This window comes from Gracilibacillus sp. YIM 98692, from assembly GCF_010993965.1.
Taxonomy (GTDB): Bacteria; Bacillota; Bacilli; order Bacillales; family Amphibacillaceae; genus Gracilibacillus.
This window is the reverse complement of record NZ_WIXM01000030.1, coordinates 1-45826: the sequence shown is the minus strand read 5'-3', so window position 1 is coordinate 45826 and position 45826 is coordinate 1. Positions and strand designations below refer to the sequence as shown.

Here is a 45826-nt window from a genome sequence, read left to right as displayed (position 1 = left end):
GTCCGGATTTAGGGGGTCAGTGCAGAAGCGTCCTTTGCTTCCGAGGAGGCTGAAGCGTTCCCCACGGAAAGCGAGTGTTTTTCCGCGGCGGGGTTTAGCACTTGCCCTGAACCATATTGTTTATAAACCTCAATTAGTTTACGTCGCAGTTTTGTTCTACTACGACAGTTATGTATAAGAAAAATCATGAAGGATCGGGCGGGTTATATCCAGTTTTTCTTTATGTATCAACCATTGTGTTATATACTGTGGTATTTTCTATTTGGAAATGTAAGCATTTTATTTTTCAATTCTAGTATTTTGTGCCATCATAATATAGAGGATAAACAAAGGAGGAATCTTAATGGTGACGAGTTTACAAGCTACAACTACTCTACATAATGGTGTGAAAATGCCGTGGTTCGGTTTAGGTGTATTTAAAGTAGAGGAAGGACAAGAAGTGCAGAATTCAGTTAAGTGGGCCTTAGAACATGACTATAGAAGCATTGATACGGCAGCAATCTATCAAAATGAGGAAGGTGTAGGGCAAGCAATTAAAGATTCAGGCATTCCTCGAGAAGAAATATTTGTGACATCCAAATTATGGAACGGAAATCAAGGTTATGAGGAGACACTTCAGGCCTTTGATATAACTTTGAATAAATTAGGGTTAGAATATTTAGATTTATATTTAATTCACTGGCCTGTTCCAGAGCTGAATAAATATAAAGAAACATGGAAGGCAATGGAAAAGCTTTATAATGATGGGAAGATCAGAGCCATTGGAGTAAGTAACTTTAAAGAGCACCATTTAGATGATTTGATACAGAATTCAGAAATCGTGCCAATGGTCAATCAAGTAGAGTACCACCCACATCTTACACAAAATAGTCTACATGATTATTGTAAAAAACACGATATTCAACTAGAAGCATGGTCACCATTAAAGCAAGGCGAATTATTAGATAATCCAACGTTAACAGAAATTGCAAATAAATATGATAAGTCTACAGCTCAAGTTATTTTACGATGGGATCTTCAAAACGAAGTGGTGACCATTCCAAAATCAGTAAAGCAACACCGCATTCAAGACAATGCTGCTATTTTTGACTTTGAGTTAAGTGAGGAAGATATGCAGCGTATTAATCAGCTAAATAAGGACGAACGTGTAGGTCCGGATCCTGACACATTTAACAAACAATAAGAAGTATTTTGGAAAAAGCACCTATAATAGGTGCTTTTTTCTATAAAGAATAAAACAGAAAAGTATTAAAAATACTTGCAATCTCTCGTTTATGTGTTATATCGTTGAAGTAGTTTGATAACTTTTAGGGGGAAGTCATCATGGCGTTTGTAATTACAGAACCATGTCAACAAGAAAAAGCAGGGGAATGTACTACTGTATGCCCTGTAGATTGTATCGAGGAAGGAAAGGATCAATTTTATATAGACCCAGATGTTTGCATCGATTGCGGGGCTTGTGTAGCAGTATGCCCAGTGGATGCCATTGAGGAAGAATATGATTTAACACCTGATCAAGAGGTGTATTTGGAAAAGGCAGAAGCATTTTTTGCAGATAAATAAGACGAAAAGCATGTGAGCGATAAGTTAGGCTTACATGCTTTTTCTTATATAAGGTTATGGTCAAACAAGTGTACTTTATTAATAAAAAGTTGACATTGAAACATAATATAAAGATAGGTAATTCAATATATAGTTTGGATTCAAGATATTATATAGTATAATAGTAACAAAATGAAAGAATGGAAAGGGGTGACACAAGTTGGGTATAATCGGTATCCATCACGTTTCAGCCATTACTGCTAATGCACAAAAAAATTATGATTTTTATACAAAAATACTAGGTATGAGATTAGTGAAAAAAACAGTCAATCAAGACGATACGAGTATGTATCATTTATTTTATGCAGATGAGGTTGGAAATCCTGGGACAGATTTAACTTTTTTTGAAATAAAAGGAGCAGGACATACGTACCTGGGAAACCATAGTATTTCCTTTACATCCTTACGTGTACCTAATGACAGTGCGCTTACATATTGGCTGGAGCGATTTGAACAAAATCATGTGGAGCATGATGGAATCATTCAGCAAATGAATCGAAAGGTATTACCGTTTAGAGACCCAGAAGGACAGAGGCTCTTGCTTGTATCGGATGAAAAAAATCAGGGGATTAAACCAGGAATCCCTTGGGATAAAAGTCCTGTACCACAAGAAAAAGCGATTACTGGTTTAGGTCCTGTTCGTTTTACTGTACCAAAATTAGCTCCAACCAAACGAATATTAACAGAAGTGTTAGGATTTCGACATACCGGCGCTTATCATGCTGTAGACGGAGCAGAGGCAGAAGTGCAAGCTTTTGAAGTCGGAAAAGGCGGAACTGGTGGAGAAGTCCATGTAGAAGTACGTGAAAATGCCCCTAAGGAAAGACCAGGTCGTGGAAGTGTACATCACGTAGCCTTTCGAGTAAAGGACCGTGAGGAATTAAAAGCTTGGCGCGATCATATTCGCAAAGAAAGATTGCCGAACTCTGGCCTTGTAGATCGATTTTATTTTGAATCTTTATATTTCCGTGAGCCTAATGGTATCTTAATTGAATTAGCAACAGACGGCCCGGGTTTTTCTACAGATGAAGAGGTGGAACGTTTAGGAGAAGTTATTGCTTTACCACCTTTCCTAGAAGATCAGCGAAATGAAATTGAAGCAAACCTAGATCCAATAGATACAACAAATGAATCACTGTAAGTCCCAAGCCGTGTCAAAATGCTTGGGTTTTTTATTTTATAGGTTGCATAACCCTCCTCAGCAGGAAGACGTAGAATCCAGGTTTTTCTTACCTTATCAGAATTTATACTGTGTTACAGTTGAAGTGAATTCAACGTAGATACCACGATTAGGAAGATAGATAAGAGCTACGTCTCTGACTTCGCTAAAGGCTCGTCAATCGATGAGTTTGCTTTATATGATTATCAAATCAAGAAATGCTATACTGAAGAAAGGTTAGGTAAAGAGGGGGACATGCAAGATGACGTTCAACGCAAAAGCGGTATGTTTAGACATGGACGGGACACTTTTAAACAATCTAAATCAATTAACAAAAGAATCATTAGAAACAATTCAAACGGTGAGACAAAAAGGTGTGCGCGTTTTTATTGTAACAGGCAGGTCTTTAGATGAAGTGTTTGATTCTGCTCCTATTGATATGGAGCTAGACGGTTTTGTAACAGCTAATGGGATGATTACATATATAGATGGAGAAAAAATAGCAGAATACTACCTAACCCCAGCATTTGTGCAACAAATCATCCAATCTGCTAGAGAACATCAAATTTACTATGAGGCACATCCGAACGATGGCCAACGGTTGTCATTGGAAGAGGACTACGCCTACATGTCTACATTAATCAATGGGGATAAACCGGATGATGTCGGTTTACACGAATGGTTAGAACGTGAAGCAGCAATGGCTGGAGATATTGATTGGGTAGAAGAGCTCCCCGATCAAAAATATGCAAAGTTATATTGCTTCCATCCAAATAGAGAGAAAATGGAGAAGTGGATTAAAGTATTAGAAAAAATGAAAAAGCAGCAAGATTTTACGACATCTTCTTCCTCTTATCACAATGTAGAAGTGATGGTAGAAGGGGTTAACAAAGCAACGGGAATAAAAGCATTATTGAATCATTATCAGATTTCCCCTGCTGATACGATGGCGATTGGTGACAGTAATAATGATATTCCAATGATGCAATATATAGGGTATCCTGTAGCAATGAAAAATGCGACAGATAAAATTAAGCAGCTTTCAGTAGAAAAAACATTATATACTAATCATGAAAATGGTGTGCATCATTACTTGGAGTATTATTTAAAAAATCTAAGTAACTAAAAATGAGAAGGGGTTAAAGCATAATAAATGGGCTTTAACCTTTTATTTATTTTTGGAATGGTTTGTGATACAATATTAATAAATATAAACAAAATAAAACAAACAAATGAAAGTGTTTACAAAAGGAGAGGTTATGTATATGGCAAGATACATGTTTGTAATGGAATGCAAGGAAGGAGCAGAAGAAGAGTATAAGAAAAGACATCAAGAAGTACATCCAGAATTATTGGATGCGTTAAAGGAAGTAGGTATTAGCAATTATAGTATATTTATGGATGGCACGAAATTGTATGCGTATATGGAAGTAGACGATTATCATAGAGCGATGAAGGAATTAGAAGGTAACCCTGCCAATCGTAAATGGCAAGCGTTTATGAGTGATATTTTAGCAATGGATGAAAAAGGAGATCCACAGATGTATCTAATTGATCAAGAGGTGTTCCACTTAGACTAGTTGAAAGTGAAGTGCACATTGATTATAGTCATCTAATAGTAGATGTGTTAGAAAATGAAAGTGGGGCAATGCTATGTTAGTTGCAGAAAGACACCAAAGGATTATAGAAGTAGTGAATGAAAAGAAGAGTATTCGTGTTTCAGAACTTGCGAAGCTTTTTTCCGTGACAGATGAAACGATTAGAAGAGACCTCGAAAAATTAGAAAAAGAGCAAAAGTTAGCACGGAGCCATGGCGGTGCAGTAAGTATTGAGTCTACAGAGGATACACCAGAAATATCTTATCAAGAACGTGAAATCATGTATGTAAAAGAAAAAAAAGAAATAGCAAAAGAAGCAGCAAAGCATATAGTGGAGTCTGACAAAATTATTCTAGATGCAAGTACAACAGCATGGTATGTAGCTAAAAATTTACCAAATATCCCGATAACAGTGTTAACCAATTCCGTAAATGTTGTAGTAGAGCTCAGTAAAAAGCATTATATTACAGTCATTTGTACTGGCGGAACCTTGCATCCTAGGTCGTTATCCTATGTTGGACCTTTAACGGAAAGAGCGATAGATAGTTATCATGTTAATAAGGCGTTTTTGTCTTGTAAAGGACTCCATTTTAATCATGGCATTAGTGAATCCAACGAGCAGCAAGCACGAGTGAAACAAAAATTAATGGAAATTGCTGATACTACTTATATTTTAGCAGATCACCATAAGTTTCATGTACAAGCATTTGCACATGTTGGTCCTTTACATAAAGTGGAGAGAGTTATAACGGATAGTGAAGTCTCTCAACAAGATGCAGATACATTACATGAACGAGATATTGAAGTAATTATTGCAAATAAATGATTAATTTAAAACACTAGCCAATAGAGCTAGTGTTTTTTCGACTTCAATTTTCTGATTTGCTAAATTTCCATCTGACAATAACATGCAAGTTTTTCCCCAAGTTGGTTAAGCTATGGGCTGAGACAGGTAACTGTCTATATGCATGCATAAAGGAGGTCATGAAAATGAAGTCAGTAAGAGATATTATGACAGATGATGTCCGCGTTTGTACTCCAGATGACTCTTTACAAGATGCGGCTAGGTTAATGAAAGAAAGAAATGTCGGCGCTATCCCTGTATGTGGTAATAACAAAGAATTATTAGGTATGGTAACAGACCGTGACTTAGCTGTTCGTGGTTATGCAGACAATAAGCAAGCTTCCACTGCGATTAAAGAAGTGATGAGTGACCATCTATATCATGTGGAGCCTAATGCCGATTTGCAACAGGCTAGTAATATTATGGCAGAACATCAAGTACGTCGCCTTCCAGTTGTAGAACAAGGGAAGCTAGTTGGTATTTTAGCATTAGGTGATTTATCCTTAGAGGATATGTCTGATCAAGCAGCAGGGCAAGCTTTAGAGGAAATCTCAGAGCGTCCTGAACTTCATTAAAAAAAATCCCAGAGCTGACAAACAGCTCTGGGGATTATTTCTCTTCTGCCATACGCGCTTGTTTTTCTTCCACTCTTTTAAATGCGTGATAGCAAGTCCCCATGATGATAAAGGAAACAAGACTTCCTCCAAAGAAAATCAAAGTTCCAGGAATTAGCCACAACACGTAAAGTACAGCTATGACGGCAACGATCATCGAAATATTATGTAATGGATGTATCACCATTATAAAAAATGCGTTTTTCCAAATATCACGTAATCGTAAATCATAATGGACAAAAGCAGGAATAACATATAAACAAGTTAACGTAACCAGAATCATAAATAAATAAATAGGGATTTTAAATAAATCTAGGTAAGTTTGTTGATTTAATTGCATAAATTGTACATTTACATAGAAAATATAGCTAAACACAACAAATACCAATCCAATTAAGTTGCTCTTCCAAAAATTTTCTTTAAATGTTTTCCAAAAAGTTGGGAACACTGGAATTTCCGTATTTCCCATAATCCATTTTCGTATCAAGGTAAACATAGCAACAGTAGCGGGAAAAAAGCCTAGAATAACAATACCTAGTAAAGTAAACGCTATCCATAAAATATTAACGTAAGCAAACCTTGTAATCCATTCAGTAGCCCCATACAGCGAATTTCTCACAGTGATCTCTCCTTATATTCATTACTTGTATTTTAACATATTTGAACGAGCATAGAAAAAATCATTGACGATATCATTTGGGCAGATTACTATAGTGTAAATATATAAGCCTAATAATAAAGTTTGGGTGTTTCTGCTTAATAAATCTCTATACTACAGGTGAGAGAAGTTTTGATAAAGCTCCTCCATGTAGCTTGTTTTACTAGGAAGAGAGGAGAATAATGTATGAAATCAACACAACGAGATGTACGAGCATCTTTGCGAAAAGTAGCATTAGGTGGAGAAAAAGCAGATTTGGTCATTAAGAACGGAACTTGGATTAATGTGATGACGAAAGAATTACAAGACAATGACTTTATTGCGATAAAAGATGGTAAAATTGCTTATATCGGTGCTTCTGACCAATGCGTTGGTCCACAGACAAAAGTGGTAGATGCAAAGGGAAAGTATATTTCACCAGGACTGATGGATGGTCATATGCATGTGGAAAGTACCATGCTTTCGGTTACAGAATTTGCAAAAGCAGCATTAATGAAAGGAACAACGTCTGTGTTTATGGACCCGCACGAAATAGCCAATGTGTTAGGAGTAAATGGGGTACGTTTAATGCATGAGGAAGGGAAAGGTTTACCGTTAAAAGTGTACACAACCTATCCTTCCTGTGTTCCGGCAACAGATGGATTAGAAGATGCTGGAGCAAGCCTAACGGTCGAAGATATTGAAGCTGGGTTAAAATGGGACGGTGTTGTTGGATTAGGGGAGGTTATGAATTTTCCAGGGGTTGTTTACAATGATCCAAAAATGATTGGCGAGATTGAAGCAACGATAGAGGAGCGGAAAGCTGTTACTGGTCATTTCCCTGATGGTACGAATGAAATGCTCCAAGCTTATATTGCTTCAGGTGTCGATTCATGCCATGAGACGGTAACGAGAGAGCAAGGATTAGAAAAAGCTCGTCTAGGCATGCACATTATGATTCGAGAAGGGTCTGCATGGCATGATGTAAAAGAAGTGATTAAAATTGTTACGGAAGATGGAATTGACCCAACAAATGTTACGTTAGTCACCGATGATGTTTATCCACAAACATTAGTCGAAAAAGGGCAATTAAATCATGTAGTACGTCGAGCTATTGAAGAAGGTGTGGATCCGGTTGTAGCGATTCAGATGGCGACAATTAATGTAGCACGTTATTATCATATGGATAAAGAAATGGGGAGTATAACACCTGGTAAAAAAGCTGATATTACTATATTTGATGATCTAGAAGAATTAGAACCTTCTACTGTTGTAACAGATGGCACTATTGTTGTGGATAACCAAGCACTCATTTACGATTTTCCAACTTATATTTATCCAGATTACGCAAAAAACACTGTGAAACTAAAACGTTCTGCAGTTCCAGAAAATTTCTTGTTCAAAAAAACTGTGGATAAATCTGTGGATATAAATGGTATAAAGGTAATGGAAAATAGTGCTCGAACAGAAAAAATGTCCGCAACTTTACAAGTTAAAAATGGTATCATTCAGTCGGACTTAGACCAAGATATTATTCAGATTGCATGCATGGACCGCCACCATCAATCTGGACAAGTGTCTCTCGGTTTTGTTCAAGGTTTTCAACTTCAATCCGGAGCTGTTGCTTCCACCGTTGCACATGATAGTCATAATCTACTTGTTATGGGAACTAATGCTGATGATATGGCGTTTGCAGCAAATAAGCTAGCAGATTCTGGAGGAGGTATGATTGTAGTCGATCAAGGTAAAGTATTGGCGCATGTACCAATGCCAATTGCTGGCTTAATGTCTGACAAGCCTTTAGAAGTCGTAGTAAAACAAGTTGAACAGTTAGAAAAAGCCTGGAAACAGCTAGGTTCCCCGATTCATGCTCCATTTATGACTTTTTCTTTGATTGCACTTCCAGTCATACCAGAGGTCAGAATGTCCAACCGTGGATTAGTGGATGTCACCAATTTTGAATTGATAAATGTTTTAAGGTAGGTAAATGCAGATAAATTAAGATGGCTATTGGGTGAGATGTGTCACTTTACTCAATAGCCATTTTTATATGTTTTTTTGTAAGCGGATTTTTTTTATTTTATATAGAGAACTCGTATAATGTTAGTTGGAAGCATAAACAAAGTAAAGGAAGTACAAGTACTTGGTTGGCAACCAGTTCATAACTGGCACGATTATGTAAAGAGATAAATAGACAGGAAAGGGAGAGTGAAATTTATGCAATACCGTCCATTAGGAAAAACTGATATGAATATTAGTGAACTGAGCTTTGGAACATGGGCCATTGGAGGTGCGTGGGGGCAGACAAATGATAAGGAAGCATTAAAAGGTCTAGCCCGCGCAATGGATGCCGGTGTAAATTTCTTTGATACAGCGGATGTATATGGAGGTGGCCATAGTGAAGAATTATTAGCTAAGGCTACCAAAGGCAAAGAAGATAAAATTTATATTGCTTCAAAATTTTGCCGTGCAGGGGACATTCATGACCCCCATACATATTCAGAAGAATCTGTCACTCATTATGTAGAGAATAGCTTAAGGCGTTTGCAGCGTGATCAGTTAGATCTGATCCAAATCCATTGCCCACCGATAGAAATACTTAGAGATGGAGCAGTATTTGAAGTATTGGACAAGCTAAAGCAGCAAGGAAAGATTAGACATTATGGGGTCAGTGTGGAAACGGTAGAGGAAGGGTTACTTTGCATGGAAAATCCAAATGTCGATACATTACAGGTGATCTTTAATATTTTCCGTCAAAAACCAATAACAGAACTTTTTCCTGTAGCAAAAGAAAAGAATGTTGGAATACTTGCTCGAGTCCCTTTGGCAAGCGGTTTATTAACAGGGAAATTTTCTTCCAACCATCAATTTGAAGAAGATGACCACAGAAAGTTTAATCGTAATGGGGAAGCATTTAATGTAGGTGAAACTTTTGCCGGGCTGCCTTTTGAAAAAGGAGTAGAACTAAGCAGCCAATTAGAATGGATTGCAGAAGGCCGTGGAAACATGACACGTGCAGCTTTGAAGTGGATATTAAGTCATGATGCTGTATCTTCAGTGATTCCAGGGTTTAAGACTGTTCAACAAGTAGAGGATAACCTAGCTGCTATAGATACACCTGATTTTTCGAATGAAGAATTAGATAAGTTACGCACTTTTTATCAACAAAATGTACATGACGCGATACGAGGACCGTATTAAAAGGTAAGGTACCTTTCACCTTATGTGTTGTAAAAACACGTCGATTAATGGTTACAATGATTCGTGCATGTGTAAAAGCTCTATCCATGTTATACTTAATGAAGTAATTTAAGAAAGTTGGGTAGAGTACATGCAACGAGGTAGTTTCCAATGGATGAAATCATTAAATAAATCGATTATATTAAATAAAATACGCACAGCAGGATCCATTTCTCGAGCACAAATTGCAAAGGAGACAAAGCTGACACCACCAACCGTAGGAACGATTGTAAAGGAATTGTTGGAACAAGAATTGATTAAAGAAAGTGTGTTAGGGGCATCACAAGGCGGTCGGAAGCCGAAAATGCTTGAACTGAATACGACTGGATTCTACATCATAGGAATCGATGTAGGTCCTAGCAATATTCAATTTATTTTGTCCGATTTATCTGGAAATGTGGTGGATAACTGGCATAAAGCTGTGCATGAGGGGATTGATGAGCGCGCATTTCTTTCCACACTAGAACAAGGTGTTGCTCAATTAATCGATCAAAACAAATCGTTACGCCTTATCGGAATTGGTGTAGCGATGCATGGTGTTGTCGATGCTGCATTAGGTATTTCTGTTTTTGCTCCTAATTTAAATTTGCGCAATATATCCATTAAAGAACATTTAGAAACGACATTTGATATGGATGTAAGAGTCGAAAATGATGCAAAAGCACTTGCTCTAGGAGAAGCTTGGTTTCATGATCAAGTGCCTCAAACAAGCATGATCGCCGTAAATGTTGGAAGAGGAATTGGAGCAGGTCTTGTCATTAATGGCAAGTTATTTAATGGAGAGCATGGCATAGCTGGTGAAATTGGACATATGACGATTGATATTAATGGTAAACTATGCTCCTGTGGAAATGTAGGGTGCTTACAAACTGTTGCTTCCGGCCCTGCCATTGCAGAGCGTGCTCATGAATTAGTGTTGCATGGTGAAAAGACGGTATTAACAGAGTGGGTGACACATGAACCAAAACCTATTACGGCAGAGCTAGTACATCGTGCAGCGGAAACAGGTGATACATTATCTCAGGAAATATTATTCAACGCTGGTATTTACATTGGTGTTGCTTTAACTAATTTGATTCATGTATGTAATCCTTGTCAAATTATTGTGGGAGGCGGCGTATCAAAAGCTGGTGATTTTATTATATCACCAATACGTCAAACGATAAGGGAACGAGTTATTTCCGAAAGGGCACAAGAAACGCCAGTAGTTGTTTCCAAATTAGGTGATTATGGATCTGCTTTAGGCGCTGTAGCATTGATTTTAAGTGAATTATTTGAACCGGAAGTAAAGTAGGGGAATAAAACTCATTACTAAAAAAGAAAAAAACATCGGAGTATATGTCACTCCGATGATTTTTATTATCTTATCCTTTTACCGATCCCATCATACCAGCAACAAAGTGTCTTTGCATTAAAAAGAATACAAGAGCTGTTGGAAGTGTTGCAATAACAATCGCTGTCATAATAACTCCGTAATCAGGAGTGTAACCAGCACCTAAGTTAGATATTAATAATGGTATCGTTTGATTTTCGGGTGATTGTAAGACGACCAATGGCCATAAATAGTTATTCCAACTATTCATAAAAGCGATAATCGCAGCTGCTGCGTACGTCGTTTTCATAGTAGGTAAGTAAATCCGGAAAAAGATTCCTAATTCACTTAGCCCATCAATTCTCCCCGCTTCCACTAATTCTTTCGCAAACATTTTTGTGTTTTGTCTGAAAAAGAAGATAAAGAATGCTGTAATAATTGTTGGTAAAAACGCTGCCGCTAACGTATCTAATCCAATGAACGGAGCATCGGCAGAAATTCGTCCAAATAAACGGTACAATGGAATCATAATGGCTGCAAATGGAATCATCATTGATAATATGAGAATATTAAAGATCATGTCCTTCCCTTTTGAACGATAGATTTCAAATCCATAACCGGCTAAAGAACCAATCAACAATGTCAAGACTGTTGTAATTACCGCGATTAAAAAGGAATTCCATAACGCGATTCCAATTTGAGTGGTTTCTAACAAATTATTTAAATTTTCTATAAAATGCATTCCTGGTGTTAGTTTCCCTCTGGTTACATCAACCGATTTGTTCGTCATACTTACGATCATCCATAAAAATGGGAAAATCGATACTATGGCAGCAGTACTTAAAAATAAATATATAAAAATTCGTTTTATCTTTTTCACTCTCGATCACCGCCCAGCTTAAATTGAATGAAGGAAAGGATAACAACTAAGATCAAAATCACATAGGATACAGTAGCTGCATAACCAAAGTCTGGGGTATATTCAAACGATAAGTTATAAATATACATAGAGATTGTCATGGTGGCATTACCTGGTCCGCCACTTGTAATGTTCATTACTTCATCGAATAATTGGAGAGTACCAATTGTCGACACAATGGATGTAAATAAAATAATAGGTTTTAATAAAGGAATAGTAATGAAGAAAAATTGCTGTACAGGAGAAGCACCGTCAATACGTGCTGCTTCATACATCGATTTATCCACATTCTGTAGAGCAGACAGATAGAAAATCATATTATAGCCAGTCCATCTCCATGTGATTGCAATAATAATTGTTATTTTAGCTAAAAATGGATCCGTTAACCAATTAAGCGGTTCTGAAATAAGGTTGAAGTTTAATAGAAATTCGTTTACTAAACCATCACTTCCGAATAAATATTTGAAAATGACCGCATAAGCAACCAATGACGTAACAGCTGGCAGGAAAATAGCAGTACGGAAAAAACCTCTAAACTTCAATGTAGGATCATTCAATAGTACGGAAAAAATTAAAGCAAGCACGATCATAACAGGCACTTGAATTAATAGATATAAAATAGTGTTCGTTAAGGCTGTAATAAAGGTAGGATCATTGAACAACCTGATATAGTTATCCAATCCCACATATTCTAAATTTGAGCCCATTCCAGACTGTAACGATAATAGAAAAGCTTGAACCATTGGGTAAAAATAAAACAGCCCTATACCAAGCACTGATAATATGATAAATAACCAGCCAATATAGTTCTTTTTGAATCGTTGTACAAATGTACTCTGTTGTTTTGTATAGTGTGAATTGGCTTGACTCATGTTCCTCCTCCTTATTTATAAGACATTCATCTTAACTGTGATGATGGTAAAGAAAGCCCAAGGCAGGGTGCTATCTCATAGTGAGATGAGACTCTTCCCAAGGGCTTTAATTATTAATGTTCGTTTATTTAAATTGGTTTTCAGCTTGTGTCTGAGCATCTGATAGAACATCTTCTAAACTTTTACCATCCAAGTATTGTTGAATCTCAGCTGATAGAATATCTTCAATTCCATAAGTGTTCATACCATAATCAACTTGTGGTATCTCTTCCATCCATTGAGAGAAGTCATACACTACTTGCTGGCCATTAAAGAATTCGTTTTCAAATTGGTAAGCATCGCCTTCAGATGCAGGTTTGAATGTACCGATTGCACCTACTTCTTGAACTAGATCTTGATAGAATTCTACATTTGAACCAAAAGTCTCTCCTAGAAACTCAGCCGCAGCCTCTTTACCGTCAATGTTTAATACGTAGAATGAACTACCACCTTGGTTTGATGCATTTGCCGCACCTTCCATATCTAGCCGTGGTGTTGGAGCTACTCTCCAAAGGCCTGCTTGAGATTCTTCTGCTTCCACACTAGGACCGATCCAGTTTCCAGCAGGAACAGACGCAACATCTCCACTGTTGAATGCCGCTAAATATTGACTCCAATCAGAGCTTAATTTTACTAAATCATTTTCCATTAATTCTTTATAGTTTTCTAGAGCCATTTGCAATGGTTCGTTTCCTTCCAGTTGGATCGTACCATCTTCAGATGTGTACCATGTACCTGTTGTTTGCATCATAACACGTAAAATTCCTAAGTCATTTGGATCTAAAGAGAGCATGGCTTGACCCGTTTGCTCTTTGACATCTTTTGCAATCTCTACATATTCAGACCATGTAATATTTACTAAATCATCATGTGTATATCCTGCTTCTTCAAGGTAATCTGTTCGGTAGAAAAATCCAGTTACTCCAGTATCGAATGGAAGACCATATTGTTCTCCATCAAAGCTTGTGGGTGCTAACTTATAGTCAGCAAAGTCTTCAGGATTAAAATAGTCTCCTATAGCATAAAAGGCATCTGGGTAAGATTGTAAAAAGCTTTGAGCACGTTGATCTTCAATTAATACAATGTTTGGCATCCCTTTCATTGTTCCAGAGCTTAAACCAGTGTTAAGTCGTTGTACGATATCATCTTGAGCATTTTCGATAATTTCCATTTCAAAGTTTTCGTTATCATAATGTTCTTTTGCAAGGTTTAATGCTGCAATATTAAAATTTGGATCCCAAGCCCAAGCAGTAATTTGTGATCCATCATCACCATTATCTTCCTCTTCAGCATTGCCTGAACCGTCATCTCCACCAGAACATGCAGCCAACACTATTGCTGTTAAAAGCGCTATCATTAATAACCAAAAATTTTTCCTCAATTGAAAAACCCCCTACTTTTTTTGTGTGTTGGAATCGCTTTCAACACTGTAATCAAATTGTAACAAAAAAAACTAAAGACCTCTTGGACGATCTTTAGTAAAAAATGAAACTATTTTTAGAATAAACAATTTATAATTTTATTATTTATTATTTTTTTTAGGTTTGGTAATTTTTTTAGGTGGTAATAGATCACTAAGGTGTCGTTATTCATAGACAGGCAGTTTTACCATAACTTTTGTTCCTTTCAATGGCTCGCTGTCTATTTTGACGCCATAATCTTTACCATACAGTAATTGAATTCTTTCATGGACATTTTTTACACCAATACCACTGAATAACTGTCTTTTTTCCTTCGTTTTGATTGTTTTGTCATCTAATTGGTCTGGTGCCAGGCCATCTCCATTATCAATGATCTCACAAATAAGATAGTTGTCTTTTTGTGCAATTAATATCTGTATAAAACCAGCTTTTTTCTTTGTAAAAGCATGGAAAAAGGCATTCTCAATAAAAGGTTGAAGTACAAGCTTAGGTAAATAGAGAGGCAAACAGTCAGGTGAGATTAAATAATTCACTTTAATTCGATCGCCATATCTCGCTTGATTAATTTGTACATAATTTTTTAAGTTTTCTAGTTCTTGTTCGACAGTTATCGTTTCTTCTACATTACTTAATGAATTTTGTATTAATGAAATAAAAGAATCAATGGTATCAGAAGCTATTTCCTTTTTCTCTTGTCTTATCATGAATTTAATCGATGCTAATGTATTATATATAAAATGAGGATTAATTTGATGTTGTAATGCATCTAACTCTGCTTTTCTTTGTTTTTCTTGTGTGTTTAACAAAATTTGAACATAATCCTGCATTTCATTTAACATATAATTAAATGCCTTTGCAATTTTTCTTGTTTCATACCCTCCCGTTTCCTTTAATGGCTTATTAAATTGATACCTCGCCATATCTGAAATTTGATGAACAAGTTTACTAATGGATACAGTCATTTTTCGTAATATTAAAAAGGTGGCAAGTACTGCCAAAATGACAATGCCAATACTAATAAATACAATTTCGCTAGTATCAATTACATTATCTGCGACTATTTCTCGGTTGATTAGATTAACAAGGTAGATATCCAAACTAGGCAAATACTCTGAAAGGAGAATGTAGTTTTGTCCAAAAACATCGACATTACGATATTCTAATTCTTCATCTTCGAAACTTTGAGCATAGCTTAGTAATTCTGAAGAATTTCCACCAACTAATTCTTCTTGGTTACTAGAGATAATCTTGCCGTTTGGTGTCAATAACAATACATTATTACCTGCACTAGTGTAACTTTCATAAAACTTTTTCAGGTCTTTTTCTGTTAGCGAAAAAAATAAATAACCGTATATAAAGTCCGATTGTAATTTTAATGCTTTAGAAGCGATAATCATGGGCACACCATTGGTCACTTCTGATTCTTCAAATTGATAGACAATATCATTTGAACTTTCTTCCATTCTTCGGATCATTTCATGATTGGCTAACTTTTCCCCATCCACTGGCCACTTAATATAATTCATATTAAAAATTTCATTGTTTTTGCTCATCACAATCATGTTGGCATCGTTTGGATCTACTTCTGCGTATATTCGTTCCATTTCGTCGTTCATGTGATAATAATAAATGGACTTTTCTATGTTGGTTTTATGTTCTTCTTGAAGCAATTGTTTCATAGTTCCATTAGTATCTACCTCTAGGGATGCGGAGACAATAGAATCGCTAAATGTGTTAAATCTTTCTGTTATTTGGTTCATAATTTTTGAATTAGTAATGCTGAATGTATCCATAAATAAATTGCTCGACATTCGAATACTGCTATAAGTAATCAACAAAGAAACCGCTATAATACTAACCACCATAACTAAAAAGATCTTAATAAATAAATTGTTAGTTTGAATGATATTGATTAGCTTTTTCATTATAAATGCCTCATGTTTGTTGTCTTGTTTTCTCTACGAAAAGTACTAGGTGATTTAGTTGTCATCTTTTTAAACACTTTCGTAAAATAACTTGGATCAGAATAACCTACAGCTTCACTAATAGTAGAGATAGACATATCAGTAGATTTCAACATTTTCATTGCATTTTTTATACGAACATGATTTAAATACTCACTAAACCCTTCTTCATGATGTTTACTGAAATAACTGGATAGATAAGATGGATTAAAATGAAAGTGATTAGCTAAGGTTTGTAAAGACAAATGGTCATTGTAATGCTCTTCTATATAATCTAAAAGGCGTTGAATATTTGAAGTCGTTTCGATGTTTGAAGGTAAAACCATATTTTCTACTTTTTCCATAAAATGATCAAAAATAGAAACGGCCTCTCTCACATGAAACGCCTCATTAATATCAGAAAAATAGGTGTATTTTTCAGCTTCAAGCGCTTGAATATCGTATTTCATATTTCCAAGCAAAACGATAATGTTGAACATGATATTTTCAAGCCAGGATTTAAATTCAAATACGTCTGTCTCGTATTGATTAGAAAGTAATCCAATATGTTCATTCAAATATATAAATGCTTCTTGAAATTGTTTTCGCTTAAACAAATAAATCATATGATTTAAGTCAAATTCAATTTTTATTTCCCTTAAAGCAGGTAAGTCATCATAAGGGAGAAAGTTCGAATTTGGTAAATAGAAATGGTATTGCTTCATTTTGATATGGTCATTTTCATGCACTTTTTTTAGTTCATCAATCGAATAAAACGGTTTGCTTAATATCCATTTTATATGCAATTTATTATCTATTGTCTGTTTAGATAATGATTGAATAACCTCTTTCACTTTCCGTAAATTTTTTTCGGTGACATTAACCAGTAAGACAATACTATTTTCTTTAATAGGAATTTCATGACACAATATATTCTGTACATGGTCATTCAGCACATTTACTATCATTTTTTTAGATAATGATATCTCCTTATCCTTTTTCCAAAACATTTCAATTAAATTGAAGGAATCGTATGGGAAATGTTTACGAGCTAAATCCATATCACGAATCGATTGATATCCTTCTAATATCTTTTTTAATCCTTCTTCAACCGAAGGTTTACTTATGTCTTTACTACTTGATTTCGTTTGTTTTTGCGTAACCCGTCGTAAGGTTTGTATTAATTCATCCGTGTTTAACTTCGGTTTTAGAATATAATCTGCCACTCCACTTTGAAAGGTCTGTCTAACATAGTCAAAATCTTCAAAGCTGCTCAGAACAATAATTTCTGTATCAGGATATTCATCTTTAACATACTTGACTAATTCAATGCCATCCATTCCTGGCATGACTATATCTGTTATCATGATTTGAGGTTGGTATGTCTCCATTAAATGTATGGCTTCTTCTCCATTAGAAGCTTCCCCTATTATTTTATAACCTTCACTTTCCCATTCTATATAATTAATTATCCCTTGCCGAATTAGCATTTCATCATCAACAATCAGAACTTTATAAAAATCTTCCATTGGTAAAACAGCCCTCCTTATTATGGCGAATAATGTATATTAGATCTATGTAACTGGTTCTTTTTCATAATCTTTGTGCTTTTACCACACAGTAGAACAAAACTGCGACATAAGTCTTAAAAAAGCTCTGAAGACCGCTCCAGAAATATACTTCGCTTTCCGCAGCGACGATTAAGCACACATCTTTAAACGAGTGGGAGGAAAATATTTATAAGTTACTGCGCAGTTTATGGATTTTCTGCAATTAGGTTATTATAAAAATGTAATAATATTTTAGAATACAACTTTTATTGTATATCATAACAAACAATTAATGATGGATCGATAATAGATCTCTTGGTTGGTTCCAAAGTTGTCCTATTTTCCTGTATAGGAAAATATAAATTGTCAGCAAGGAAGCAATCTCAGCGTAATGGACAATTTTAGGAATATAGAGTAAGAGCAACTACGGCTCTGCTGTCGCCAAAAGGTTCGGGAATTGCCGAGCTTTCTTTATCATATTATAATCCAATATAATAGAATCAATATATAAATTCTTAACAAAAAGGGCTGTTTAGATTGGATGAGAAAAAGCGTTATACTTTTTCCTTACCAGAGAATCCGTTACCGCTGTATATTGAAAGTATTGGCTATAATCCATATGAGCAAGACTTTAATCGAAAAGAAGGCTATCCCTATTTTCACTGGTTACATACAGTAAGAGGGAAGGGAGTGATAGAATTATCCAATCACTCCTTTTCATTAACACCTGGAAAAGGAATATTGTTAGCACCTTATACACCGCATAGCTACTATTCAGACCATGAAGCCAAGGAAGATTGGGAGACCTATTATATTACCTTTACTGGTGCAGCAATTGATCCCATTTTAAATGCATTAGATATGAATTATTCAGCTGTATATGAAGAAACGGATAACATATCATTCTCTTCTCATATGGAGAAAATGATTACTAAGCTAGGTAATGACACAGATCCTCATCATTTATCACATGAGATTTCATCCGATTTATATCAATTCTTAATGCATTTAAAAAAAGATGGACAAATGAATAATAAGCTTTCTGTCTTACAATCTTTTGAAAAGATTAGATCGATTGTCGAATGGTTAGAGCAAGTATATCCACAAGACATTGGATTATTAGAGATGTCTAAGAAGGCACAAGTAAGTGCCCAACATCTAAATACCATGTTCCATGATACTTTTAACATTAGTCCTTACTCCTTTCTTGTCCAATTGCGAATTCGAGAAGCGAAAAGAATTTTAATGACAACTCCTGATTTATCATTAAAGGAAATTGCGAAACAAGTAGGATTTAACAATGTCAGTCATTTTGTGACAACTTTTAGAAAGCGAGAAGGTATTACACCAAGCACATATCGGAACCTGCATCATTTATCACGGTGAACAATTGTCCGTAAGTCCCTACTGATGGAAGTTTCTCTTTATAGATGCAGGTTTTGTTTTTTGAAAGTGGGATAGAATAATTTGATATATAAAATAAATGGTCATCACTTTATAATAAGAATTACATAAATAATTAAATTAATTTAGTAAGTGGAAAGTAATGGTCGAAATGAAATCGGCCTTTCATCCATAAATTGAGAGAAAGTTAGGTGATGACATGAAGTTCAACCCAGTAAGTAATAAGATACCCAAAATGTTGCATGGGGCAGACTATAACCCAGAACAATGGGAGAAGTACCCCGAAGTATTAGAAGAAGATATTCGTTTAATGAAACTTGCCAATTGTAATGTGATGTCAGTAGGCATCTTTTCTTGGGCTAAGCTAGAGCCCGAAGAAGGAAAGTTTAATTTTGAATGGATGGATAACTTGTTGGATACATTCCATGAGAATGGGATATACGCCTTTTTGGCAACTCCAACTGGTGCTCGACCTGCATGGATGTCTGAGAAATATCCCGAAGTGTTAAGAGTAGGAGCAAATCGTGTACGGAATTTGCATGGTTTGCGCCATAATCATTGTTATTCTTCGCCTGTCTATCGTGAAAAAACGGCAATTATGAATTCAAAATTAGCGGAACGATATGCAGATCACCCAGCTGTGATTGGCTGGCATATTTCAAATGAATATGGTGGTGAATGTCATTGTGATTATTGCCAGGATGCTTTTCAAGAATGGTTAAAGAAAAAGTATAAATCGTTAGATGCGTTAAATGATGAATGGTGGACCACGTTTTGGAGCCATACGTATTCGAGCTGGTCGCAGTTAGAATCACCAGCACCGCATGGTGAATCGATGGTTCATGGCTTGAATCTAGATTGGAAACGATTTGTGACAGATCAAACCTTAGATTTTTACCGTCACGAAATAAAACCATTGAAAAAGGTAAAGCCAGATTTACCAGTAACTGCGAATTTTATGGAAGCTTTTGAAGGCTTGAATTATGCAAAATTTGCTGAAGATTTAGATTTTGTTTCTTGGGATTCTTATCCAACATGGCATGACAGGCAAGATGAAACGTATCTTGCAGCCTATACCGCTATGAATCATGATTGGTTCCGTTCTTTAAAAGATGGACAGCCATTTTTGTTAATGGAAAGTACTCCAAGTTTAACTAACTGGCAGCCTATCAGTAAGTTGAAAAAACCAGGAATGCATGCCCTATCCTCACTGCAAGCCGTAGCACATGGTTCTGATTCTGTACAATATTTTCAGTGGCGCAAAAGCCGAGGTTCTAGTGAGAAGTTTCATGGAGCGGTTGTGGATCATGTTGGTCATGAGCATACACGTGTCTTTCAAGATGTAAAAAAACTAGGAGAAGATTTGTCTAATTTAGATGAGGTAGTAGGTACAACAGTTAACGCTGAAGTGGCGATTATTTTTGATACGGAAAATCGTTGGGCAGTAAAAGACGCGCAAGGTCCAAGAAATATTGGCATTCATTATGAACGTACTGTAACAGAGCATTATCAAGCATTTTGGGAGCAAGGTATTGCTGTAGATGTTATTGATTCCGAAAAAGATCTCTCCAAATATAAATTAGTAGTAGCGCCAATGCTTTATATGGTAAGGTCTTCCGTTGGAGAAAATATTGAACGCTTTGTGCAAAATGGCGGCACTTTTGTCACAACTTATTGGTCAGGTATTGTTAATGAAAATGATCTGTGTTTCTTAAATGGATTCCCTGGGCCGTTACGCAAAACGTTAGGTATATGGTCTGAAGAGATTGATGGATTATATGATGGGGAAACAAATCAGATCAATACAATAGGTAACAATGAATTAGGGCTTAATGGTGAATTCGAAGCAAAAGAGTTATGTGATCTGATTCATTTAGAGGGTGCAGAAGCACTTGCGTATTATGGGGATGACTTTTACGCAGGTAGACCTGCACTAACGGTTAATCATTTTGGTGAAGGAAAGGCCTATTATATTGCTTCAAGAAATGAGCAGGCTTTTCATCAAGCATTTTATCAAAGATTAGCAGATGAACTATCACTAAAACGTGCCATTAAGGGCTCTTTACCAAGACATGTGAGTGCGCAAGTACGTACAGATGGGGTAAATGAATACTTATTTCTAATGAATTTTTCTAATCATAAGACAGAAATAAATCTTGAAAATCAAGCATATGAAGATTTGCTTAGTGGCAACAAAATGGTAGATTCTATTACATTAAAAGGATTTGATGTAATAGTGTTGAAGAAATAAGTTGAAGAAATAAAATGAGGTTTTGACGTTTAGAAGGGCATTCACGTATATAGGAATGCCCTTTTTGCTACCTCTCTATCCACTTTTTCTTTTTACTTTAGTTAGAACTTGACGAATAAGAAGGTGATCGTTAGAATAAAATTATTCCACTTAGTGAAATTATGTTCCGTATTATGGAACATAGTAAGGAGAATGACAATGTCTCAAGTACAATCTGTAGAACGTACCCTGGCTATATTGGAGTTATTATCTGAATACCCTGAAGGTTTGGGTATTACAGAACTATCCAAAAGGATGACCCTTGCGAAAAGTACAGTACACCGTCTTATAGGTACGCTAGTAGCAAAAGGGTATATACAGAAAGACGAAAGAAGCGGAAATTATCGATTAGGTGTTCAATGCCTCGTGCTAGCAAGCTCATTGCTAAATCATTTCGATATAAGAGAAATAGCAAAAGAAGGCTTACATGCTTTAGCTGATCGTTCAGGAGAGGTCGTTCATCTATGTATTGCTGATCAAAATGAAGTCGTTTACATTGACAAGGTTGAAAGCGAGAAAACACTTCGAATGTATTCCCAAATAGGAAGAAGAGCACTAATGCATTGTACGGGGGTAGGAAAAGCGCTACTCTCTGGATGGAAGCAAGAGAAAGTGGATCAAATGGTTGAAGAAAAAGGACTACCTAGATTTACAGATACAACCATTACCGATAAAGAAGAACTATACAACGAATTAAAATTAATTAGAGAAAAAGGTTATGCCATTGATGAACAAGAGCATGAACATGGCATTCGGTGTATTGCGGCACCAATCTTAGATTATGACAATAAAGTAGCAGCAGCCATTAGTATAGCTGGACCGGCTGAACGTGTAACAAAGCAAAGGATAAAAAGTGATTTAGCAGAAGCTATTTTAAAACAGAGTCAAGTCATTTCTAAAAAATTAGGATATATCCAAAAATAGTATAGGGAAGGTGTGTTTTATAATGAAGGTAACCAATATAGAAACGTTTATCGTTTCTCCAAGATGGTGTTTTGTGAAAGTGGAAACTGATGAAGGAATTGCTGGTTGGGGTGAGCCTGTTGTTGAAGGGCGAGCAGCGACGGTAGAAACAGCTGTCCAAGAATTATCTGATTACTTATTAGGGAAAGATCCATTAAAGATTGAGGATCACTGGAATGTCATGTATCGTGCAGGTTTTTATCGAGGCGGTCCGATTTTAATGAGTGCAATTGCTGGTCTTGATCAGGCGCTATGGGATATTAAAGGCAAATACTTTAATGCACCAGTTTATCAATTGTTAGGAGGTGCCTGTCGAGATTCCATTCGTGTTTACTCTTGGATTGGAGGGGACAGGCCAAGTGATGTTGGAGCTGCTGCTAAAAAAGTTGTAGATGCAGGTTTTACGGCAGTGAAAATGAATGGAACAGAAGAACTGCAATATGTGGATTCTTATGAAAAAATTGATCGTGTGGTAGAACGTATTGCTTCTGTACGTGAAGCAGTCGGTGAATATATTGGAATTGGTATTGATTTTCATGGAAGGGTTCACAAACCGATGGCAAAAGCTTTAGCGAAAGAACTTGAGCCTTTCCGACCTATGTTTATTGAAGAGCCTGTTTTACCGGAAAATAACGAAGCTTTGGAAGATATTTCCAGACATACCAGTGTCCCCATTGCAACCGGAGAACGTATGTATTCTAGGTGGGATTTTAAGCCGTTGTTTGAGTCTGGCTATGCAGATATTATTCAGCCTGATTTATCACATGCTGGAGGAATTACAGAGGTGAAAAAAATTGCTTCCATGGCAGAAGCTTATGATATTGCCGTAGCACCGCATTGCCCATTAGGACCGATTGCATTAGCGTCTTGCCTTCAAGTGGATGCGACAGCTCATAACGCCTTTATTCAAGAGCAAAGCTTAGGGATTCACTACAACCAAGGAAATGACTTATTAGATTATATTACCGACAAATCTGTTTTTGATTACCAAGATGGTCATGTAAAAATTCCACAAGGCCCTGGATTAGGGATTGAGATCAATGAAGAAAAAGTGAGAGAAATGGCAAAAGAAGGACATAGATGGCGCAACCCAGTATGGCGTCATGAAGATGGGACGGTTGCAGAATGGTAATGTCTAGCGTGAATCGAATCGATGTTGTCACAATAGGGGAAACAATGGCGCTGTTTACACCAAATACAACAGGAAAAATGAGATATGAATCTACCTATTCTCGTAAATTTGGCGGAGCTGAATCAAATTTTGCAATTGGATTACACCGTTTAGGTTATCAAACTGGGTGGATTAGTAAAGTAGGTAAGGATGAATTAGGAGAGGCGATGTTGGCATTTATTCGGGGAGAAGGAGTAGATGTTACTCAAGTAAAAATGACACAGCAATCACCTACAGGGGTTTACTTTAAAGAAATAAGAAATGAACAAGATGTGCGTGTCTATTATTATCGAGCTGGGTCTGCTGCAAGCACGTTGACACCAGATGACTTAGATGAAGCATATATAGCAAGTGCTAAATACCTTCATCTTACCGGTATAACACCGGCATTAAGTGAAAGTTGTTATCAAACAGTAATGAAAGCAATCGAAATTGCACGTGAAAATCATGTGAAAATTATTTTTGATCCAAATATTCGAGAAAAATTGTGGAATTCAAAAGAACAAGCTCATGAAGTATTAATGAAAATAGCATCTCAAGCAGATATTATTCTACCAGGGATTAGTGAAGCCAGATATTTACTTGGAGATTTAGATGTTAAAAGTTACGCTGCAATGTTTATAGAAAATGGTGCAAAAGCAGTTATTTTAAAAGAAGGAAGTAAAGGGGCGCATTTTTTCACACGTGAAGAGGAAGGGTTTGTCCCGGGTTTAGAAGTGGAACGAGTCATAGACCCAGTAGGTGCTGGTGATGGTTTTGCAGCAGGTGTTACCTCTGGGATACTAGAAGGCCTTTCCTTAGAAAAAGCTATTGAAAGAGGGAATGCTGTAGGCGCCATGGTGACGATGGTAAACGGAGATGTAGAAGGTTTACCAGAAATGGACGAGATTACTAGATTTATGCAAAAGGATAGAGAAGATGTTAATAGATAACAAGGGAGGAGACATCTAGGAATGTCGGTATTAGAAACTATTTATCAAAATAAAATTGTTGCGATTATTCGCGGTGTTCCATCCAATCAAGTTTTAGATGTAGCTAAAGCCTTACATCAAGGTGGTGTGCATACATTAGAGATTACCGTTGATACTCCCAATGTACTTCAAGCTATAGAGCAGATAAGAAATGAATTAGAAGGAGAAGTAATTGTTGGAGCAGGGACCGTTTTAGATGCTGAAACGGCCAGAGCTGCCATTATGGCTGGTTCACAATTTATTTTTTCCCCAACAGTTGATATCGACACCATAAAGCTTACTAAGAGGTATGGGGTGGTTAGTATTCCTGGTGCTATGACACCGACCGAGATATTAACCGCATACGAAAATGGAGGCGATATCATTAAGGTGTTCCCGGCAACAATATTAGGCCCATCCTATATCAAAGATGTGAAGGGGCCGTTACCGCATATTCCTTTAATGCCAACAGGCGGAGTGAACCTTGAGAATATATCAGAATATTTTCAAACAGGTGCAGTTGCTACAGGGCTTGGAAGCGCCTTAGTAAAAAAGCAATCCTCCTATTCAGAAGAAGATTTACAGCAATTAGCACAAAAAGCGAAGCAATTTGCTGTAAAAGTATAAAGCTATTGGAGTGACCACCATGATAAAAGATTACGAGACATTATCTGTATTACAACGAAATCGAGAAGAGGCTAGATCTTATTATATCCCTTATTCCAATATGGTTGCAGCTTGGACTGGCGATAGATCTAATTCTGATCGATTTCAATTATTAAACGGGACATGGAAGTTCGCTTATTTTTCCACACCACAAGAGGTTCCAGAAAACTTTTATAAGGAAAATAATGATGAAATGGATTGGCATGAGTTGTTTGTCCCTTCGAATTGGCAGCTGCATGGTTATGGAATTCCGCACTATACAAACAAGCAATACCCATTTCCAATTGATCCACCTAGAATTCCAACTGAAAATCCTACAGGTGTATACAGGCGAGAATTCCATATCGATTCTTCTTGGGAAAACGAACAAATATTTCTGCGCTTTGAAGGCGTTGATAGTGCCTTCCACCTCTGGATAAATGGGGAAGAAGTTGGTTACAGTCAAGGAAGTCGTATTCCGGCAGAGTTTGATATTACGAGATGCATACATGCAGGGAAAAATACGATATCAGTTCAAGTGTATCAATGGTCAGATGCTAGTTATATAGAAGATCAAGATATGTGGTGGTTAAGCGGTATTTTCCGTGATGTCTATTTATTAGCTCGTCCAAAATACCATATACGAGATATTTTTGTTAAAACAGACTTAGATGAATATTATCAAAATGCTAAGTTAACGATTGAGACGGAATTCAGTGACTTGCAAGATGATCACCTTCAGATTCACTATCAATTATTTGATGCAGACCGAAAACTTGTGAAAGAGCAAGCAGGAATAATGGACTCAAAAAAGAAAATAGATGTAATGGAAATAACAAGGCCACAAAAATGGAGTGCTGAACAACCTTATTTATATCAGCTATTCATTTCCATAAAAAAGCAAGGGAAAGTAGAAGAAATCATACCTGTTAAAGTAGGTTTTCGATCTATAGAGTTATCGGATGGTGTCTTTTTAGTAAATGGTAAAGCGATTAAACTAAAAGGAGTTAACCGGCATGATCATCATCCTGATTTAGGAAAGGCAGTTCCTATTGATTGGATGATAGAGGATATCAAAATGATGAAACGCCATAACATAAATGCGGTGAGAACGGCTCACTATCCAAATGATCCTCGTTTTTATGAATTATGTAATGAATATGGACTATACGTGATAGATGAAGCGGATTTAGAATGTCATGGTTTTGAATACATTGGACAGCCGCACTTGATTAGTGATGATAAAGAATGGCAAGAGGCATACCTTGATCGAATGATTCGAATGGTAGAACGAGATAAAAATCAACCTTCTATTATTATGTGGTCATTAGGAAATGAATCTGGCTATGGTCAAAACCATGATGTGATGTACCAATGGACAAAGGATCGAGATTCAACCCGTTTAGTGCACTATGAAGGCGAATGTCGGACGATTATGAATGCTAGTGAGAAGGATCCAGAAAATGATCCGGTTTCTTCTGATGTTTTTACTACCATGTATACAGACATTGGTATATTAGAACGATTGGGAAAAAAAGATTTCTTAAAAACACCACACATTCTTTGTGAATATGCTCATGCAATGGGAAACAGCCCAGGAGCGTTAAAAGAATATTGGGAAACCTTTTATAAATATCGCAGACTCCAAGGTGGTTTTGTCTGGGAATGGATGGATCATGGAATAAGGAAAAGGACAGAAGACGGAGAATCGTATTTTGCTTATGGCGGTGATTTTGGAGATGAGCCAAATGATTCAAACTTTGTGATGGATGGAATGGTGATGTCAGATCACAACCCTTCACCAGCATTAATCGAATATAAAAAAATATTAGAGCCAATCAAAATCGAGGATCTCGATAGGAATGCCAAAACGGTTAAAGTGACAAATCGCTTTGATTTTATCGGATTAGATCACCTTCAATTCGTATGGTCCATCGATATTGAAGGTAAAATTCTAGAAAGTGGTAAAGCTTCTCTGTCAAATATAAAACCTGGTGAGACAAAAGAAGTAAGCATAGATTTCTCTTCACCTCAAAATGTTCCTGCTAACACGGAGTATATATTAAATGCAAGAGTTGTTCTAGCACAGGATACTGCTTGGGCTGATGCTGGTTATGAAATGGCTTGGTCACAATTTGAATTACCTGTTGAAATAAAAAACCAATCATTAGAACGAATTCAATTAGGTTCTCTTATCGTGAGTGATCAACGAACTTTGCTGCATGTCCAAGGAAATGAATTTGAAGTCTCTTTTAATAAAATAACCGGACTAATCGAATTTTGGAGTTTTCAAGGTAATAATGTTATCGAAGAGGCCCCGAAATTAAATTTTTGGCGAGCACTCATTGATAATGATATTTACGAAACAAATCAATGGAAACCAATTAGCAATAAGACGTACTGGGAGCAATACGGCCTTCATTGGTTACAGCATCGTCTCGATGATTTTACTTATGAAGTTAGTCAAGATCATAAGAAATTGAAAGTGATAGCAAAGGTTCGGATTGCTCCGCCTAAATTAGCTTGGTCCATATTAACAACTTATACCTATGATGTGTACACAAGTGGAGATATCGTAGTTGCTGCTGAAGGTGAAATAGATGGTGATGCACCAGTTACTTTCCCAAGAATTGGTTTGCAAATGAAAGTACCGGGTGCTTTGGACAACGTGACATGGCATGGCAGAGGTCCTGGCGAAGCCTATATAGATAGCAGGGAGGCGAATCGTATTGGTACGTGGTCTAGTAGGGTAGATAGGTTGTTTACAAATTATGCTGTTCCACAGGAGAATGGTAACAGGCATCAAGTAAAATGGATGACACTTTTTAATCAAAATAGTGTTGGGCTTTTGGCAGTTGGACAGCCGGATTTTGATTTTAGTGCTCATTATTATGCAATGGAGAATATAGATCAAGCAAGACATACACACGAATTAATCAAACAAGATACGATTACATTAAATCTTGATTATAAACAGCATGGACTTGGTTCTGCAAGTTGCGGTCCGGATGTATTAGAAAAATATCATTTAAAAGCTCAAGATTTTCAATTTTCCGTTCGATTATTACCATATCTAAAAAATGAAGGACATCCTATTACATTAGCAAAGTCTCAATTGAATTAAGAGAAATAAAATCCACTCGTTTGGTGCGGGTGGTTTTTATAAAAAAGAGCTTTCTCATATTTAATGATACAGAATAATGAAAGTAGAAGGTATTCGTAAAAACAAATAGAATAATATATTGTGGTATTTGCTATTCTATTAAATAAATGACGATAAAAACTTGAAAGGGTGGGGTATTAAATGAAGTTTTCAGTTTTTTCGGTAATGACGCCAGATATGAATCCTAACGAGTTAATAGAACATTTAAGTGAGCTAGGTTTTGATGGAGTAGAATGGCGCTTCAAAGAAATTCCGGATGCCATAAAAAAAGAATCAATCAGTTTTTGGGGTAATAACCTTTGTACGATTTCTCCATCTATAACAGACGAAGAAATCCATACACTTAAAACCAAAAGCAATGCTAAGGATATAGAGGTTATTAGTGTAACCCCTTATTTGAAGGGTGATGATCTTGATGATACGGAACAAGTATTAAAAATAGCCAATAAATTTGGGGCAAAATATATTCGGTTAGGTGTTCCCAAGTATGATAGGTCAGAAAACTTTCATGTTCTGTTTGATAAATGTAAGCGATATCTTAAGGATAGTGAGAAATTATGTAAACAATATGGAATAAAGGGCCTTGTAGAGACTCATCATAATACCATTGCAGCAAGTGCCAGTGCAGCTTATAGATTAGTAGAGGGTTTAGATCCAAATTATGTTGGTGTATTGTTTGATCCTGGTAATATGGTGCATGAAGGGTATGAGAATTACCGCATGGGGATGGAGTTATTAGGTCCTTATTTGGCTCACGTTCATATTAAAAATGCAATTTGGACTCAAGATGAATCTCTTCCGAATCATAAATGGAAAGTAGAATGGGAGTTAGTAGATAAAGGAATTGTAGATTGGGTACAAGTGATCAAAGACTTAAAATCTGTGAATTATGAAGGTTATATAGGCGTAGAGGATTTCAGTGCTAAACAAGATACGAATACAACATTGGCATATAATTTGGAGTGGTTAAAAAAGTTAAAGCATATAGCAGAGGAATAAGAATGTGGAATCCTTATAAAACCATTATTGGATACAGTTCCTTATATACAAACGACAGACACCGAAAGACGCTCCCCGGGTGCAGGAACTGTCCGTATAAAATTTTAAGCTTATTTGAAGTTATCATAAATCATTCTTATGAAAGTGAATAGCTAGAAAAATAGAAATTTAAGCTAGTCTTTCCGTTTTTGAACGTTTTTTAAAAATGAAAGAGTGCTGCATTTTATCACGGTGAACAATCGTCCGTAAGCCCCCACTTCCAGACTTAGCATAATGAAAGAAGTAGAAGTGGGGGCGCTAACATCCTGATAAGTTTCGCTAACCATCAGTGGGGGATGAGGAAAACCCCACTGATGGTAGTCTCTCTTTATATGATACATTGATTTAGGGGAGTGAAGTAAATGCATAGTTTAGTAGAAAATCTTTATTTATATTATAGGAATATAGATGTGGATTTTAGGAGAGAGGATTTCTTTTTACATTCACATGATTATTTTGAGATTTATTTGTTTCATCAAGGAGATTGTAAATATTTAATAAATGATCATGTCGTTCAACTGCAACAGAATGATATTATTGTTATGAATGGTTCCGCTTTGCATGGGCCAAGCCCAAAGGAAGGTATTGCATATGAAAGAAGCGTGATTGAGTTTTCGCCTGAGTGGATAAAGCCAATACTTAAAACCTTAAATGTCCCTGAATTGTTAACCCCTTTTGATCAACTTACTAACACATTGTTTCGAAATATCGATCCATGTAAGTTTGAGGAAATACATGCATTATTAAAAAAGATCCACATGAAGCAGCTAGATTCCCAAATTCCTAAGAAAAATAAGACTGAGAAGCGGATGGTAAAAGGAGAAGTAACCACTCTTCTAGTCGAACTATTGTTTATCTTGTATGAATTAAGTAAATCAAAGTTAGATAAGGTAATGTTGGGTAATACAGATAAAAAAACCCATGTGGATAAGATTATTTCATGGATAGACCATCATTTTCAATACAATGTAACTTTAGATGATATATCTAATAATCTTCATATAAGTAAATATTATATGTCTAGAATTTTTAAAGATATTACAGGAATAACCGTTATGCAATATTTAATGCAAAGAAGGCTATTAAGATCTAAATATTTGCTAGAGATGCATCCTGAAAAAACAATCTTAGATGTGGCATTAGAATCCGGTTTTGAAAGCGCCTCCCATTTCAGCCGGAGGTTTCGTAAATATTTTAATGTAGCGCCATCTGAGTATCGGAATAAAGGAATTGACGAAAAGGATACAGACAAATTTTTAAAAAATTTGTTTGAGCAATAACATGCAACCTAACAAATGACTGAGACAATTTCAGTCAAGTATAAGGAAGCAATCTGTAATATGATTAATTTAACAAGTATTCAATATTTCTATCAAACACAAATGGAAACGCTAACAAAAAGTGTTGGGAAAAAGGAGGGGAAGTCTTTGGTAAGGAGTCAAATGGAATTGCAAAGTAATGAAGGAGACCAGTCGGTAGGCATCAGCAATGATGTAGAAACACTAAAAAGTAAAAAACGAAAGGCAGCCATTACATGGTATATCTTTTTATTACCCAGTTTTTTGGGGATTTTACTATTTATGGTTTACCCAATTGTTGAATCATTTCGATTAAGTTTTTTTCAATCGAATGGAACGATTGAAAAGTTTATTGGTATACGAAATTTTGAGCAAGTATTAACATCGAAAACATTTTGGAATACGGTATGGAACACGTTCTTTATCGGTTTTTTCCAAATTATGATTACCATTCCGCTTGGATTTGTTTTTGCTTCTTTAATTAATTCTGTAAGAAAAGGTCAGAACTTCTTTAAAGTAATTTACTTTCTTCCAAACGTAACATCTATTGTAGCAGCCGCAATGATCTTCCAATTTGTTTTACACCCAGAGATGGGGGTTGTCAACTACGCTTTAGATTCTTTAGGCTTACCAACATCAACATGGTTTTCTGATCCATCGACCTCTAAATGGGGTGTCATTCTATTAGCTGTTTGGCATTGGATAGGTTTTGTTATTATTATCTGTTTAGCTAATTTACAAGCCATATCACCAGAGTTGTATGAAGCAGCTAAAATTGATGGTGCAAGTGGAATTCAGCAGTGGCTATTTATCACAATACCAAACATGTCAGGCACCTTTGCATTTTTATTAATTACTGGCTGGATCGGAGGTTTGCAGCGTTTCAACGAAGTATATGTGCTAGGAGGTCCAAATGGAAGTCCCGCAAGATCGATTCAAACCATGGGTGCATTTATATACGAACGAGGCTTCACAGGGTTTGAATTTGGAATTGCCTCCGCGGCAACCTATATTATGTTTGTGATTATTTTAATATTTACGTTCATCAATCTAAAAGTATCTAAGATGAAACTATAACTATTAAAAAAAGGGGGGATTGAAGATGAACCAAAAGTCTATGGAGCGTATGTCTGGTGCAGTAAAATTTCTCGTTCTATTGGTGTTCGGTATTTTGTTAATGATGCCATTTGTATGGATGGTGAGTGTTGGTTTTGACCGGACAGCAAATATTACAATGCCATTTCCACCAAGATTAATTCCTGAAACGATATCTGGATTTAATTACGGGATTGTATTTGAGAATGGAAGGTTAATCCAATCATATATTAACTCAGGTATCGTTACTACTAGTTCTGTGTTTTTACAAGTTTTTGCATCATTATTAGCTGGTTATGCTTTTTCAAAAGGTGATTTTAAGCATAAAAAACTATTATTTATCTTAGTTTTATGTACTTTAATGATACCAATGGAACCAAGACTAATTCCATTATACACTCTCTTCAATAGTTTCGGATTATTAAATAGTTTTTGGCCATTGATTTTACCAACAGTGATCAATGGAATGCTTATCTTCCTATGTAAACAGTTTTTCGATCAACTACCTTCTACTCTTCGGGAAGCTGCGCAAATTGATGGCGCTGGAGAATTCAGAATATTTTTCAATGTGTATCTGCCTTTATCGGGACCAATTGCCGCTACAATGGTTATATTATCGTTTATTTGGAGTTGGAATGATTTCATGTGGCCATTAGTTGTTTTAAATAGTCAAGAGCTTCATACCGTTCCATTATATCTCGCCAGCTTTTCGTTAGAGAATGGAACAAGTTTAGGAGGTTTAACAATGGCTTTAGCCACTGTTAGTATTTTGCCAATAGTAGTACTGTATCTTTTCTTACAAAGATACATTATACAAAGTATTGCACTAAGTGGGGTAAAGGGGTAATAATTAATTACTTCTAGTTTTTAAATTATTAAAAATAGGGGGTTAGAACATGCTTTCATTAAAAAGATCTTTTCTATTGTTATCATTCGCATTGTTAGTTGCAGCAGTTCTTGTAGGGTGTAGTTCAAATGATGGGGCAAGTAATAACGTTTCAGAAGGAAATAATAATCCAGAAAGTGAAGGTTCAGGCGGAGAAGGTGAATGGGAAGGGCAATCTATAAGCGTACAACTAATTGGTGATTTTACCATGGAGGCTTCGACTGACCCAATAACTGGTGAGAAAACAAAAGGTTTAGAAGTGCTTAAGGAAGAATTTGAAAGTCAACATCCAGGCGCAACAGTAGAGTTTATCATTATGCCTTGGGAAGGGTATACAGAAAAAACACAAGCCATGATCACTTCAGGGGAAGCTGACGTATATCAAATGCCTGGTATAGCAGATTTTGCCGCTCAAGGTGTAGTGGAGCCGTTGCAGTCATACATTGAAGAAGATGATGAATTTGACTTAGACAAGTTTATTGATAAGCAAGTAGATGGTTGGAAAGCATTAGGACCTGATAGTGACGAATTACAAATTTACGGTTTACCTTTTTTAGGCGATGCTCGATTCATTACGTATGATAAGCAATTATTTGATGAGTGGGGAGTAGAATATTTATCTGATTACCCTACGATGGAAGAAGTAGCAGAAAAAGCTAAACAAATGACAGGTAAGAATCCTGTTACGGGAGAGCAAAACTACGGGATTTGGTTCCGTGGAGATTGGTCCTCGGCATTTACTCTTATTAACTTAGCAGAAGGTCAAAACGGTCGTTGGGGAACAGGCTTTGCTTGGGATGAAATTGAATTTGAATTTGATAGCCCAGAAATGGTTTCAGGCTTAGAGTGGTTATTAGAGATGCAGGAATATGCACCAGAAGGTCTTGTCAGTGACCAAGGTAATGAGAAATGGTTAACACAGGATAATAATATTGGTATTGTTTTAAATCAAGGTCCTGGAGACACTATAATGCCAGCATATGCTCAAGGACTTGGAGATCGTATTGGCATTGCTCAAGAGTTTAAAAATGATGAAAATCAAGGAGGTATGTTTGCGGGAAGTCCAATTACAATGGCTAAAGATAGTGAAAATAAAGAATTAGCCTGGGAATGGATGAAGTTTGCAACGAGTGACGTCATGCAACAATATGTATTTGAAGAAGCAAATGCTATGCCATCCATTAAGTCTGTAAAAACATGGGATAGTTATGCAGAAGTAGAAAACTTGATGGCACCAACTTTAGAAGCGATGAGTACGCCATGGACTCCTAGATATCCTTGGGCTTCATCACAGCCTCGATTTATATTAACTTCTGAAGTAGAAGCTGCTTTAACGGGTAAAAGGTCTGCTCAAGAAGCAGTTGAAAAAGCACAAAAAGAAAGTACAGAATGGTTAGAAAACAGAAATTAATCAAAAGGAGGTGAAAGCCTCCTTTTTTAATTCATTGGGAAGAGGACTGGATAATATGAATCATGAAGGTATTCTATATAAAACAGCTGTTTGGATCACAAGGCTTGCATACCTTAATTTTCTTTGGATGGCATTCAGTGCAATCGGACTTATTTTATTCGGCTTTTTTCCAGCCTTAGTAGCAATGTTTGCAATTGAAAGAAAATGGATAAGAGGAAATAAAGACTTACCAATATTTAGAACCTTTTGGATAGAGTATAAAAGCAACTTCAAAAATGCTAATTTAATAGGATATACCTTCCTCATGTTTGGTTTGTTGATATATATTAATATGATGTTAGCCTATTCGATTCATTCATGGATAGGAAATATCCTCCTGTTTTTTGTTTTTGGACTTGCTTTTTTAATAAGTATTATTTTTATTTATATTTTCCCAATATATGTACATTATGATGTAAGAATAATAGAGTCCATCATTTTTACGTTTGTCATAGCACTTTCTTCACCACTCAAAACCATTCTAATTATAGTAAACATACTGGCTTATTTTTTTATTGCACTTTATATTCCTGGAATAATTCTTGTCTTTACAGGCAGTGCATTGAGTTTTATTACAATGTGGTTTTCCTACCAAGCATTACAACAAGTTGAGAATAAGAAACCTCTTCATTCTTACAACTAAGAAAGGAGAGCATAATTATATGGTAAATAATGATAGAGCGATTTGGTTAGAGATATTGATGAAAATAGCTGACCCAGTGATTCAAGCATTGGAAGAAGAGCAGCTTAAAGAGAAAATGCCGGTTGAACAAGGCAACCAGGAAAAACAAGGAAATTTTTCGTATCTAGAGGCATTTGCTAGACTGGCAAATGGGATGGCAACGTGGTTAGAAGGTGTGTGCAATTTGCAACTAATCCCTTTTCGTCAGACTATATGAATTTTGAAAAGGGAGATCAACCAATCGTTGATACAATTTTTTGCTCAATCGATTATGAGAGCGTCAACTGAATTGTGCGAAAAAACTAGATGATACTGGAAAAAATTAATGTTGTAAATGCCTTGAAAAAAACACGGAGTAGAAAGCCTCACTATAATAGCTATGTTATCCATCCGAGGTTATTAGATGTAATGGATACTATTTCCAATAGGAAGGGTGATTGCTTATCGTTTCGGAGCTATAGTTTTTAGGGATATGTAAGGTGAGGCGTGTTGTTTAAAAAGGAAGTTTGCGAATGGTTAAAATAAACAGCAACTGAAATATACGAGATTCTTGGCGGAAGAAGAGTATATTTCAGTTGCGTGTGTATAATGAGTTTACTTTTTCAAAAAGCCCCTCTTTTTTATTCAAATGTCCCAAAAACAAAAGTTGTCTTCTTAAAATATGTTTCCCCTTTATCCAGCCATACAGATGGAAACCCTTCATGGTGAATCGAAGCAGGAGATGCTTGAGTTTCTAAGCAAAGTCCTAAATACTTCGTCGATTCACGTTCACGTAATTTAAGACCTTCTGGTAAATTGTTGGATGTGTACATGACAACACCAGGCTGATCCGTCAATACTGTTAATTGGCGCCCGCTTTCTTTGTCTTTTACGACGGCGCTTTCTTTTTTAGAATGATCAAAAATAAAATAATGATCGTAGCCGTGATTAGCGACTAAATTTTGTTTAAAATCAGAATCAACACCATCTTTCATAGGTCTTCCGTTACGAAAGTCATATTGCGTATGATCCACGTCTAATATATTGCCTGTAGGAATCAATTCTTCATCTAATTCTACAAATTGACTGCAATCTAATTGAATTTCATGATTTTGAATATCTGATTTTAAATCACCACTTAAGTTAAAATAGGAATGATTAGTAGTTGTTAATACGGTTTTGTGATCAGAATCGCCCTTATATGTAATCGATAAGGCATTTTCGTTGTTTAAAGTATAAGTGACAGTCATGTTTAGATTGCCTGGATACCCGTTTTCTCCATCTTGACTATTTAACTTGAGGGTCAACCCAACTTCTTCATTATTTTCGAAAGGAGCAACGGTCCAAATGGATTTATGAAAACCTGGTTCCCCACCATGTAGATGATGCACTCCCTCATTCTTAGGTAATGTGTATGTTTTTCCATCGAATTCAAACTGTGCATTCTCAATCCGCCCAGCTACACGTCCTATTAAGGCACCGAAATAACCAGGGTTATCTAAATAATCAGTATAATCATCAAAGCTGACAACAACATTTTCAAGCTTGCTGTCACGGTCTGGTGCTAAGATCTTAGTAATAATACCTCCGAAATTTAATATTGAAACTTCCATTCCGTTATTATTTACCAATGTAAATTCTCGCCATTGCTGATCTTGTACGTTGATCACATCTGTTCTTACATCCATGTTTGGTAGCCTCCTAGTTTGTTTCATTTAAGTGTTGTATAAAACGTTTAAAAGCTGTACGTCCATTTTCATCTGTCTTATACACACCTGCATCCTCTAGTACACGCGCGAATTTTTGTCCTAACTCATCTTCGACAATCTGGTCTACATTATCTTTTGTAATATTTGTATGCCTTTTCTTTATAGATTTTACCCAATCTTGGTGGTATTCTGCAACGGTTACTGATTGATTTAATAGATGTTTTTTAATATCTTCTAACTCTTCTACTAATCTAGGAGGTAGTACGGCAAGTCCCATTACTTCAATTAAACCTATATTTTCTTTTTTGATATGGTGAACATCTTCATGTGGGTGAAATAACCCCATCGGATGTTCATCTGTCGTTCGGTTATTACGCAATACTAAATCTAGCTCAAACTGTTCCCCTCGCTTACGAGCAATTGGTGTAACCGTATTATGTGGCGTATTATCGGTATACGCTAATATATCTGCCGCTTCATCGCTATACTGACGCCATTTATTTAGTATAAATTCAGCCGTGTCCACAAGCTTCTCACGTTTCGAATGACGTAATCGAATGACAGATAAAGGCCATTTGACAATGGCAGCTTCCACCTCTGGGAACTTTCCTAGTTGAAAGCTAAACTCATCCTCAGCTTCTGTCATCGCAAACGTATAGCTTCCCCCTTGATAATGATCATGAGACAGTATGCTACCGCCAACGATAGGCAAGTCAGCATTTGATCCAACAAAATAGTGAGGGAACTTATCGACAAAAGCCGTTATTCTAGAAAAAGAATCCCGATTAATTTTCATTGGACGATGTTCTTTCGCAAATAGAATACTATGTTCGTTATAATAGACATATGGTGAATACTGTAAAAACCATTTTTCTCCTTCTAAGGGCACTTCAATAATGCGATGATTGGATCTTGCAGGATGACCAATTCGTCCAACATATCCTTCATTTTCAGCACAAAGTAAACATTGAGGATAAGCAATATCCTGTTTCATTTCCTTTTCACGCTTAATTTGTTCTGGATCTTTTTCCGGTTTAGAAAGGTTAATGGTAATGTCTAAATCACCGTAATCAGAATTTGTTTTAAAATGAATGTTTTTCGCAATCCGTTTGGTTTGAATATAATTGCTGTTTTTACTTAACTTATAAAAATAATCTGTTGCTGCTTTTGGCGAATCTTCATATTTTTGATAAAATACACGATTCACTTCAGCTGGTTTAGATAAAAACACATTCATGATATGGGCAGAAATTTTTTCTTTTTCATCTAATAGATTTTCTATGACTCCTCGATTGGCAGCATCATCCACTATTTTTTCTACTACATCAGGGATGGTTACATTCTGTACAGGAGTAGAGTTTGATTGGTCAAAGTTTACATATTTGATTAAACCAAGCACTTGGTTGCGAGCATAAATGGCATCACTTCTTTCAATCAATTGAGCATCGATAGCTTTCTCTACTAATGTCTCGACAAGTTGTGAAATGTTAGCCATTATTATTCCTCCTCGTTATAGCCATTCGGATTCGCCTGATGCCAATTCCAAGCGTCTGTAATAATTCGGTCAATGTCTGTTCTAGAAGGGTTCCAGCCTAATATTCTTTTTGCTTTATCAGATGAAGCAATTAACGTGCTCGGATCACCTGGTCTGCGCTCTGCAGTTTTTGCTGGGATGGCATGGTTAGTCACTTGACGTGCTGCATCAATAATCTCTTTTACAGAAAATCCTTGACTGCTTCCTAAATTAAAGATGTCACTGTCTCCGCCTTCTTTTAAATATTTTAGTGCTAAAATATGAGCATCAATTAGATCTTCTACATGGATGTAGTCACGAATGCATGTGCCGTCCTCCGTATCATAATCGTCACCGAAAATAGAGATATGCTCTCTTTGATTTAATGCTACTTGCAATACGATTGGAATAAGGTGGGTTTCAGGTCTGTGATCTTCCCCAATTTCTCCAGTACTTCTAGCACCAGCAACATTAAAGTAACGAAGGGAGACATAACGAATATCGTGTGCCGCTTCGGTCCATTTCATCATTTTTTCCATGGTAAGTTTTGTTTCCCCATACGTACTAGTTGGTTGTGTGATCATGGTTTCTGTAATGGGTACTTGTTCGGGTTCCCCATATGTTGCAGCGGTAGAAGAAAAGACGATATGTTTTATATCAAATTCAGCCATGGCTTGTAGTAAGACTTGGGTTCCGTACACGTTATTATCAAAATATTTTAGTGGTACTTCCATAGATTCACCGACTAAGGAGTTCGCAGCAAAATGTAAGACACCGTCTACTGTTTCATGATTGAATACTTCGCGGAGGAATTCAATATCACGAATATCTCCGTTATAGAAGATCGCATCTGGGTGAATAGCTCCAGCGTGTCCTGTCTCTAAATTATCTATAACAATTACTTCATTTCCTTGATCTATAAGTTGATAAACAGCATGTGATCCAATATATCCAGCTCCCCCTAAAACTAAAATGCGCATACTAAGATTCCTCCCCTAAATGTAATGATTTAGCACCATCTCCAATTGATGCCACATAAAAAGATGGTTCATATCCTACAATTTTTGTATATTCTTTTTCAATCGCTTCTTGAAAAGCTTTTGTATGGTTTTTTTCGACAATAGCAATCGCACATCCGCCAAAACCTGCTCCTGTCATTCTGGCGCCTAACACACCTTCCTGCTTCCATGCAGTCTCTGCAATCGTATCTAACTCTATGCCAGTTACTTCATAATCATCTCTTAAGGAGATATGAGATTGGTTTACTAGTTCGCCAAAAGCTTGTAATTCTCCTGCTTTTAGTTTATCTAAGGCTGTAATCGTTCGTGCATTCTCATAAATGGCGTGTTTGGCACGCTGTTGGTTCGTTTCATTTTTGATTAAAGTCCGATATTGTTCAAATTGTTCTGGAGTTAAATCTCCAAGGCTGTTGATCGAAAGTTCTTTTTGTAGATCAGCTAAGGCCTGCTCACATTCACTTCTGCGTTCATTATATTTGGACTCAGTTAATTCTCGGCGCTTATTGGTGTTAATGATAATGATATCATGATTTGCTAGTTTAATAGGTGCATATTGATATTGCAGTGTATCACAATCCAATAACATAGCATGGTCTTGTTTTCCCATCCCGATTGCAAATTGATCCATTATACCACTATTTACGCCAATGTATTGATTTTCTACTTTTTGTCCGATTTGAATCATACGAACACGGTCGACATCTAATTGATACAATGTTTCTAAAAGCACTCCCGTTACTAACTCTATTGAAGCAGAAGAGGATAATCCAGCACCATTAGGTATATTTCCATAAAACAATACATCAAAACCGCTTTCAATGGAGAAACCATCTTCTTTAAAGTAGAGTAACATACCTTTCGGATAATTCGTCCAATCGTCATCTTCTTGATAAATTAAATCGTCCAAAGAACTCTCAAATATTCCTTTTTCAGGGAAGTTATCAGAATAGAATCTTATTTTTTTATCTTGTCTCTTAATGGCAAGGGCATATGTTCCAAATGAGATAGCAGCAGGGAAGACGTGACCGCCATTATAGTCTGTATGTTCACCGATTAAATTAATTCTTCCTGGCGCAAAAAATGCTTGAGGCTTTTGTTCTGTTTCGAAAACTTCCTGAAATCTATGGATTAATGGGGTAAGTTTCATTTTAAATTTCCTCCTTCTCGACATATACTTAATTAAATTAATTTATTAACTATATTGTATGTTATTCAAATTCATATTACAAGAGTTAATATCATGAAAATAGAAAAAGCCCGATCTTCTTTTAGGAAGACCGGGCTTTTTTGTACTATCAGCAAGTATAAAATACTATGGATGATAGTATAAGAAAAACTAAGGCTTTCGCTATTAAGGCTTGGCGATAAGCCAAGTTTTTCTTTATTGCTTATTTTTGTTGTGCTAATCGAGCTTCGCGGATTTCTTTTGCCGCATTCACCATATTTTCAAGGGCTGCAACGGTCTCTTCTTCTTGTCTTGTTTTCAGACCGCAATCAGGGTTAATCCAGAATTGTTTTGCGTCAATAGTTTGCAGTGCGCGCTCAATATTCTGTTTGATTTCCTCGATACTAGGTACCCTTGGACTATGAATGTCATATACTCCTAGACCAATTTCTTTTTCATAGTTGTTCTCTTCAAATGTATCAACAAGTTCCCCGTGACTTCTGGATGTCTCAATAGAAATAACATCTGCATCCAGTTCATCAATAGCTTCATAAATTTCACCAAATTCAGAATAGCACATATGTGTATGAATTTGCGTCTCCGGTTGAACAGTAGAAGTCGCTAATCGAAATGCTTTGACAGCAGCGTCAAAGTACTCAGGCCATCTTAGTCGATCAAGCGGTAGTCCTTCACGTAATGCTGGTTCATCCACTTGAATAATTTGTACGCCAGCTTTTTCAAGTGCTAACACTTCTTTTTCAAGTGATAAGGCAATTTGATTCTGAACCGTATAGCGTGGTAACTCTTCATGAACAAAAGACCAGTTTAAGATGGTAACAGGACCTGTAAGCATACCTTTGACTGGTTTATCTGTTAACTTTTGCGCATCTACAATTTCTTTTACCGTGATTGGCTCATCCCAAGAAACATCTCCAACTACTAGAGGTGGTTTTACACAACGAGAACCATAGGACTGCACCCATCCAAATTCGGTAACAGCAAATCCATTTAATTTTTCACCAAAGTATTCAACCATATCTGTTCGCTCAAATTCACCATGAACTAATACATCCAGCCCTAAATCTTCTTGAATTTGAATCCATTTTGCAGTTTCTTTTTCGACGAAGCTTGCATATTCTTCATTGGAAATATCACCCTTACGCCATTTTGTACGGGTACCCTTCACTTCAGCTGTTTGAGGAAGACTACCGATTGTCGTAGTAGGTAATAAAGGTAAATTTAGCTTTTCGCGTTGTTTTGCAATACGTTCTTGGAATGGAATACTTCGTTTAATTTCTTTATTTTCAATACTTAATAATTCTCTCGTAATTTCTTCATTTTTTCGATAAGTAGAGCTTTCTAAAGCATTTCTTGCAGATTTATTTTCCTCTAATTGTGCTTGAATTGCTTCCGATCCTTCTTTAGCAGCTTTTAATAAAGTTTGAATTTCAGTTAATTTTTCATCTGCGAAACTTAAGCCGTTTAAAATTACAGTATCTAATTTTTCTTCCGTTTGTTTTGTTACAGGCACATGTAATAAAGAGCAAGATGGCTGTAAGATAATTTGGTCCGTTTCCGTTAATAAGTCAATTTGCTTAATAAGGGATAGTGCCCCTTCTAAATCTGCGCTCCAAACGTTACGACCATTAACGATACCTGCTGCTAATACTTTGTCTTGTGGGAATCCGAATTTTTTAATTAAATTTAAGCTATCCCCATGTATAAAGTCTAGTCCAATGCCGTCTACAGGTAATTCCACTATTTTCTTATAGTTTTGTACAGATTCAAAATATGTTTGAAGTAATAATTTTACGTTTGGCGCAGCTTCCTTCAAGGACTGGTATACTTTTTCCACTAATTCTAATTCTCTATTAGAGAGGTTCGTTCCTAAGATTGGCTCATCAAACTGTACCCATGAAGCTCCAGCTTCTGCAAGTTCTTGCAGCACTTGTTTATACAATGGAACAAATTTGTCTACCCATCCTTCTAATTCTTCTGGTTGATATCCTTTAGAAAGTTTTACGAAAGTAACAGGTCCGATAATGACAGGTTTTCCATCAATACCCAATTTCTCTTTTGCTTCTTTATAATAATGTAATGCACGGTTTTCTACTAGCTGTGGTGTTACATCTTCTAATTCTGGAACGATATAGTGGTAATTTGTGTTAAACCACTTAGTCATCTCGGCAGCTACAGCACCTTTATTACCACGAGCAATTGCAAAATACGTATCAATGGATTGAGGATCTTCTTGTTGAAACCTTTTAGGAATAGCACCAAATGAAACTGCTGTGTCTAATACTTGATCGTAAAAGGAAAAATCTCCAACGGGGATAAGATCGATTCCAATATCCTGCTGTTTCTTTAAATTCTTCAAACGTAATTCTGTTGTACGATCATATAAACTGCTTTCGGTAATGTCACCTCTCCAATATGCTTCTAACGCTTTTTTCCATTCTCTTTTTTCTCCGATTCTTGGATAACCTAAGTTTGAACTAATAAATGTTGTCATTGATATCTCTCCCTTTCTATGTTTTTAAGATGGCGATTGGATCGCAATTCCATTGTTTGTTTTGCTATGGATATACGAGGTGAGCTCTGAAGTTAACTCGTAATTCATAAATGGTGTGACTAAATAAATACCATTAAAGTATTGAATGGCTGTATCAATCAATTCCTTGGCAATTTGAAGCCCTTCTGCCTTTGCTTCCGCTTTAGTTGGCGGTGCTTTCATACGGGTACGCACCTCATCTGAAAGCTTCATCCCAGGAACTTCATGGTGTAAAAATTCTGCGTTTTTATGTGATATTAGCGGCATAATCCCAATAAAGATAGGGGTGTCAATATGCTTGGTTTCCTCGTATAAATCTTTGATTTTTTGATGGTCATAAATTGGCTGGGTAAGAAAGTAATCTGCTCCGCTCTTAATTTTCCTTTCCATTCGCTTCACAGCTTTACTTAGGTTTGCGACGTTCGGATTAAAGGCTGCTGCCACACTAAAATTCGTTTTCTTTTTTAAAGAGGTTCCAGAGAATGATAACCCCTGGTTACATTGTTTAATTAATCTTGTTAATTCGAACGAGGTCACATCAAAAACAGAAGATGCCCCTGGGAAACCTCCAATTCTAGTTGGATCTCCTGTGATCGCTAGAATTTCATGAAAATCTAACGTGTGTAAGCCCATTAAATGCGCTTGTAATCCGATAAGGTTTCGATCACGACAAGTTAAATGAATGAGCGGCGTCACATCAAGGTTTAATTCTTTCATTTTTACTGCCATTGCTAGATTACTCACTCGTGGAGTTGCTAGAGAATTATCTGCTAATGTAATAGCATCGACACCTACTTTTTCTAATTGCTTAGCACCTTTGATAAATTCATCGACTTCTAAATGTTTAGGAGCATCTAGTTCGACGATAACCGTATGCCGTTGTTTGGCTTTTTGTGCTAATGTTTCTTTTGTGTGAGTATCTTGGTTTTCAGATTCACTGTGTAAGTTTAATCTTTGCTTGACTTGTTTCTCTTCAATAGGTGGCAAGTCACGAGTGCCTTCTTTTAAGGCATGAATGTGTTCTGGTGTTGTACCGCAACAACCACCCAATAATCTTACACCCTGATTACGAAAAGCTTTTGCACATTTAGTGAAATAGTCGGTATGTTTACTATAGACAAGCTTCCCATCCTCATAAGCTGGTAAGCTAGCATTTGGATATGCTGCTAGTTTTGCATGATTTAGTATAGGGACGCCTTCTAAAGCTTCAATCATATGGTGCGGACCTAGTCTGCAATTGACGCCTACGACATCAGCTCCTAAATCTTCTAATTGTTGCAGAGCGTCAGGCAGCAATATACCATTTTCTAATACGCCTGGCTCATGCATGGATACATTAGTGATAATTGGCAAGTTGGTTTCTTCTCTAGCAATTTTTAAAACATCTTCAAGCTCTTGGAAATCGTAATAGGTTTCAAGTAACAGACCGTCCACTCCTTCTAACAATAAGGAGAATAGCTGTTCCTTAAAGCTTCTTTTAATTTCGCTTTTTGTCGTTACCAGCTTTTGTACTCCACGAATGCCACCGATAGTACCAAGTACATACCCATTGTTCGCTGTCGCCTCTTTCGCAATTTGTACGGCTTTGGTATTAATCATGTGTACTTTTTCCTCTAGTCCGTATCTTGCGAGTTTGATATAATTAGCGCCGTAAGTGTTTGTTTGAATGACTTCAGCCCCGGCGTCTAAATAAGATTTATGAACATTGGCTACTTCGTCGGGGTTGGTCAAATTAAATGCTTCAAAGCATCGATCTACTCCATGTGAATAGAGCAAGGTTCCCATGGCACCATCTGCTATTACAATTCGGTCTTGTAGAGCGGAACGAAGGTCATGCAATCTTATCACCTCTTTCTACTAAATTTTCGAAAAATAAAAGAAATCTCCATCCGTTAAGATGAAGATTTCTTTTATTCAAAAGACGTTCCTCATCTTCCAAGCGTAAGTAACGCTTGCTGGAATTAGCACCTTGTCTGAACAGACGGTTGCTGAAGTATCATCGGGCCAGTCCCTCCACTTCTCTCGATAAGAATTAAATTCTTTGTATTCATTTGTATCATTACTAAATTTTCCAACCAACTTAATGTATATGATACATGACGGTGGAATTTATTACAAGGGGTATTTACAAAATTTTTTGAATTTTTATAAGTTAAGTAGGAGTATAACATATATGTGCCATGATGAGGAGGTTTCCAAAGTATTATTTTCTTGACAACCTTAAATGGTATGATAATATATATCTAAATGAAAATAATTCTCAATTAATAATTAGGAGGCGCAAAATGAATTTAAGTCAATTAATCAAAGACCGTCGCTCTATTGCTGTTTATCAGGATAAAGAAGTTTCTACTTCATTAATAAAAGAGCTATTAGATGTGGCGATATGGGTGCCCAATCATAAACTAACCGAGCCTTGGCGTTTTGTTATGGTAAAAGGCGAGTCTAAAAAAAAGCTTGCCGAGATTAATCGTCTAATCGCGATGGAAAAGAGCAATACCGATTCTTTAGAAGATAGAGAATTAATTGGTGAAAATGCCTATCAAAAAATTATGAATGTACCTTTTATTCTATTTGTCCTTAATGCATTACATCCACAAGAAAAACTGAGAGAGGAAGACTATGCATCAACAAGTTGTGTTATTCAAAATTTTAGCTTGCTTGCATGGGAAAAAGATTTAAGTGTTTTCTGGAAAACAGGGAAACTAGCTTTTTGTCAAGAAACTGCGCAATTAATAGGTTTAGATAAGAATGAGAGAGTGGTTGGGTTATTACAAATCGGTTATCCGGATAAAAAAATACAGCCTGTAGAGAGATCTCAAGCAAAAGAAAAAATAACAGAATTAGAATAGTGCCAGGGTAGATAACAGTTAGGAAGACGAAACTTTCTATCTGTTGTTTTATCACGGTGAACAATCGTTCGTAATTCCCCTCTTCAATACTTAGAATAATGAAAGAAGTAGAGGTGGGGGAAACAGACGCTAGCACCCTGATGAATTTCGCTAACCATCAGTGGTGAATGAAGACCCCCCCTACTATAAAATGTACCCTATAGAGTAGACACTTTGAAAAAAGGACTACTTTATAGGGGGTTTTTTTGTATAC

Annotated in this window: 37 protein-coding genes and 1 riboswitch; of the genes, 25 read left to right on the top strand and 12 right to left on the bottom strand. The window is 36.3% G+C overall.

Annotation, left to right across the window (positions count from 1 at the left end):
* Window positions 1-343 precede the first annotated feature (343 nt).
* The 7 genes from GHD00_RS17540 to GHD00_RS17510 all read left to right on the top strand — a co-directional run bounded on the left by GHD00_RS17540 (window position 344) and on the right by GHD00_RS17510 (window position 5778).
* Window positions 344-1183, top strand: coding sequence for an aldo/keto reductase (locus GHD00_RS17540; protein WP_163539505.1), 840 nt, complete (start codon window positions 344-346; stop codon window positions 1181-1183).
* Window positions 1184-1323: 140 nt separating this feature from the next.
* A complete protein-coding gene (locus tag GHD00_RS17535; protein ID WP_163539504.1) occupies window positions 1324-1563 on the top strand; it encodes a DUF362 domain-containing protein in 240 nt (79 codons plus the stop codon).
* Window positions 1564-1762: 199 nt separating this feature from the next.
* Window positions 1763-2743, top strand: a complete 981-nt coding sequence (locus tag GHD00_RS17530) for a ring-cleaving dioxygenase (protein ID WP_163539503.1) — start codon at window positions 1763-1765, stop codon at window positions 2741-2743.
* A gap of 280 nt (window positions 2744-3023) precedes the next feature.
* A complete protein-coding gene (locus GHD00_RS17525) occupies window positions 3024-3887 on the top strand; it encodes an HAD family hydrolase (protein WP_163539502.1) in 864 nt (287 codons plus the stop codon).
* A gap of 139 nt (window positions 3888-4026) precedes the next feature.
* Complete coding sequence (locus GHD00_RS17520) at window positions 4027-4341, top strand: L-rhamnose mutarotase (RefSeq protein ID WP_163539501.1); 315 nt, start codon at window positions 4027-4029, stop codon at window positions 4339-4341.
* A gap of 73 nt (window positions 4342-4414) precedes the next feature.
* Window positions 4415-5185: a DeoR/GlpR family DNA-binding transcription regulator gene (locus GHD00_RS17515; protein WP_163539500.1), complete on the top strand. Its 771-nt coding sequence runs from the start codon at window positions 4415-4417 to the stop codon at window positions 5183-5185.
* 164 nt (window positions 5186-5349) lie between these two features.
* A complete protein-coding gene (locus GHD00_RS17510; protein WP_163539499.1) occupies window positions 5350-5778 on the top strand; it encodes a CBS domain-containing protein in 429 nt (142 codons plus the stop codon).
* A 34-nt stretch (window positions 5779-5812) separates the two neighbouring features.
* Here the strand turns inward: GHD00_RS17510 and GHD00_RS17505 are convergent, their stop codons facing one another.
* Window positions 5813-6436 (bottom strand): YesL family protein, encoded by a 624-nt coding sequence (locus tag GHD00_RS17505; protein ID WP_163539498.1) that lies wholly within the window; start codon window positions 6434-6436, stop codon window positions 5813-5815.
* Window positions 6437-6661: 225 nt separating this feature from the next.
* Between GHD00_RS17505 and ade the strand changes: the two genes are divergently transcribed.
* The 3 genes from ade to GHD00_RS17490 all read left to right on the top strand — a co-directional run bounded on the left by ade (window position 6662) and on the right by GHD00_RS17490 (window position 10988).
* On the top strand, window positions 6662-8437 hold the full coding sequence (ade, locus tag GHD00_RS17500; RefSeq protein WP_163539497.1) for an adenine deaminase: 1776 nt from the start codon (window positions 6662-6664) through the stop codon (window positions 8435-8437).
* A gap of 234 nt (window positions 8438-8671) precedes the next feature.
* On the top strand, window positions 8672-9655 hold the full coding sequence (locus GHD00_RS17495; protein WP_163539510.1) for an aldo/keto reductase: 984 nt from the start codon (window positions 8672-8674) through the stop codon (window positions 9653-9655).
* A 130-nt stretch (window positions 9656-9785) separates the two neighbouring features.
* Window positions 9786-10988, top strand: a complete 1203-nt coding sequence (locus GHD00_RS17490; protein WP_163539496.1) for an ROK family transcriptional regulator — start codon at window positions 9786-9788, stop codon at window positions 10986-10988.
* Between the two features lie 70 nt (window positions 10989-11058).
* On the opposite strand, the gene GHD00_RS17485 is transcribed toward GHD00_RS17490, so the two are convergent.
* The 5 genes from GHD00_RS17485 to GHD00_RS17465 form a co-directional block, all read right to left on the bottom strand.
* The gene (locus GHD00_RS17485; protein WP_163539495.1) at window positions 11059-11886 is read right to left on the bottom strand and encodes a carbohydrate ABC transporter permease; all 828 of its coding nucleotides are present in this window, start codon (window positions 11884-11886) and stop codon (window positions 11059-11061) included.
* On the bottom strand, window positions 11883-12797 hold the full coding sequence (locus tag GHD00_RS17480) for a carbohydrate ABC transporter permease (protein WP_163539494.1): 915 nt from the start codon (window positions 12795-12797) through the stop codon (window positions 11883-11885). The genes GHD00_RS17485 and GHD00_RS17480 overlap by 4 nt, the downstream gene beginning before the upstream one ends.
* 124 nt (window positions 12798-12921) lie before the next feature.
* Complete coding sequence (locus GHD00_RS17475; protein WP_163539509.1) at window positions 12922-14193, bottom strand: ABC transporter substrate-binding protein; 1272 nt, start codon at window positions 14191-14193, stop codon at window positions 12922-12924.
* Between the two features lie 228 nt (window positions 14194-14421).
* A complete protein-coding gene (locus GHD00_RS17470; RefSeq protein ID WP_163539493.1) occupies window positions 14422-16182 on the bottom strand; it encodes a sensor histidine kinase in 1761 nt (586 codons plus the stop codon).
* Window positions 16182-17729 carry a response regulator transcription factor gene (locus GHD00_RS17465; RefSeq protein WP_163539492.1) on the bottom strand — a complete coding sequence of 516 codons (1548 nt, stop codon included), beginning with the start codon at window positions 17727-17729 and terminating at the stop codon, window positions 16182-16184. The genes GHD00_RS17470 and GHD00_RS17465 overlap by 1 nt, the downstream gene beginning before the upstream one ends.
* Window positions 17730-18287: 558 nt before the next feature.
* Between GHD00_RS17465 and GHD00_RS17460 the strand changes: the two genes are divergently transcribed.
* From GHD00_RS17460 to GHD00_RS17395, 14 genes are all read left to right on the top strand, one after another.
* Window positions 18288-19136 (top strand): helix-turn-helix domain-containing protein, encoded by an 849-nt coding sequence (locus tag GHD00_RS17460; protein ID WP_163539491.1) that lies wholly within the window; start codon window positions 18288-18290, stop codon window positions 19134-19136.
* A 217-nt stretch (window positions 19137-19353) separates the two neighbouring features.
* Window positions 19354-21405: a beta-galactosidase gene (locus GHD00_RS17455; RefSeq protein ID WP_276208291.1), complete on the top strand. Its 2052-nt coding sequence runs from the start codon at window positions 19354-19356 to the stop codon at window positions 21403-21405.
* Window positions 21406-21603: 198 nt separating this feature from the next.
* Window positions 21604-22368: an IclR family transcriptional regulator gene (locus GHD00_RS17450; protein ID WP_163539490.1), complete on the top strand. Its 765-nt coding sequence runs from the start codon at window positions 21604-21606 to the stop codon at window positions 22366-22368.
* Between the two features lie 22 nt (window positions 22369-22390).
* Window positions 22391-23539 carry a galactonate dehydratase gene (gene dgoD / locus GHD00_RS17445; RefSeq protein ID WP_163539489.1) on the top strand — a complete coding sequence of 383 codons (1149 nt, stop codon included), beginning with the start codon at window positions 22391-22393 and terminating at the stop codon, window positions 23537-23539.
* Between the two features lie 17 nt (window positions 23540-23556).
* Entirely contained in the window at window positions 23557-24510 is a 954-nt protein-coding gene (locus GHD00_RS17440; RefSeq protein WP_163539507.1) for a sugar kinase, read from the top strand.
* 21 nt (window positions 24511-24531) lie between these two features.
* Window positions 24532-25155: a bifunctional 4-hydroxy-2-oxoglutarate aldolase/2-dehydro-3-deoxy-phosphogluconate aldolase gene (locus GHD00_RS17435; RefSeq protein ID WP_163539488.1), complete on the top strand. Its 624-nt coding sequence runs from the start codon at window positions 24532-24534 to the stop codon at window positions 25153-25155.
* A 19-nt stretch (window positions 25156-25174) separates the two neighbouring features.
* Window positions 25175-28297, top strand: coding sequence for a beta-galactosidase, LacZ type (lacZ, locus tag GHD00_RS17430; RefSeq protein ID WP_163539487.1), 3123 nt, complete (start codon window positions 25175-25177; stop codon window positions 28295-28297).
* Between the two features lie 180 nt (window positions 28298-28477).
* The gene (locus GHD00_RS17425) at window positions 28478-29335 is read left to right on the top strand and encodes a sugar phosphate isomerase/epimerase family protein (RefSeq protein ID WP_163539486.1); all 858 of its coding nucleotides are present in this window, start codon (window positions 28478-28480) and stop codon (window positions 29333-29335) included.
* Between the two features lie 401 nt (window positions 29336-29736).
* Window positions 29737-30654 (top strand): AraC family transcriptional regulator, encoded by a 918-nt coding sequence (locus tag GHD00_RS17420; protein WP_163539485.1) that lies wholly within the window; start codon window positions 29737-29739, stop codon window positions 30652-30654.
* Window positions 30655-30801: 147 nt separating this feature from the next.
* Complete coding sequence (locus tag GHD00_RS17415) at window positions 30802-31749, top strand: carbohydrate ABC transporter permease (RefSeq protein WP_240468738.1); 948 nt, start codon at window positions 30802-30804, stop codon at window positions 31747-31749.
* A gap of 25 nt (window positions 31750-31774) precedes the next feature.
* Window positions 31775-32614 carry a carbohydrate ABC transporter permease gene (locus tag GHD00_RS17410; protein WP_163539484.1) on the top strand — a complete coding sequence of 280 codons (840 nt, stop codon included), beginning with the start codon at window positions 31775-31777 and terminating at the stop codon, window positions 32612-32614.
* A 49-nt stretch (window positions 32615-32663) separates the two neighbouring features.
* Window positions 32664-34064, top strand: a complete 1401-nt coding sequence (locus tag GHD00_RS17405; protein WP_163539483.1) for an extracellular solute-binding protein — start codon at window positions 32664-32666, stop codon at window positions 34062-34064.
* A 55-nt stretch (window positions 34065-34119) separates the two neighbouring features.
* A complete protein-coding gene (locus tag GHD00_RS17400; RefSeq protein ID WP_163539482.1) occupies window positions 34120-34746 on the top strand; it encodes a YesL family protein in 627 nt (208 codons plus the stop codon).
* A gap of 19 nt (window positions 34747-34765) precedes the next feature.
* Window positions 34766-35002, top strand: a complete 237-nt coding sequence (locus tag GHD00_RS17395; protein ID WP_163539481.1) for a DUF2264 domain-containing protein — start codon at window positions 34766-34768, stop codon at window positions 35000-35002.
* A 403-nt stretch (window positions 35003-35405) separates the two neighbouring features.
* Here GHD00_RS17395 and GHD00_RS17390 read toward each other — a convergent pair whose 3' ends face one another.
* The 6 genes from GHD00_RS17390 to GHD00_RS17365 all read right to left on the bottom strand — a co-directional run bounded on the left by GHD00_RS17390 (window position 35406) and on the right by GHD00_RS17365 (window position 44560).
* Window positions 35406-36452: an aldose epimerase family protein gene (locus GHD00_RS17390; RefSeq protein ID WP_163539480.1), complete on the bottom strand. Its 1047-nt coding sequence runs from the start codon at window positions 36450-36452 to the stop codon at window positions 35406-35408.
* Between the two features lie 13 nt (window positions 36453-36465).
* Window positions 36466-37968 carry a UDP-glucose--hexose-1-phosphate uridylyltransferase gene (gene galT, locus GHD00_RS17385; RefSeq protein ID WP_163539479.1) on the bottom strand — a complete coding sequence of 501 codons (1503 nt, stop codon included), beginning with the start codon at window positions 37966-37968 and terminating at the stop codon, window positions 36466-36468.
* Between the two features lie 2 nt (window positions 37969-37970).
* Window positions 37971-38966 (bottom strand): UDP-glucose 4-epimerase GalE, encoded by a 996-nt coding sequence (gene galE / locus GHD00_RS17380; RefSeq protein ID WP_163539478.1) that lies wholly within the window; start codon window positions 38964-38966, stop codon window positions 37971-37973.
* Window position 38967: 1 nt separating this feature from the next.
* Window positions 38968-40152: a galactokinase gene (locus tag GHD00_RS17375; RefSeq protein WP_163539477.1), complete on the bottom strand. Its 1185-nt coding sequence runs from the start codon at window positions 40150-40152 to the stop codon at window positions 38968-38970.
* A gap of 241 nt (window positions 40153-40393) precedes the next feature.
* Window positions 40394-42682 carry a 5-methyltetrahydropteroyltriglutamate--homocysteine S-methyltransferase gene (gene metE, locus GHD00_RS17370; protein ID WP_163539476.1) on the bottom strand — a complete coding sequence of 763 codons (2289 nt, stop codon included), beginning with the start codon at window positions 42680-42682 and terminating at the stop codon, window positions 40394-40396.
* Window positions 42683-42706: 24 nt separating this feature from the next.
* A complete protein-coding gene (locus tag GHD00_RS17365; protein WP_163539475.1) occupies window positions 42707-44560 on the bottom strand; it encodes a bifunctional homocysteine S-methyltransferase/methylenetetrahydrofolate reductase in 1854 nt (617 codons plus the stop codon).
* Window positions 44561-44646: 86 nt separating this feature from the next.
* A riboswitch (SAM riboswitch) is annotated at window positions 44647-44753 on the bottom strand.
* Between the two features lie 253 nt (window positions 44754-45006).
* Between GHD00_RS17365 and GHD00_RS17360 the strand changes: the two genes are divergently transcribed.
* Window positions 45007-45573, top strand: coding sequence for a nitroreductase family protein (locus GHD00_RS17360; RefSeq protein WP_163539474.1), 567 nt, complete (start codon window positions 45007-45009; stop codon window positions 45571-45573).
* Window positions 45574-45826 lie beyond the last annotated feature (253 nt).

Coding starts and splice junctions, on each gene's coding strand:
- GHD00_RS17540 (WP_163539505.1), top strand. CDS start 344: ATGGTGACGAGTTTACAAGCTACAACTACTCTACATAATGGTGTGAAA.
- GHD00_RS17535 (WP_163539504.1), top strand. CDS start 1,324: ATGGCGTTTGTAATTACAGAACCATGTCAACAAGAAAAAGCAGGGGAA.
- GHD00_RS17525 (WP_163539502.1), top strand. CDS start 3,024: ATGACGTTCAACGCAAAAGCGGTATGTTTAGACATGGACGGGACACTT.
- GHD00_RS17520 (WP_163539501.1), top strand. CDS start 4,027: ATGGCAAGATACATGTTTGTAATGGAATGCAAGGAAGGAGCAGAAGAA.
- GHD00_RS17515 (WP_163539500.1), top strand. CDS start 4,415: ATGTTAGTTGCAGAAAGACACCAAAGGATTATAGAAGTAGTGAATGAA.
- GHD00_RS17510 (WP_163539499.1), top strand. CDS start 5,350: ATGAAGTCAGTAAGAGATATTATGACAGATGATGTCCGCGTTTGTACT.
- ade (WP_163539497.1), top strand. CDS start 6,662: ATGAAATCAACACAACGAGATGTACGAGCATCTTTGCGAAAAGTAGCA.
- GHD00_RS17495 (WP_163539510.1), top strand. CDS start 8,672: ATGCAATACCGTCCATTAGGAAAAACTGATATGAATATTAGTGAACTG.
- GHD00_RS17490 (WP_163539496.1), top strand. CDS start 9,786: ATGCAACGAGGTAGTTTCCAATGGATGAAATCATTAAATAAATCGATT.
- GHD00_RS17480 (WP_163539494.1), bottom strand. CDS start 12,797: ATGAGTCAAGCCAATTCACACTATACAAAACAACAGAGTACATTTGTA.
- GHD00_RS17475 (WP_163539509.1), bottom strand. CDS start 14,193: ATGATAGCGCTTTTAACAGCAATAGTGTTGGCTGCATGTTCTGGTGGA.
- GHD00_RS17470 (WP_163539493.1), bottom strand. CDS start 16,182: ATGAAAAAGCTAATCAATATCATTCAAACTAACAATTTATTTATTAAG.
- GHD00_RS17465 (WP_163539492.1), bottom strand. CDS start 17,729: ATGGAAGATTTTTATAAAGTTCTGATTGTTGATGATGAAATGCTAATT.
- GHD00_RS17455 (WP_276208291.1), top strand. CDS start 19,354: ATGAAGTTCAACCCAGTAAGTAATAAGATACCCAAAATGTTGCATGGG.
- GHD00_RS17450 (WP_163539490.1), top strand. CDS start 21,604: ATGTCTCAAGTACAATCTGTAGAACGTACCCTGGCTATATTGGAGTTA.
- dgoD (WP_163539489.1), top strand. CDS start 22,391: ATGAAGGTAACCAATATAGAAACGTTTATCGTTTCTCCAAGATGGTGT.
- GHD00_RS17435 (WP_163539488.1), top strand. CDS start 24,532: ATGTCGGTATTAGAAACTATTTATCAAAATAAAATTGTTGCGATTATT.
- lacZ (WP_163539487.1), top strand. CDS start 25,175: ATGATAAAAGATTACGAGACATTATCTGTATTACAACGAAATCGAGAA.
- GHD00_RS17425 (WP_163539486.1), top strand. CDS start 28,478: ATGAAGTTTTCAGTTTTTTCGGTAATGACGCCAGATATGAATCCTAAC.
- GHD00_RS17420 (WP_163539485.1), top strand. CDS start 29,737: ATGCATAGTTTAGTAGAAAATCTTTATTTATATTATAGGAATATAGAT.
- GHD00_RS17410 (WP_163539484.1), top strand. CDS start 31,775: ATGAACCAAAAGTCTATGGAGCGTATGTCTGGTGCAGTAAAATTTCTC.
- GHD00_RS17405 (WP_163539483.1), top strand. CDS start 32,664: ATGCTTTCATTAAAAAGATCTTTTCTATTGTTATCATTCGCATTGTTA.
- GHD00_RS17400 (WP_163539482.1), top strand. CDS start 34,120: ATGAATCATGAAGGTATTCTATATAAAACAGCTGTTTGGATCACAAGG.
- GHD00_RS17395 (WP_163539481.1), top strand. CDS start 34,766: ATGGTAAATAATGATAGAGCGATTTGGTTAGAGATATTGATGAAAATA.
- GHD00_RS17390 (WP_163539480.1), bottom strand. CDS start 36,452: ATGGATGTAAGAACAGATGTGATCAACGTACAAGATCAGCAATGGCGA.
- galT (WP_163539479.1), bottom strand. CDS start 37,968: ATGGCTAACATTTCACAACTTGTCGAGACATTAGTAGAGAAAGCTATC.
- galE (WP_163539478.1), bottom strand. CDS start 38,966: ATGCGCATTTTAGTTTTAGGGGGAGCTGGATATATTGGATCACATGCT.
- GHD00_RS17375 (WP_163539477.1), bottom strand. CDS start 40,152: ATGAAACTTACCCCATTAATCCATAGATTTCAGGAAGTTTTCGAAACA.
- metE (WP_163539476.1), bottom strand. CDS start 42,682: ATGACAACATTTATTAGTTCAAACTTAGGTTATCCAAGAATCGGAGAA.
- GHD00_RS17360 (WP_163539474.1), top strand. CDS start 45,007: ATGAATTTAAGTCAATTAATCAAAGACCGTCGCTCTATTGCTGTTTAT.